General features: G+C 43.5%; 38 protein-coding genes (1 of these 38 running past the window's edge). 18 read left to right on the top strand and 20 right to left on the bottom strand.

Translation table 11 applies throughout. The annotated features are described in order from the left end of the window. The 13 genes from R7O13_RS21020 to R7O13_RS20960 all read right to left on the bottom strand — a co-directional run. Nucleotides 1-155, bottom strand: the 5' end (the start) of a protein-coding gene (locus R7O13_RS21020; protein WP_005390080.1) for a DUF3466 family protein. Its footprint begins 1,579 nt before the window's first position; 155 of the gene's 1,734 nt are visible here — the first part of the coding sequence; the start codon lies at nucleotides 153-155; the stop codon falls past the left edge of the window. A gap of 7 nt (nucleotides 156-162) precedes the next feature. Next, nucleotides 163-2,082 carry an ABC transporter ATP-binding protein gene (locus tag R7O13_RS21015; protein ID WP_005377449.1) on the bottom strand — a complete coding sequence of 640 codons (1,920 nt, stop codon included), beginning with the start codon at nucleotides 2,080-2,082 and terminating at the stop codon, nucleotides 163-165. Beyond that, nucleotides 2,060-2,302, bottom strand: a complete 243-nt coding sequence (locus tag R7O13_RS21010) for a glutaredoxin family protein (protein WP_017821808.1) — start codon at nucleotides 2,300-2,302, stop codon at nucleotides 2,060-2,062. The genes R7O13_RS21015 and R7O13_RS21010 overlap by 23 nt, the downstream gene beginning before the upstream one ends. A gap of 21 nt (nucleotides 2,303-2,323) precedes the next feature. After that, nucleotides 2,324-4,444, bottom strand: a complete 2,121-nt coding sequence (gene rlmKL, locus R7O13_RS21005; RefSeq protein ID WP_053350765.1) for a bifunctional 23S rRNA (guanine(2069)-N(7))-methyltransferase RlmK/23S rRNA (guanine(2445)-N(2))-methyltransferase RlmL — start codon at nucleotides 4,442-4,444, stop codon at nucleotides 2,324-2,326. 486 nt (nucleotides 4,445-4,930) lie between these two features. Further along, nucleotides 4,931-5,473, bottom strand: a complete 543-nt coding sequence (locus R7O13_RS21000; protein WP_005377444.1) for a cell division protein ZapC — start codon at nucleotides 5,471-5,473, stop codon at nucleotides 4,931-4,933. 168 nt (nucleotides 5,474-5,641) lie between these two features. Beyond that, nucleotides 5,642-6,652, bottom strand: coding sequence for a quinone-dependent dihydroorotate dehydrogenase (gene pyrD, locus R7O13_RS20995; RefSeq protein ID WP_005377443.1), 1,011 nt, complete (start codon nucleotides 6,650-6,652; stop codon nucleotides 5,642-5,644). A 311-nt stretch (nucleotides 6,653-6,963) separates the two neighbouring features. Then, entirely contained in the window at nucleotides 6,964-11,805 is a 4,842-nt protein-coding gene (locus R7O13_RS20990; RefSeq protein WP_005377441.1) for an NAD-glutamate dehydrogenase, read from the bottom strand. 201 nt (nucleotides 11,806-12,006) lie between these two features. After that, a complete protein-coding gene (locus R7O13_RS20985) occupies nucleotides 12,007-12,225 on the bottom strand; it encodes a DUF2835 domain-containing protein (RefSeq protein ID WP_005377440.1) in 219 nt (72 codons plus the stop codon). A 65-nt stretch (nucleotides 12,226-12,290) separates the two neighbouring features. Next, nucleotides 12,291-14,897, bottom strand: coding sequence for an aminopeptidase N (gene pepN / locus R7O13_RS20980; protein ID WP_318304642.1), 2,607 nt, complete (start codon nucleotides 14,895-14,897; stop codon nucleotides 12,291-12,293). Between the two features lie 226 nt (nucleotides 14,898-15,123). Next, nucleotides 15,124-15,789 carry a hypothetical protein gene (locus R7O13_RS20975; RefSeq protein ID WP_182016347.1) on the bottom strand — a complete coding sequence of 222 codons (666 nt, stop codon included), beginning with the start codon at nucleotides 15,787-15,789 and terminating at the stop codon, nucleotides 15,124-15,126. A 194-nt stretch (nucleotides 15,790-15,983) separates the two neighbouring features. Further along, a complete protein-coding gene (gene prc, locus R7O13_RS20970) occupies nucleotides 15,984-17,990 on the bottom strand; it encodes a carboxy terminal-processing peptidase (protein ID WP_017634279.1) in 2,007 nt (668 codons plus the stop codon). A 17-nt stretch (nucleotides 17,991-18,007) separates the two neighbouring features. After that, nucleotides 18,008-18,634, bottom strand: coding sequence for an RNA chaperone ProQ (gene proQ / locus R7O13_RS20965; protein ID WP_318304641.1), 627 nt, complete (start codon nucleotides 18,632-18,634; stop codon nucleotides 18,008-18,010). A gap of 97 nt (nucleotides 18,635-18,731) precedes the next feature. Continuing rightward, nucleotides 18,732-19,205 (bottom strand): GAF domain-containing protein, encoded by a 474-nt coding sequence (locus R7O13_RS20960; protein WP_005377433.1) that lies wholly within the window; start codon nucleotides 19,203-19,205, stop codon nucleotides 18,732-18,734. A 92-nt stretch (nucleotides 19,206-19,297) separates the two neighbouring features. Between R7O13_RS20960 and R7O13_RS20955 the strand changes: the two genes are divergently transcribed. The 4 genes from R7O13_RS20955 to rsmF all read left to right on the top strand — a co-directional run bounded on the left by R7O13_RS20955 (nucleotide 19,298) and on the right by rsmF (nucleotide 26,597). Continuing rightward, entirely contained in the window at nucleotides 19,298-21,094 is a 1,797-nt protein-coding gene (locus R7O13_RS20955; protein WP_005377431.1) for an ABC transporter ATP-binding protein, read from the top strand. Nucleotides 21,095-21,118: 24 nt separating this feature from the next. Continuing rightward, nucleotides 21,119-22,369 (top strand): paraquat-inducible protein A, encoded by a 1,251-nt coding sequence (locus tag R7O13_RS20950; protein ID WP_005377429.1) that lies wholly within the window; start codon nucleotides 21,119-21,121, stop codon nucleotides 22,367-22,369. Then, the gene (locus R7O13_RS20945; protein WP_318304639.1) at nucleotides 22,362-25,010 is read left to right on the top strand and encodes an MlaD family protein; all 2,649 of its coding nucleotides are present in this window, start codon (nucleotides 22,362-22,364) and stop codon (nucleotides 25,008-25,010) included. The genes R7O13_RS20950 and R7O13_RS20945 overlap by 8 nt, the downstream gene beginning before the upstream one ends. Nucleotides 25,011-25,160: 150 nt before the next feature. Further along, the gene (gene rsmF, locus R7O13_RS20940) at nucleotides 25,161-26,597 is read left to right on the top strand and encodes a 16S rRNA (cytosine(1407)-C(5))-methyltransferase RsmF (RefSeq protein WP_318304637.1); all 1,437 of its coding nucleotides are present in this window, start codon (nucleotides 25,161-25,163) and stop codon (nucleotides 26,595-26,597) included. Nucleotides 26,598-26,879: 282 nt separating this feature from the next. Here the strand turns inward: rsmF and R7O13_RS20935 are convergent, their stop codons facing one another. Then, nucleotides 26,880-27,713, bottom strand: a complete 834-nt coding sequence (locus R7O13_RS20935) for a S1 RNA-binding domain-containing protein (protein WP_042523003.1) — start codon at nucleotides 27,711-27,713, stop codon at nucleotides 26,880-26,882. 192 nt (nucleotides 27,714-27,905) lie between these two features. Here R7O13_RS20935 and R7O13_RS20930 point away from each other — a divergent pair, with 192 nt between their 5' ends. Beyond that, nucleotides 27,906-29,258, top strand: a complete 1,353-nt coding sequence (locus tag R7O13_RS20930; protein ID WP_053304486.1) for a hypothetical protein — start codon at nucleotides 27,906-27,908, stop codon at nucleotides 29,256-29,258. Between the two features lie 33 nt (nucleotides 29,259-29,291). Here the strand turns inward: R7O13_RS20930 and R7O13_RS20925 are convergent, their stop codons facing one another. Next, nucleotides 29,292-29,789 carry a DUF4442 domain-containing protein gene (locus R7O13_RS20925; RefSeq protein WP_005377418.1) on the bottom strand — a complete coding sequence of 166 codons (498 nt, stop codon included), beginning with the start codon at nucleotides 29,787-29,789 and terminating at the stop codon, nucleotides 29,292-29,294. 372 nt (nucleotides 29,790-30,161) lie between these two features. On the opposite strand from R7O13_RS20925, the gene R7O13_RS20920 reads away from it, so the two are divergent. Both R7O13_RS20920 and R7O13_RS20915 read left to right on the top strand, forming a co-directional pair. Beyond that, a complete protein-coding gene (locus tag R7O13_RS20920) occupies nucleotides 30,162-31,220 on the top strand; it encodes a 3-deoxy-7-phosphoheptulonate synthase (protein ID WP_005377417.1) in 1,059 nt (352 codons plus the stop codon). Between the two features lie 21 nt (nucleotides 31,221-31,241). After that, a complete protein-coding gene (locus tag R7O13_RS20915; protein ID WP_005377415.1) occupies nucleotides 31,242-31,724 on the top strand; it encodes a YajQ family cyclic di-GMP-binding protein in 483 nt (160 codons plus the stop codon). 101 nt (nucleotides 31,725-31,825) lie between these two features. Here R7O13_RS20915 and R7O13_RS20910 read toward each other — a convergent pair whose 3' ends face one another. Then, nucleotides 31,826-32,746, bottom strand: a complete 921-nt coding sequence (locus tag R7O13_RS20910) for a bifunctional precorrin-2 dehydrogenase/sirohydrochlorin ferrochelatase (RefSeq protein ID WP_005390199.1) — start codon at nucleotides 32,744-32,746, stop codon at nucleotides 31,826-31,828. A 460-nt stretch (nucleotides 32,747-33,206) separates the two neighbouring features. On the opposite strand from R7O13_RS20910, the gene R7O13_RS20905 reads away from it, so the two are divergent. The 6 genes from R7O13_RS20905 to R7O13_RS20880 all read left to right on the top strand — a co-directional run bounded on the left by R7O13_RS20905 (nucleotide 33,207) and on the right by R7O13_RS20880 (nucleotide 38,448). Beyond that, nucleotides 33,207-34,235, top strand: a complete 1,029-nt coding sequence (locus R7O13_RS20905) for an amino acid ABC transporter substrate-binding protein (RefSeq protein WP_005377403.1) — start codon at nucleotides 33,207-33,209, stop codon at nucleotides 34,233-34,235. A 73-nt stretch (nucleotides 34,236-34,308) separates the two neighbouring features. Beyond that, nucleotides 34,309-34,434 (top strand): hypothetical protein, encoded by a 126-nt coding sequence (locus R7O13_RS20900; RefSeq protein WP_256895753.1) that lies wholly within the window; start codon nucleotides 34,309-34,311, stop codon nucleotides 34,432-34,434. A gap of 19 nt (nucleotides 34,435-34,453) precedes the next feature. Continuing rightward, the gene (locus R7O13_RS20895) at nucleotides 34,454-35,659 is read left to right on the top strand and encodes an amino acid ABC transporter permease (protein ID WP_005377402.1); all 1,206 of its coding nucleotides are present in this window, start codon (nucleotides 34,454-34,456) and stop codon (nucleotides 35,657-35,659) included. 1 nt (nucleotide 35,660) lies between these two features. Then, on the top strand, nucleotides 35,661-36,758 hold the full coding sequence (locus tag R7O13_RS20890) for an amino acid ABC transporter permease (protein ID WP_005389988.1): 1,098 nt from the start codon (nucleotides 35,661-35,663) through the stop codon (nucleotides 36,756-36,758). Nucleotides 36,759-36,781: 23 nt separating this feature from the next. Next, on the top strand, nucleotides 36,782-37,531 hold the full coding sequence (locus R7O13_RS20885; RefSeq protein ID WP_005377400.1) for an amino acid ABC transporter ATP-binding protein: 750 nt from the start codon (nucleotides 36,782-36,784) through the stop codon (nucleotides 37,529-37,531). 248 nt (nucleotides 37,532-37,779) lie between these two features. Next, nucleotides 37,780-38,448, top strand: a complete 669-nt coding sequence (locus tag R7O13_RS20880; RefSeq protein WP_005494926.1) for a Bax inhibitor-1/YccA family protein — start codon at nucleotides 37,780-37,782, stop codon at nucleotides 38,446-38,448. A gap of 76 nt (nucleotides 38,449-38,524) precedes the next feature. Here the strand turns inward: R7O13_RS20880 and R7O13_RS20875 are convergent, their stop codons facing one another. Continuing rightward, the gene (locus R7O13_RS20875; RefSeq protein WP_047102337.1) at nucleotides 38,525-38,899 is read right to left on the bottom strand and encodes a chromosome partitioning protein ParB; all 375 of its coding nucleotides are present in this window, start codon (nucleotides 38,897-38,899) and stop codon (nucleotides 38,525-38,527) included. 909 nt (nucleotides 38,900-39,808) lie between these two features. On the opposite strand from R7O13_RS20875, the gene R7O13_RS20870 reads away from it, so the two are divergent. After that, nucleotides 39,809-40,138 carry a TusE/DsrC/DsvC family sulfur relay protein gene (locus tag R7O13_RS20870; RefSeq protein ID WP_005377396.1) on the top strand — a complete coding sequence of 110 codons (330 nt, stop codon included), beginning with the start codon at nucleotides 39,809-39,811 and terminating at the stop codon, nucleotides 40,136-40,138. Between the two features lie 2 nt (nucleotides 40,139-40,140). Here the strand turns inward: R7O13_RS20870 and yccX are convergent, their stop codons facing one another. Continuing rightward, entirely contained in the window at nucleotides 40,141-40,413 is a 273-nt protein-coding gene (gene yccX / locus R7O13_RS20865) for an acylphosphatase (protein WP_149192327.1), read from the bottom strand. A gap of 90 nt (nucleotides 40,414-40,503) precedes the next feature. Between yccX and R7O13_RS20860 the strand changes: the two genes are divergently transcribed. Further along, nucleotides 40,504-41,907 (top strand): methyl-accepting chemotaxis protein, encoded by a 1,404-nt coding sequence (locus tag R7O13_RS20860; protein ID WP_017821867.1) that lies wholly within the window; start codon nucleotides 40,504-40,506, stop codon nucleotides 41,905-41,907. Between the two features lie 161 nt (nucleotides 41,908-42,068). Then, nucleotides 42,069-43,262 carry a class I SAM-dependent methyltransferase gene (locus R7O13_RS20855; RefSeq protein ID WP_165439096.1) on the top strand — a complete coding sequence of 398 codons (1,194 nt, stop codon included), beginning with the start codon at nucleotides 42,069-42,071 and terminating at the stop codon, nucleotides 43,260-43,262. A gap of 70 nt (nucleotides 43,263-43,332) precedes the next feature. Here the strand turns inward: R7O13_RS20855 and R7O13_RS20850 are convergent, their stop codons facing one another. Continuing rightward, nucleotides 43,333-49,479 carry a Calx-beta domain-containing protein gene (locus R7O13_RS20850; RefSeq protein ID WP_318304632.1) on the bottom strand — a complete coding sequence of 2,049 codons (6,147 nt, stop codon included), beginning with the start codon at nucleotides 49,477-49,479 and terminating at the stop codon, nucleotides 43,333-43,335. Nucleotides 49,480-49,880: 401 nt separating this feature from the next. Here R7O13_RS20850 and R7O13_RS20845 point away from each other — a divergent pair, with 401 nt between their 5' ends. Together R7O13_RS20845 and R7O13_RS20840 are read left to right on the top strand one after the other, a co-directional pair. Further along, the gene (locus tag R7O13_RS20845) at nucleotides 49,881-51,197 is read left to right on the top strand and encodes a TolC family outer membrane protein (RefSeq protein ID WP_195723090.1); all 1,317 of its coding nucleotides are present in this window, start codon (nucleotides 49,881-49,883) and stop codon (nucleotides 51,195-51,197) included. Nucleotides 51,198-51,199: 2 nt separating this feature from the next. Next, nucleotides 51,200-51,814 (top strand): OmpA family protein, encoded by a 615-nt coding sequence (locus R7O13_RS20840; protein ID WP_031781371.1) that lies wholly within the window; start codon nucleotides 51,200-51,202, stop codon nucleotides 51,812-51,814. A gap of 88 nt (nucleotides 51,815-51,902) precedes the next feature. On the opposite strand, the gene R7O13_RS20835 is transcribed toward R7O13_RS20840, so the two are convergent. Next, nucleotides 51,903-57,671 (bottom strand): tandem-95 repeat protein (locus R7O13_RS20835; protein ID WP_318304629.1); only part of this gene is annotated, 5,769 nt, incomplete at its 5' end.

Here is a 57,671-nt window from a genome sequence, read left to right as displayed (position 1 = left end):
TGAATTGCAACCCCGTAAGCCGTTTGGTAGTCACCGTTTGAACCATGATCCTGAGGTGAAACCTCAACAACTTGATACAATGCCGCCTGTGCGTTCATTGTGGTACCAACCATCATTGCAATGGCGGTCAATTTGAATTTATTACTACAATTCATTGAATTCTTAACTATCCTGTTGCATTGCTTCGAGTTCTTCCCATCTCTCGAATGCGATTTCCAACTCCTGCTCTAGTGCAGCAAGCTGTTCCAATACCGGCTGAGTTTGCTCTACAGGTTTAGCAAAGAACTCTGGATCGTTCACTTGCTCCTGAAGGCTCTCGATATCCGACTCTAATTGTTCAAGTTTAGCTGGTAGAGCCTCTAATTCTCTTTGCAGCTTATACGATAACTTCTTCGAATTGTTCTTAGGTTGCGTAGTTTTGGGAGTTTCCTCAACCACTTTCTCTTTCTTCGTTGGTTTTTCAACCTGACTGCGCGAAGCAAGAACTTGGTCACGCTGCTGTTTAGCATCATGATAACCACCAACGAACTCTTCGATTATACCGTTACCCTCAAAAATCCAGCTGGTTGTTACTGTGTTGTCTACGAACTCACGGTCGTGACTCACTAACAATAATGTACCCTGATAATTGGCAAGCATTTCTTCTAAAAGTTCCAACGTTTCGATATCCAAATCGTTAGTTGGTTCATCAAGAATAAGTAAGTTGTTTGGTTTCAACAAGATACGGGCTAGCAATAATCGGTTTTTCTCACCACCAGAAAGTGCCTTAACCGGGGTTCTGGCGCGCTTAGGTGCAAATAAGAAGTCTTGAAGATAACTCAGCGCATGACGCTGACGTCCCCCAACCATTACTTCTTGTTTCCCATCCGCTAAGTTATCGATCACTGTCTTTTCTGGATCCAAAATCTCTCGGTACTGATCAAAGTACGCGACTTCTAATTTTGTTCCGCAGTGTAAACGACCAGACTGCGCTTCCAATTGCCCCAATAGCAATTTAAGTACCGTACTCTTACCGCAGCCATTTGGTCCGATAAGTGCAATACGGTCACCACGCATGATGTTAAAGCTAAAGTCGTCGACAATTGTCTTGCCTTCGTAAGCAAAAGATACATTTTCTGCTTCAAATACAATCTTACCTGAACGAGAAGCATCATCGATGTTTAGGTTAACTTTACCTTGAACTTCACGGCGGTCACGACGCTCTTCACGAAGTTTTTTAAGGGCTCGAACACGGCCTTCATTACGAGTACGACGTGCTTTAATGCCTTGACGAATCCACACTTCTTCCTGAGCTAGTTTCTTATCGAACTCAGCATTTTGCATTTCTTCGACGCGAAGCATTTCTTCTTTGTCATTCAAATACTGTTCGTAATTACCAGGGAAAGAAGCTAATTGACCGCGATCTAAGTCAACGATGCGTGTCGCCATCGACTTGATGAATGCACGGTCGTGAGAAATAAAGATGATCGAGCCTTTGAAGTCTTTTAAGAAGTTCTCTAACCATTCGATCGTTGTCACATCGAGATGGTTTGTTGGTTCATCAAGAAGCAATACATCAGGATCACAAACCAGCGCACGAGCTAAAGCAGCTTTACGTTGCCAGCCACCGGATAGATCGGTCAGTTTGGTTTCTGGGCTTAGTTTTAAAGCGCCAAGTACGTTCTTAACACGGTCATCAAAGCGCCAAGCATTAGAATGATCAAGTTGCTCTTGAACTTTCGCCAAACGGTTAATGTTCTTCTCACTTGGGTCTTGAGCAACAAGATCGAGAAGATCGTGATAGATCTTCAATTGTTCGCCGATTTCAGCCAAACCGCCAGATACGTATTCGTAAACCGTACCCTCTTGATTGCGCGGTGGATCTTGTTCAAGCCGAGAAACTACTACGTCTTGAGTTATTTGAATCTTGCCATCATCCAACAAAATGTCGCCGGCAAGCACTTTCATTAACGTGGACTTACCTGCTCCGTTACGACCAACTAAACAAACGCGTTCGTTTTCTTGAAGAGCGAACTCCGCTTTGTCTAGCAATGGGTGGTCACCAAATGCAAGTTGTGCGTTATGAATGGTAAGTAATGCCATTATTATCCAACCAATGTGTGAGTTGTTCTAAGTCAAACGGCCAGTTCAACTCAGAATCTTGATATTTTAATACGGGTATTGTGACGCCGTAACGAGAAAATAGTACATCATCGAACGCAATATCAATGATATCTGTTTGCTCGGCCAAACCGACTTGGTCTACTAGAGCAAATGCCATCTCACAAAGATGGCATCCCTCCGTGCTATACAATATCAGCACGTATTAATCCTTTTGTTTATACTACGCGTGCGTTACTAGCCAACAGTTATGAATCTGTTTATTACGCGCAAAATCTAATGGTAACGTTTGAGAAGAAATATTCTGAGCCTTCAAACCCAATTCAGCGAGTGATTCTTCATCCATCTTGAAGTGACGTTTGTTATTTGAAAATACGATTGTGCCTTCACTTCTCAGTAAACGTTTGAGGTTCTTCATTAGCTTAATGTGGTCACGTTGTACATCGAATGATGTTTCCATACGCTTAGAGTTAGAGAACGTAGGTGGGTCAATGAAGATCAAGTCGTACTCACCTTTTGCGTTTTCCAGCCATTGCAAACAGTCCGCTTGTTCATATTTATGTTGGCGCCCTACACAGCCATTAAGCTGCATATTGTCTTTCGCCCAGTTCAAGTAGGTGTTTGACATATCGACAGTTGTAGTGGAACGCGCCCCACCAACTGCAGCGTGCACTGTTGCACTACCAGTGTAAGCAAACAAGTTAAGGAAATCTTTACCCTGTGCCATTTCGCCAAGACGACGACGAGTGATCTTATGATCCAAGAACAGGCCTGTGTCTAGGTAGTCATGAAGGTTAACGATCAGCTTCACACCGTACTCGTTTACTTCGAGCGTCTCTGATACCTGACCTAATTTTTGGTACTGGCTTCGACCTTTCTGCTTCTCACGAACTTTCAGTACAACTTTGTTCGCTTCGACACCGGTCACCTGAATCGTCGCACGGATAATGTCCGTTAGACGACGCTTGGCTTTTTCTTCAGGGATGTTCTTAGGTGCTGCGTACTCTTGAATCACAATTTGATCGCCGTACACGTCGATCGCTACGTTGTATTCTGGAAGGTCTGCATCGTAGATACGATAGCAGTCTAGTTTCTCTTTACGCGCCCACTTGCCAATCTTGCCAATGTTTTTCTTCAAACGGTTTGAGAAGTCTGGTGCGATTTGAACGTTAGTATCTGCACCTTTCACTTCATCAGCGCTGCGCTCGGCAATGCTGTAGTTCTTTTGGTGACACGGTAACGCACCATTGTTCAATTTAAACTGTTTATCAGCGCGCATACGAAGGCAACTCAAGAGCTCGTCTGAGCTAGAGAAGATAGATGCTTTACATCCGCCAAACTCAGATTTTAGCTGTCCACCGAACGCGGTATAGAGCGCAATCAGCCCCGGCTCAGTTCCTAGACGCTCACCGTAAGGTGGGTTTGAAACGATAACACCGTGTTCAAATCCTGCGGGACGAGTAATAGTTGCAGCATCACCTTGCGCAAACTCAATCAACTCTTCAACACCTGCTCTGCGGGCGTTTTCTTGAGCGACTTTTAATACTTTGGGGTCGTTATCGAATCCAAAAAACTTAGCGTCAACTTTCTTGACACCTCGTCTAGCTTGAACATTAGCCTCTGATTTAATCTCAGCCCAGGTCTCCGGTTCAAAGTCTTCCAAAACTTCGAAGCCCCATTGTTTGCGCTTAACGCCAGGTGCCATGTTGGCTGCCATCATTGCCGCTTCAATAAGCAAAGTACCAGAACCACACATTGGATCGAGTAATGGTTGATGCCCATCCCAGCCACAACGCATGATAATCGCAGAAGCAAGCGTTTCACGTAATGGCGCACGACCCGATTCTGGTCGATAACCACGCTGATGAAGACCACTACCTACCATGTCTACCCCAAGCAACGCTTTATCTTTATGCAAACGAACGTGAATACGAATATCTGGGCGTTCTTTGCTGATATTAGGACGTGGCAAGCCTTTGTTCTCAAAGCAATCTACGATGCCATCTTTGACCTTCATAGCTCCGTATTGGCTATTTCTAATCTCACGGTTTGTGCCGTTAAAGTCCACAACAAAGCGTTTAGAGCTATGAAATTGGTTAACCCAGTTAATAGTGGAAGTGGATAGATACAAGTCCATGTCGTTGTTACACGTGAACTCAGATAAAACACGTACAAATCGAGACGCTAAACGGCTCCACAAACAACAGCGATAAACCTGTTCGTTTGTCGCTTTAAATTTTACGCCTGCCTGTACTGGTTTCGCATTTTCAATGCCTAGTTTAGTCAGTTCTTCAACAAGCAAATTTTCCATGCCATTTGAAGTTACCGCGAGATATTGATTCATAGTGTTCTTTCGCTGATAAAAAATGGCTTCAATTATACCTGACTTTACGATCAATGCCTCGTTTTTAAAGGTATTTTCCCACCCGTTAGTTCAAATCATCACCACTCAAATGATCTAAAACTTTCAACATCTTTAGTTTGAATGTTTTTCATTCATGAACGTATTTTGTTTCCTTTAGAAGAAGTGAATACTTATTTACATGCATTTTGGTATATACCAGTCTGGATTGGTTGATGTAAATTACTTACAAATACCCTTTATAGGGGAATAAATAGGGTTGTTTTAGGCGCTAGGTTGCCTAATTAAAGGAGTAATCAAATTGAAATAAGTAAAATAAAAGTGACCAGCTTCATGTTTGCATGCATAGAAAACAAACAGTTTCATGGTCTTTCGGATTGGAGTGTCTGAGGAAAGGACAAAAAAAATCGACCCAATAAGGTCGATTAAGGCAAACAAAGGAACGAAATAAAGAAAAATTAAACAGCTTTAACCCACCATTGCCATAGGGGTCATTGCAAAGAGGTGGTTTGCACAAGCCATGCGATCATGCATTACTTTAATCGGCTGCCCAAATTGAAGCGCCTTATTGCCATCAAGAACAAAGGCTTCTTGGTTAACATAAGCACATAAGCTCGATGTTTCGCCTGGTTCTAGAACGATGAACATACCATCAGAATATTGATTTGTGAGAAAGACCATGTCCCCTTCTTGAGGTTCATAATCAGAGGACTGTGCATCGAAGAACCAGCTCTTAGGCTGTACAGGTTTATGAAAACGCTTTGCAGCAACACAATACAGTGTTAATTCAGCTTGGCGATATTCACTGATATCGAGACAGCGAATGCGCTCATTAAACGTTTGAAATGCGCTGGCGTCATCAACGGTAAATTCACTGTTTGAGAAGGCACAGTTAACCAACAATTTTCGGGATAGATTGGTTTGGAAAATCATTTCCTCCCCCAGATCCAGCATTAAGCAAGCTTTTTGCTCGTCAAAATACCAATTCCATTTGTCGCTGGGTTTAAGCATTATTCCGTTCTCTCTTGACTAGTTAAATCAGTGGTAAAGAGGTAAGACGCTTAATTACCTACTCGTGATTTTTAAATTCTACAAACGAACGGATAAAAAAAAAGAGGAAACAAAGTCCTCTTTTTTATGTAACAGGTACTGATTTTTCAGTAGTTTTTGATGTATATGTTAAAGATTCTTAACAATATCACGTACGAGACCTGGGCCGTGGTAAATAAAGCCAGTGTAGACTTGAACAAGTTTAGCGCCTGCCATGATCTTTTCTTTGGCTGCAACATAGGAATCTACACCACCAACACCGATAATTGGAAGTTTGTCTCCAAGCTCTTCATGAAGCTTACGTACGACCTCCGTAGAGCGTGATTGCACAGGGCGACCACTCAAGCCACCTGCCTCATTGGCGTGTCTCATCCCTTCTACGATCGTGCGATCCAAAGTTGTGTTAGTCGCGATCACACCATCTATATTGTTTTTCAATAAAGAATCGCAGATTTGGCAGATTTCATCGTCACTTAAATCTGGCGCAATCTTTAATGCTAACGGGACATACTTGTTGTACTTCTCTGATAACTCCGCTTGTTTCGCTTTTAATTCGGAAAGCAGTTCATCAAGCGCTTCACCATATTGAAGTGAACGAAGACCTGGAGTGTTTGGCGATGAGATGTTTACTGCAATATAGCCAGCATACTCATACACTTTTTCCATACAAATCAGGTAGTCCTCTGCCCCTTTCTCAATTGGCGTATCTTTATTTTTACCGATATTAATTCCGAGAACACAATTGAATTTTGCTCGTTTAACATTCTCGATCAAATTATCAACGCCTAGGTTATTAAAGCCCATGCGGTTGATGATCCCTTCTGCTTCCACTAAACGGAATAAGCGTGGTTTATCATTACCTGGTTGTGGTCGTGGCGTTACAGTGCCGACTTCGACAAAGCCAAAGCCCATGGCATCAAATGCTTCAATACATTCGCCGTTTTTATCTAAACCAGCCGCAAGACCAACAGGGTTACGGAATGTTAGACCCATACACTCAACTGGACGAGTTGGTAACTGTTGGCGGTAAAAGAGATCAAGTGGTGTGCCGTTAAAGCGTTGGAAGTTCTTGATTGCAAGATCATGTGCCTTCTCGGCATCGAGTTGGAAAAAGCCAGTTCTGGCTAGACGGTAAAGCATTGTGCCTCCGAAAGAAAAAAGCCCCGTATAAACGGGACAATATTATTTACCGTTTTTCATCGTAATTCAATGAAAATGAACGTAATAAGTAAAAACCTATATCTTTATAAGATTTTTAAATATAAAACAAACAATTACAATCAAGTTTCTGCGATAAAAATCGTAACTAACCGCTTAAAAGCAATCGATTTCACTCTGTTTTAATTTCAATTCAATGTGACAATGTAACTATTTTCGTTCCAAATGTGAATAATAGATAATAAAAAGCCCCGTTAAATAACGAGGCTTTTACTTATGACTTGATTATTCCACTACTCTTTCGATGAGCAGTTGAGGTTTAAAAGTACTAGCTCTCGAAGTGCTACAGAGAACTTAGCAAATTCGTGTACTGAGCCAACTTTGAACTCGTTTAAGATACTCTCCCAGCGGTGCAACGATTGCTCGTTAGTTTCAATCCAATCTTCTAACGCAGCCATCACGTCAAGCTCTTCGGTTGAGCAGCCACAAGTCAGTACCTGAGCGGTAAGTTGACGTTGTTGCCAGTCCAGATCTTCACGGAATGCCGCTCTTGCAAGTGCTTGCCAGTTGTTATCAACGGCTTGGCTATTAATTTGCTTCAAGAACCAATGCAACGATAAACGGTCACCCAAGTTAAAGTAGAGTTTCGATGCTTGCTCAACCGTTTTACCTGTTTCACTTGCTACTGATGAAATATCCAGTGCAGATTGTAAGCTTGATAAGCGGGCAACTTGGTGAGCGAGTTTCTCTTCAACCCCTTTCTCTATCCAACCTTGAGCCAACTCATTGTGTTCTTCAACTTCAGACTCAACTAACATAGTGTCTAGGGTTTCAGTGATAACATTGACATCTTGCTTGTAGATAGCAATCAACTCACCGACCGTGCATTTGCCGCTACGGTTACGAAGCAACCAGCGTGCAATTCGACGCAGTGCTCGGCGCACGTAAAACATAATTTCGTATTGAGCTTGCGCTGTCGCAACGTTATCAAGTTTGCGAGTTTGCTTGAGGATTTCTTCTAAATCAAAGATTTCTCTAGCCGCACTGTAAGCGTTGGCAATATCGACAACACTTGCACCAGTTTCTTCTTGCAAACGAGTAACGAAGTTACAGCCCATTTCATTAACCATCTGGTTAGCCAATGCTGTAGCGATAATTTCAGCTCGCAGTGGGTGATTAACCATTTGATCTTTATAGTTACGTCGTAACGCACTTGGGAAATATTCAACAAGTTGTTTTGCATGGAATTCATCATTTGCGATTTCATCCGTAACAAGTTGCTGTTTAAGTACCATTTTACCGTAGGCAACTAACACTGATAGCTCAGGGCGAGTCAGACCTAGTCCCTGTTTTTCACGCTCGATTAGCGTTTCATCATCAGGAATGTATTCGAGAGCACGGTCCAAGTACCCTGCTTTCTCCATAGTGTGGATGAATCGAATTTGCTCCTTAACAATGCCAACACCTTGCTGTTCAGTAACAGAGATCGACTCCGACTGACGGTAAGCATCATCCAAGACAATTTCACCCACTTCGTCTTCCATAGACTCTAGAATTTGGTTACGTTGCTTAACCGTAAGATCGCCATTTGAAACCAGTCCATTGAGGAAGATCTTGATGTTGACTTCATTATCCGAACAGTCAACGCCACCTACGTTATCAACGAAGTCCGTGTTCACTCGACCGCCAGTTAGTGCGTATTCGATACGACCAAGCTGAGTCATACCCAAGTTACCACCTTCGCCAACCACTTTGGCTCTTAAGTCACGGCCGTCAATGCGCAGCATGTCGTTAGCACGGTCGCCAACATCTGTATGAGTTTCTGTTGATGATTTAACGTAAGTGCCGATACCACCATTCCAAAGCAGATCGACTTTCATTTTCAAGATCATCTTTATCAGATCGTTAGGCGCTAAAGATGCTTTCTTAGTACCTAACATTTTCTGAATTTCTGGCGTCAACTGGATCGATTTTGATCGACGAGAGAAGATGCCACCACCTTGAGAGATCAAGTCTTTGTTGTAATCTTCCCAGCTTGATCTTGGCAGATTAAACAAGCGGTTACGCTCTTCCCAGCTGCTGGCTGAATCTGGATTTGGATCAATAAAGATGTGCATGTGGTTAAACGCAGCTTGCAATCGAATATGCTTCGATAACAGCATACCGTTACCGAACACGTCACCTGCCATATCACCTACACCGATTGCAGTAAAATCAGTGGTCTGACAGTTGATGCCCATTTCACGGAAGTGACGTTTAACAGATTCCCAACCACCTTTTGCGGTGATACCCATTGCTTTGTGATCGTAACCGTTTGAACCACCTGAAGCGAATGCGTCACCTAGCCAGAAGTTGTATTCTGCAGAAACAGAGTTTGCCAAATCTGAGAAGGTTGCTGTGCCTTTATCGGCAGCCACTACTAGATATGGGTCATCTTCATCGTGACGAACAACGTTTTGTGGTGGTACCACCTCTCCTTCAATGATGTTATCTGACACATCTAGCAGTGCACGGATAAAGCGTTTGTAACAACGCTGACCTTCCGCAAAAATTTCATCACGAGTGGTGAGAGATGGCTGGCGTTTACAAACGAAGCCGCCTTTTGCACCAACTGGTACAATTACAGTGTTCTTAACCTGTTGCGCTTTTACTAAGCCAAGAATCTCCGTACGGAAGTCTTCTTGACGATCTGACCAACGCAAACCACCACGAGCCACTTTTCCACCACGAAGGTGAACACCTTCAATATCTGGTGCGTAAACAAAGATCTCGAATGCAGGTACAGGCTGCGGAATCTCAGGAATATCGCTTGGCTTCATTTTCAAAGATAACCAAGGCTTAGGCTGCTTATTCTCGTCTACTTGGTAGTAGTTGGTACGAAGCGTCGCCATGATCATTTCAATATAACGACGAATAATACGATCATCATCCAAGCTCTCTACACGATCCAACTGCTCTGTTAGCTTTTTAATTAGATCGTTTTGGCCTTTCTCGCTGCCTTTGTGTTTCGGATCAAATCGCTTGGTGAACAGCTTGACTAGACCTGTCGCTAAGTCTGGGTAGTGGCTTAGCGTGTCTTCGATGTACTGCTGACTGAATGGGAAGCCGACTTGGCGCATGTATCGTGCGTAAGCGCGAAGAATGGAAATCTCACGGCCAGATAAAGACGCACCTAATAACAATCGGTTGAAACCATCACTTTCAAGATTACCCGCCCAAATGGCAGCAAATGCTTGTTGGAAACGATCACGAGCTTCACGAAGGTCAACGGTTTTCTCGCTCTTATGCAGCATAGAGAAGTCAAGGATCCAGAAAGTCTGACCGTTGTTTTTCTCGATCTCATATGGCGATTCGCCAATCACACGCAAACCAAGGTTTTCCAACATCGGCATTACGTCAGAAAGGTGAATTGGTTCATCGCGATGATATAACTTTAAGCGGACAGCTTTGGAATCTGCTCCCTCTTCTTGAGGTCGGTAGAACAACATACCAAGTTTATTATCATCACTTAACGCTTCTAAGCGCTCGATATCTGCAACCGCAGAACCTGGCATCATGTCCTCTTTGTATGAGCGAGGGAACGCACTCATATATTCTTTTGAAAGAGGAAGGCCTTTACTTTCACCAAAGTTAGCAATGATGGATTCTTTTAGTCTGTCATCCCAAGAGGTAGAAACTTCCATTAGATTTTGCTCGATCTTTTTCACGTCTACGTCAATGTTGTTATTGTCTACACGAACAATGTAATGTGTTCTCGCTAGTGGGCTTTCTGAGAAGTACGTTGTAAATTCAACCTCTTGCTCGCAACCAAAGTACTGCTTAAGAATGCGTTGAGTTTGACGACGCAATTCTGTGTTGTAACGATCTTTAGTGACATAAACCATGCAACTGAAGAAACGACCAAATGGGTCTTTACGAACAAACAAACGCAGCAAGTCACGATCTTGCATTTGTACAACACCCATTCCCACCTCAAGCAGCTCTTCTTCATTAGCTTGAAGCAACTCGTCGCGTGGGTAGTTTTCTAAGATATTGTGCAATGCTTTGTATGAGTATGATCCGTGACGGTATCCACTTGCTTCAAGGATACGGTCAACTTTTTCACGGATCAAAGGAATACTTTGTACCGCTTGGTTGTAAACGGCGGAGGTATATAAACCAGTAAAGCGATGCTCACCTATTACTTTACCGTTTTCATCAAACTTCTTAATACCGATGTAATCAGTATAAGCTGGACGGTGGATACGAGATGCTTTGTTACCTTTGGTGATGATCAGAGCGTATGGTTTTTTCGCTTCTAATCGCGCTGAATCTGATAATTCAGAGAGCTTGACGCTACGCACGCGCTTGTCATCAGCAAACAGACCTAGTCCTTTTTCTTTAGCAGGAACAAGTTCGGTATCACCATTGACCTCTTTTAAGTCATAATCTTTATAACCCATAAAGGTAAAGTTATGATCTTCTAGCCAACGAAGAAATGCGATCGTTTCATCCATACGATCAGTTTGGATAGAAACACGATCTTTATTTTTCTCAAGTTCATCAGTAACAAACTTAAGCTTATCAACCATCTGCTTCCAGTCATCAACGACTAAGCGAGTATCAGATAGAATTCTTAACAGCTCTTCTTTAAGCGCTTGCATCTCGTCTTTACTAGTAAGGCGGTCTACCTCTATGTGGAAAAGTGATTGAAGAACACCACCCTCACCGTTTACGTCTGTAACTTGGCCTTTTTTATCACGCTGAATCTGTGTTGGGTTATTCAACATTAGGTGACAAACAAGATCCAAACGTGCTAAAGCCATTTTGACTGAGTCCACTAAGAATGGACTATCTGGAACAACAATTTCTACGATTGTGTGTGTGGATTGCCAGCCTTGACGACTTACGGTCGGGTTAAATACTCGAACCGAAATCTCTTCTGGTTTTTTTTCATTGATATGGTGCCAAAGGCTAACGACAGCACCATAAAGGTCGGATTCGTTTCGCTGAATTAGATCATCATCAGCAATGTTACTGAATAAGTGTTGAGCAAGTTTAGTTACAAGCGTTTGGTGAGAAAGCTCGAGTTTGTCTTGAATCAGTTGGTAAACCTTTTCAAGCAGAACCGGCACTACATTTTCACGCGCGGTCATATTCACACTCCACATTAGAATTGTTGTTTTGTAGGGGGACTTAGTAGCTAGGTTGTTACCTTAGAAACTAAGCATAGGTAATGCATGTGCCCATTGTAAAAGCATAATTACAAATGTTTAACAACTAATCGTAGTGGTAAGAGGTGAAATGTCCGATTCTGTGACTAAGATTCCTATTTAACTCTCTGCAAATACAATACATCACAGAGTTTCTAACTTAAGAAACTTATTATTTTGGTCAGTTGTTAGTCTAAACTGGCCTCTAACGCCCAATTGACTAAGAAATGGTCTAAATCTCGCGGCGGGTAACTGCAAACGCAAACCGTTGTGTGTGACAACTTGAACAACACTTGCCGCACCAGAATAATGAGATAAAAACGTTTGATATGAAATGTTGAGATTGAAGTAGTAATAGTTCATGAAGTGAAAACTAAGTGACATAAACAAATAAGGTGGCCTTAATGACCACCCTATTGTGTTGTTTACTATTCGTCTAGTGCTTTAGTCACTTTTTCGAATAGATCTTTAGCAAGATTATCCATTGCTTTGAGCTTTTCAAGTTCTGCACGAATCATTGCTTGGCGAGCTTCATCGTATTTACGGAACTTAAGCAAAGGATCAATCATTCGAGAAGCTACTTGTGGGTTCGAATCATTTAGTTGGCGAAGAATTTCACCGGCAAACTGGTAACCTACACCGGATTTATCATGGAAACGTACAGGGTTCGCACTTAAGAACGAGCCAATTAAGCTGCGCGTACGGTTCGGATTTTTCAAACTAAATGCTTCGTGGTTCATGGTTGCTTTTACTTTTTCAAGAGCATCCTCTGCAGGATTGCTACCTTGCAGTGCAAACCACTTATCCATAACCAAACCATCGTGCTTCCATTTATCGCTATAATCAGCCATAAGTGCTTCACGACACTCGAGCTGAGCGTTATTTGCAGCACTCATCGCAGCAATCGTATCTGTCATGTTATTTGCAGATGCGTATTGTGCGTTGACTAAATCATTACCTTTTGCCGTATGTGCTAGGTATTGTAGGCAACGGTTACGTAAAGCACGCTTGCCAATAGCAGCATGGTCGATCGTATACTCTGTTTGCTTAAGCGTGTGATAAGTCGCACTTAGCTCATCTTCTAATTCCTTAGAAAGTGACACTGTAATGCTGTTTAGCACTTTGTCTACGGCATCGATATCAATTTGTTGGTACCAACCAGTAATCTCATTGATTGAAGGCATAGAGAAAACTTGAGCAATGAAAGCTGGCTCAAGCGTTTCATCCAACAGCACACCGCGGAAAGCATCTATCACACCTTCAGAAAGCGATACTTCTTGTCCCGCTTGAACGTTTTTCACATTCTGACGAATGTATTTAGCCAATAGCATTTGGCTAGCGTCCCATCGAGCAAAATCGTTCGTTGCATGCTTCATCAAGAAGACTAACTCGTCATCGCTGTAATCGTATTCTAATTTGACTGGTGCCGAGAATTCACGCAACAAAGATGGCACTGGCTGTTCTTCGACATTTTCAAATACGAACGTTTGCTTATCTTGTTTAATATCCAGCACGTTATGAACAAATTCACCGTTACTCATCAGTGGGATAACTTGACCTTTCGAATCATACAACTCGATATCGAACGGGATATGCAGCGCTTGTTTTTCTGCTTGGTCTTGCGTCGGCTCCGTAAATTGCTCTACCGTTAGTGCGTAAGTTTTTGCATCAGCGTTGTATTCGCTATTTACGCGCAGCGTTGGTGTACCTGATTGGCTGTACCACAGACGGAACTGTTTTAAATCAACACCGGTGGCATCTTCCATTGCAGAAACAAAGTCTTCACACGTCGCGGCGGTACCATCGTGACGTTCAAAATAAAGTTTCATTCCTTTTTGGAAGCCCTCTTCGCCAAGGAGTGTATGGTACATACGAATAACTTCGCTGCCCTTTTCATAGACCGTTAGCGTGTAGAAGTTATTCATCTCAATGACTTTGTCAGGACGAATCGGGTGAGACATTGGGCTTGCATCTTCCGCAAATTGAGGACCACGAATAATACGTACGTTATCAATACGGTTATCAGCACGAGAACCTAAGTCAGAAGAGAATTCTTGGTCACGGAATACGGTTAAGCCTTCTTTTAGACTTAGTTGGAACCAGTCACGACAAGTGACACGGTTGCCAGTCCAGTTGTGGAAGTACTCATGACCGATCACAGCTTCGATACCTAAATAGTCACGATCTGTCGCAGTTTGATCGTTCGCCAGCACATATTTTGAGTTAAAAATGTTCAAGCCTTTGTTTTCCATTGCACCCATGTTGAAGAAATCAACAGCAACGATCATGTAAATATCCAGATCGTATTCTAGGCCAAAGCGTTCCTCATCCCACTTCATCGAGTTGATCAGCGATGTCATCGCATGGCCTGCACGATCTAAGTTACCTTTATCAACAAAGATTTCTAAATCAACACTGCGACCTGACATCGTTGTATATTTGTCACGCAATACATCAAAGTCGCCTGCAACAAGGGCGAACAAGTAAGCTGGTTTTGGATGCGGATCCTGCCATTGAACCCAGTGACGACCGTTCTCTGCATCGCCTTCTGCAATTCGGTTACCATTGCTCAGCAAATATGGATAAACCGCTTTATCTGCGATCACTTTTGTTGTGTATTTTGCTAGAACATCCGGACGGTCTAGATAGTACGTGATACGGCGGAAGCCCTCAGCCTCACACTGAGTACAAAATGCGCCGCCTGATTTGTACAAACCTTCGAGTGCTGTATTCGCTTCAGGATCAATTTTGGTGACGATTTCAAGTTCAAACTCGGATGGAAGATCGGTCAGTACCAGCGACGACTCCTTCACCTCGTGATGAGCCCAATCCTCACCATTTACTTTTACAGCGTGTAGCTCAAGTCCTTCGCCATCGAGTTCTAGCGTTGTTGTATCGCCTTTTTGAGCAACTTTCGATACCGCCGTAACGATTGTGTCATTGTTATATAGATCAAAAGTAAGATCGATATCAGTAATCGCATGAGATGGCTCTTTATAATCTTTACGATATTTGGCCTGGGGAGCTTGAGACATGAGCATAAATCCTTGTATGTCGAACAACAAAAATACCAGACTGCATGATCAAAAATGCAGTTCTGGTATCACTATATAAGCTATTTGTAGGGGTTGTGGTATCAGAATACAAGTCTTTCCATCAAAAAACGGAGCTTTTAGTGCTCTAGCTCCGTTTTTTGATTAACATTTAAACAACATTAATGACTTACCGTACGCACGCGTAATTTGGCGCATGTTAAAGGCATCATGGCGTAACTCTATTGAGTACGGCGTACATATCACCATTGGAATCTTCGATCGTTAGCTCATTCTTGTTGAGCTTATACGTGGTTCCATGCTCGCCATTTTCATACAACAGAACCAAAAACTCATCTTCTGTGTAAAACACACCTTGTTTGATGGACTCATCCCCTTCTTCGTTCGAAACCCTAAACATGAACACGAAATCAGGTTGAAGTATCAAATCCATCTGATTAATGTTGTTTGCCACAAGACCGTCGCCAGATACGTGAGAGCTAGACCAAATACCTGCAAGTGAATTGGATAATCCCTTAGTGAATGTTACACCATTAAGATCAAGCGTATTATGGTTGTTGCGATAGGCATAAATTTGAGGCTCGTCGGTGTTTAAACCAAGAACGATGGTGTCTTCATTTGCGTTATACAGCCCTTCCCAATGGTCAACGGAATAGTCTTTCTTTTGAATATCAATAGAAAAGCTGTAGTCCGAACCTAATGAGAGTTTGATCGCGCGAAAGTTTTCAGCCGACTCTTCGGGGTTTGGGTTCATTAAATACCAGTCTCCGATGAGAAACGGCGTGTCAAAGTGACTTAATTCATCTTCTCTGGTGTTTTCTCCACCAAGCACACTAAAGCAGCAAAAGCTAAGTAAAATAAAGAACCACTTCATATCGGCATCCTTATCGTTTTCTTTTAGCTTAGCCAGTAGTCCTCACTTTCGCGAAATTTTAGATGTAGATCACGTAAATTATTGGGGGAAAATAAGCGAATATCTTGCTCGATATCGAGACAGCGGAAGACAAAAAGGCATAAAAAAAGAGTGAATCTGAAAGACTCACTCTTTTTATTCTAAATTGCCAGTTATTATGACTGATTTTCCTGCTTAAGTAGATCGACCATAATCGCGACAGACTCATCTAAATAAACATCAGGAGCCTCGTAGTCTTTTGGTATGTCATCCAATGTTTTGAATGCTTTTTTACCCAAAGCAACTTGACGTTCATTTATGCGTTGTAATCGAAGGGCTTCCGCTTTATCCGATTCAGCTTTACGAACTTTTTCGTTCAAAGACAAAGTATTATCGTCTTTTTCTTTACGATATTTCTCGATGTCTTCATTGATAAAGCGGAACTCCATTTCATCAGAAATACGCTTGTTATGAAGAGCAGTAAGTTTTTCAACTAAGGCGTCGTTACTTGGAAACGTTTGATATTGTGCTTTATCAATCTGATCCCAAGGTAAAGCATTGTCTTCAACACTTTCACCTGTTTCAGAAGCCTCAATTGGCGTTGGGTACGAAATATCTGGTGCAACACCACGATTTTGCGTACTTCCACCGTCAATACGATAAAACTTCTGAATCGTGTACTGAACATAACCTAGCTCTTTATCGAAAAGATCGTAAATATGATTCAGTGAACGATGTTGCTGAACTGTACCTTTACCGAAAGAGTTTTCACCTAAGATGATTGCACGATTATAATCTTGCATTGCCGCTGCAAAAATTTCAGATGCTGAAGCACTGTAGCGGTTAATCAACACCGTCAATGGGCCATCATAACTCACTTTTCCATCGGTATCGGCATTCACCTTGATGCGGCCATAGCTGTCACGAACTTGAACTACAGGACCTTCTTTAATGAATAAACCTGTCAATGCCGTCGCTTCTGTTAGCGCACCACCGCCATTGTTGCGTAGATCAACGATTACGCCGTCAACGTTTTTGGTTTTCAACTCAGCTAGTAATTTATCGGTGTCTTTCGATAAGCCGACGTAGAAACTTGGTACTTCTAAAATACCAATCTTCTTACCGTCTTTTTCGATGATTTCTGACTTAACCGCACGATCTTCTAAGCGAACTTTGTCACGAACAATTGTGACAATGTAACTCTTCGCATCGTTACCTTCTGGCAAGATCTGTAGATTAACCTTTGTGCCTTTAGGGCCTTTGATTAACTGAACAACATCATCCAGACGCCAACCGATCACGTCGACAATTTCTTCACCGTCTTGTCCAACACCAGTGATTCGGTCCCCTTCACCAAGTTGCTTACTCTTCGACGCCGGACCGCCAACAACAAGTGAACGAATTACTGTGTAATCGTCTGTCATTTGCAAAACGGCACCGATGCCTTCTAGAGAAAGGTTCATTTCCGATTGGAATTGCTCGGCATTACGTGGAGAAAGGTAGCTTGTATGAGGGTCAACCTGTCGCGCGAAGGCATTCATATACAACTGAAATGCGTCTTCATTGTTGGTCTGTGTGATGCGCTTCATCGCGTTGTTATAACGCTTCTCTAAAACTTCTTTAATCTCTGGCCACTCTTTGCCAGTCAGTTTCAGATTTAACGCGTCATATTTCACACGCTTGCGCCACAACTCGTTAAGCTCTGCTTCGTCTTTTGGCCATGCGGCCTCAGAGCGGTCTAACTCTATCTCGTCATCGGTATCAAACTTGATCTCTTCATCGAGTAGAGTTAACGCATAAGCAAAGCGATCGAAACGCTTCTGCATTGAGAGGTTGTAAACATCAAAAGCAATTTGGTTGTTGCCCGATTTAAGCTGATCATCAAGCTCGACTGACCAATTTTTAAATGAGTCGATGTCTGCTTGAGTGAAAATATTTCTATTGTAATCAAGCAACTCTACATAGCGTTCAAAGATCGCTTTAGAGAAATCATCATTGAGGCTGAAGTGCTTATAATGAGAGCGGGTAAATCGCGAGGTGACTCGTTTGCTAGCTGTTTCATGCTGAACTTCAGGAGAAAGAACTGGCAAGTCATCTTTATGTAGTTTGGCTTCGAGAGCCTGAGCTGATGCTGCTAGCCATAAGCTAGCAGCAATCAGGGTCACTTTTGAACGGCAATTCATGCGTAGGAGTATCTCCTTTATGCGCGCAAGTGCTCCGCTTTCACAACCATTTGTAGGCCGTTAGCAAGTTGAACACGTACATCATCCTTATTGATTTCAACAATGGTCGCTGCCATGTTTCCTTTGCCCATGTTCACGTTAACTGCGTTACCTACTGTGATTTCATCAGCATCTAGAGCGCGCGTTTCTACAGGCTTAGTTGGTTTTTGTACTTTTGGTTTATTAGTACGACGAGGCTGTTGAGGCTTTTTAGCCGCAGGTTTCGCTTTCGCCTTACCCTCTTCACGAGCTTTTTGTGCTTGTTCTTTACGACGAGCCTGAACTTTCGCCTTGCTTTCTGCAAGTGTCGCTTTCGCGTGTTCAACGTGCTCTTCTTCTAGCTCACCACAAGGGTTGCCATCTAGGTCTACACGTACTGCACCTGGTTTTACACCGTGTAGGTAACGCCATGATGAAGTGTACTGTCTTAACGCTGCACGAAGCTGTGTTTTGCTTACTTTTTCGTCTTCATTTAGACGTTCCGCAAGATCTTGAAAAATACCAATTTTCAGAGGTTTTGCTTCACCTTCTAAAGTAAAGCACTTAGGGAAACATTCAGCAATATATGCAATAACTTCTTTGCTGTTTTTTAACTTTTCAGTCATGAGGGGTCCTGATTTGAGCGGATTTCCGCGAGCATTAAGAAAAAATATTCTCGTATTATAGTGACATGCCAAGGAAAAACCACACTCGAAGGCTAATTTATGCGTCGTTCGCGTGTGAATTAAGCAGCTTTTCTACTTCAACCATGAAATGAGTGAGACCTTCTTCGTCTGTTTCATTAAATCGGCCAATACTTGGACTATCTATATCAAGTACACCAACCACCTTTCCATTAATAGAAAATGGAATCACAATTTCTGAATTGCTCGCTGCATCGCACGCAATATGCCCCTCAAATTCGTGAACGTCGTATACTCTTTGTATAGTATTAGTTTGTGCAGCAGTACCGCAGACGCCTCGACCCATTGGGATACGAACACAAGCTGGTTTTCCTTGGAACGGACCAAGAACAAGCTCTTCACCTTTTGTTAGGTAAAAGCCTGCCCAGTTAAGATCGTCAAGTTCCATGAAAAGCAATGAGCTCAAGTTTGCTAGGTTCGCAATAAAGTCTGGTTCAGACTCAATTAGAGCAACAGCTTGTTTGGTTAGTCTTTGGTATTGTTCTAAGTTCATATTAACTTCCTACTTACTATAAAAGCTTCCATTCTCAATGTATGGCGCTAAAATGCAGCCCTACTTTATAATAGGACTTATTCTCAATTACAATGCTTCTGAAAAATGACACTATTAGCCGTTCTTGGTTGATAACACAAGTAAAAAAGCACAAGTCCAAGCTGATCATAGCGAACTTGATAGCGGTGCTTGCAACCTTGATTAGTGTTCCAATTCCTCTCCTCATGCCTTTGATGGTTGATGAGGTCTTATTGGACCAACCTGCAAAAGGCTTAGATGCCATGAATGCCATTCTCCCTGAAGCGTGGCACACTCCGACAGGCTATATTTTCTTCACCCTGTTCTTGGTTGTTCTTATGCGAGCTGCGAGCCAAGGATTAAATATCCTTCAAAGCCGACAATTTACGCTTGTTTCAAAAACCATCACGTTTGAGATGCGCAGTAAAATGATCGACAAACTCGGCCGTATCAGCATCCGACAATACGAAACCAAAGGTAGCGGAGGAATCAACGCACACCTTATCACTGACATTGAGACCATTGATAAATTTATTGGTTCTACGTTAGCAAAATTCGTTATCAGTTTTCTGACTGTTATTGGTACTGCTATCGTTCTACTTTGGCTCGATTGGCGACTTGGTCTGTTTATCCTGTTAGTTAACCCTATTGTCATTTACTTCTCACGTAAACTAGGCAGTATGGTTAAACATCTGAAACGGAAGGAAAATCATTCTTTTGAAATTTTCCAAAACCGTTTAGTTGAAACATTAGATGGAATCTACCAACTACGCGCGGCCAATAAAGAGCGAGAATTTCTCCAGCAACTCAAAGACAGTGCGAACCAAGTTCGCGTTGATGCAGACAAGTATGCTTGGCAATCTGAAGCGGCTGGTCGCGTTTCTTTTCTTCTCTTTTTGATCGGCTTTGAATTATTCAGAGCTGTCGCAATGTTAATGGTCATGTTCAGTGACCTTACTATTGGCCAAATATTTGCCGTTTTTGGTTACCTATGGTTCATGCTTTCTCCTGTTCAAGAGTTGCTTGGGATTCAGTTTTCTTGGTACAGCGCTAAAGCCGCATTAAAACGCATCAACGACTTATTAGAGTTAGAAGAAGAGCAGAGACCGGTTCCTAAGGTAAATCCTTTCAAAGAAGGTAGAGAAGTTGATGTTAAAGTAGAAAACATTAATTTCTCTTACAATAATGAAAACAAAGTCCTAGATAATCTTTCTTTACATATGCCGGCAGGAAAGAAAGTGGCGTTGGTTGGTGCAAGCGGCGGTGGTAAGTCAACCTTGATACAATTACTTATTGGGGTTTACCGTCAAAACTCCGGTAGCATTCGCTTTAATGATGAATTAACAGAAGATATTGGTTTTGAAGTAATTCGCGACAAAATTGCCGTGGTATTACAGCAACCTATACTATTTAACGATACCTTGAGGCATAATCTAACGCTTGGTGGGAATTTTGACGAAATGTCACTTTGGCGTGCGCTTGAAGTGGCTCAGCTGCATGATGTAATTTCTCAACTTAACCACGGCTTGGATACTCAAGTTGGTCGTAATGGCATTCGTTTGTCAGGAGGTCAACGACAACGGCTTGCCATTGCTAGAATGGTGCTGAGTAATCCTCAATTTGTTATTTTAGACGAAGCCACGTCTGCGCTAGATACCGCTACTGAAGCGGCTTTACACAAAGCACTGACCGAGTTCTTACGTGGTAGAACAACATTAATCGTTGCGCACCGACTATCCGCTGTTAAACAAGCCGATTTGATCTACGTGCTTGAAGATGGGAAAGTGACGCAAACAGGTACTCATGGTGAGTTAGTTGAGCAAGAAGGCTTATATCAAACCTTATATGGGGGCATACAGTCCCACGCTTAAATCGTTCAAGCTAGAGAGGTCGTTATGACCTCTCTGTCTAAGCACGCCATGCAACCCAATAACGTACGTCTGTGCCAAGGTTGTGAATTGCCTGTCGACATCGTCGACTTACCCCATGGCAAAAATGCACACTGCCCTCGTTGTGGTACACAATTATATCGCGGAGGTAGCCCTAGTCTCTCTGGTAATCTAGCCGTCGCGATAACCTGCATCCTACTATTTATTCCATCGCACTTTTTTAACTTTATTAGCATCCGACTCTTTGGTGTGATGATTCCGGCAACCCTGCCTTCAGGGATGATCACATTGATGGAAGAAGGATTTGTTCTTCTTTCATTGCTCATTCTATTTTGTAGCTCTCTTGCGCCACTGACGGTTTGTGTTTCAGTGGTAACGGCGCATATTTCTTTACATCAACGATGGTTCCGTGGGCTTCGTATCTCACTGTGGCTAATTCAACATTTGAAGCATTGGGTTATGTTAGATGTGTTCTTAGTTAGCATCGCTATTTCCTGTTTTAAACTCCAAGATTATTCCGACATTTTCGTCGGTCCAGGGTTAATTGGTCTGGTTCTTTTGCAGATATTTACCGTTTTGTTAGTTTCAAGAATCAGCGTGCGTCGTTATTGGGAAGCTTGGAAACCAGAAAGTTTATATGCTTTTGAGCATAAAGATGTGCATTGCCATGAATGCCACTTGTCCCAACCAGAAGGTGACCATTGCCAGCGTTGTCATCACGAGTTATATCATCGCAAGCCAAACTCCATTCAGAAAACATGGGCTTACCTCATCGCAGCAACGGTCGCCATCTTCCCTGCTAACCTGATCCCTATTTCCATCTTGCTTACCAATGGTAAGCGTTTGGAGGACACTATTTTTTCAGGCGTGGCTGGTTTGGTAAAAAGCGGCATGTATGGAATCGCTGCAATCATTTTTGTTGCCAGTATCGTTGTCCCGGTGATTAAAATACTTGGGCTCGCCTACATCATGCTTTGCATCCAATTCAAACGTTCGGTGTTTAAGAGACAACGAATGATGGTTTACTTTGTTGTTAAATGGATCGGTAAATGGTCTGTGATGGATTTGTTTGTTATTTCTATCATGATGACGTTAGTCGATCGTGGTCAGATACTGGATTTCACACCAGGATATGGCGCGGTAGCATTTGGTGTTGTCGTTGTATTGACCATGCTTGCAGCAGAAAGTATTGATCCAAGGCTAATCTGGGACCAAACAAGCCCAAAACAATCAGAAAAAGAGTCAATGAATGAGTGATCAGAACAGTTCTCAAACGTCATACGTACCAGATGTAAAGCGGAGTAAAGGCATATCTCCTCTTTGGCTGTTGCCAATTTTGACCATGGTCTTAGCTGGCTGGCTTGTGGTGAAGTCGATACACGATGCAGGACAACGAGTGCAAATCTATTTTTCTGATGCCGCTGGTCTGGTCGCCGGCCGAACCACTATCCGTTACCAAGGATTAGAAGTCGGCATGGTAAGAGACATTAACCTCACCGAAGATCTCGGCAGTATTTATGTCGATGCTGATATCTATCCTGAAGCTGCAAAGTTACTGAACGATAAAACACGCTTTTGGTTAGTAAAACCAACAGCTAGCCTAACGGGAGTTTCCGGACTGGATGCGCTCGTCTCAGGTAACTACATCTCGATTCAACCCGGAGATGGTCAAGAGTTTGAGACAACATTCCATGCGTTAGACTCTGCCCCAACAGATTTACGCGTTTCTCAAGGTTTGAATATTAAGCTCAAAAGCCGTGATTTAGGTGGTGTATCGGTTGGCTCTCAAATTGTTTATAGGAAAATCCCAATCGGTGAAGTGTACAGTTACCAGCTAGATGAAGATGCAAAATCTATCACTATTCAAGCCAACATTCAGGATCAATACCGACATATCATTAACAACCGCAGTCGATTCTGGAACGTCAGTGGAATTGGTGCCAGCATCGGTTTTGAAGGTGTCGATGTAAGACTAGAAAGCATGAGTGCCTTACTAGGTGGCGCCATCGCCGTCGACTCTCCGGATGATGGTGAGCCTGTAGAAGAGAACACCGAGTTCCGTTTGTATAAAGATTTGAAAACTGCTGGTCGAGGCATCGCGGTTAAAATCGTCCTACCTGATGACAGCAAGATAAGCGGAGAAGGCGCTCCAATTATGTATCGCGGAATCGAAATTGGCCAAGTTACGGACTTGAGCCTTTCCGAAGGTCGAGAAGTGATATTGGCGTCAGCGGCAATTCAACCCGCTTTTAGTGACATGCTGACGACAGGCACTCGATTTGTTTTAGAAGAAGCAAAAGTGTCCCTTTCTGGTGTTGAAAACATTGCTAATTTAGTGCGAGGAAACTTCTTAACGATCGTGCCGGGCGCGGGTGAACGCTCTCGCCGCTTTACTGCCATTCGTAAAAACGTGTTTAACCAACAGCAAGAAAAGTCCATCGCGATTCGGTTGGTGTCCGACAATTCGTTTGGCCTAGATAGCGGTGCCAATGTACTTTATAAAGGCATCGTTGTTGGTTCAATCATCAAAGTGGGCCTAGTTAAGGAAGATAAAAAATCACAACACGAAGTATTTATGGATGTATTGATTGACCATGAATACAAACATCTGATCAAATCAAACAATCGTTTTTATGTAACCGGCAGTGCATCAGCAGAGTTAACTGAATCCGGACTCAGCGTTACCGTTCCTCCAGCAAAGCAGTTGTTAACCGGGTCAATTAGTTTTGTGAGCGAAGGCAAGCAGGATATTCAAAAAGAGTATCAACTGTTCCAAAATGAATCATTGGCTGAATTGGCGCAGTACAATCAAAGTGGCTCTAGGCCGCTAACACTATTTGCTTCTGAATTGCCGCCGATTTCCAAAGGCAGTCCTCTACTCTATCGTAATCTTCCAGTTGGTAACGTCTCCGATTTCCAACTAGTTGATGGCGGAGTACTAATTAAGGCTACTATCGAAAACCGCTTCGCTTATCTTGTAACGCCACAAACCGTTTTTTGGAATCGTTCAGGGATTGAGATAGATGCATCATTAGCTGGCGTCAGTGTGAAAGCACACCCTTTGAAGTCGTTAATCGAAGGTGGCATCGCTTTTGACTCCGTGCCAGGCGTTGAAAACAAAATCGGAGAAAACTGGAAGCTGTATTCTGATCAAAAAACCGCTCGCAAGTTTGGGCGCGTCATTGCTTTAGAAACCGACGGTTCGCAAGAGATTGCTAAAGGAATGCCGATTGAATTTCAAGGTGTTAAAGTTGGTGAAATCACTCTGGTTGTACCGAATTTTCGTCGTAACATGGTTGAAGTCACTGCAAGAATCCTACCTGAATACGTAGAAAACATTGCGGTTGAAGGCTCACATTTTTGGCTAACTGAACCAGAAATTGGTTTAGGTGGCGTTAAAAACCTCGGGGCGTTGGTTTCGAAATCCATCAGTGTTGAACCAGGTAAAGGTAAAGCTAAATTTGATTTTCAATTAGAAAATAGTTCAGAACGCGTGCATGGAATCATGTTTACGTTACAAAGTGAACAAAGAGGCTCAGTACAAGTCGGTACCCCTATCCTTTACCGCCAGATGGAAGTTGGCCAAGTGACCGACGTAAGCCTAGGAGAATTTGCTGATCGCATCGTCACGACTATCAAAATACAGCCTGAATATGCTTACCTCGTTCGTCAAAACAGTGTGTTCTGGAATGTTTCAGGAGTAGATGTTTCCATCGGGCTTACCGGCGCTAACATCAAAGCGGGAACCTTTGATAGTTTAGTTCGCGGAGGAATTGCGTTTTCAACGCCAGAGCAATCGACTATTCCACCAGCGGCAAAGAATGGGCAATCTTTCTTTTTGTATCCACAAGCTGAAGAAGGTTGGACTCAATGGCGTACAGCGATTCCTAAGCCGTAGAATAAAGCTCAATTCACGTACAATTGAAGTTTGATCACTTTAAAAGAGCAGCAATCGCTGCTCTTTTTTATTGCTCGGCCCTTGTCACTATTCGTTTCTGCTTCGCTTTCGTATATTATTTGCCACAAATTCTGCAAACGAGATCCCACATTGCATCCTAATGTTTACATCCCAGACGCGTTTCTGGAAAAAATCCAAACCATCCTTCCTGCTCACCTCAACATGGAAGACTTTATCGCTTCGTGCCAAAAGCCACTGCGCAAAAGTATTCGAGTTAATACGTTGAAGATCAGTGTTGAAGCGTTTCTAGAACGAGCAGAAACAAAAGGCTGGAAGCTTTCTCCTGTGCCTTGGTGTGACACAGGTTTTTGGATTGAAGCGGATGAGTCAGTTGTACCATTAGGCAACACAGCAGAACACATGTCTGGCTTATTCTACATTCAAGAAGCCAGTTCGATGATGCCGGTATCTGCTCTGTTTATGAATGATGAATCTTACGATGCCGTGTTAGATACCGCAGCCGCTCCAGGCTCAAAAACCACTCAAATTGCAGCTTTAATGAACAACGAAGGTGTACTTGTGGCCAATGAATACGCCGCAAGTCGTGTAAAAGTACTGCACGCTAATGTGGAACGTTGTGGGGTACGTAACGCCGCACTAAGTAACTTCGATGGACGCGTTTTTGGCGGTTGGCTACCAGAACAATTTGATGCGGTTTTGCTCGACGCGCCTTGCTCTGGAGAAGGCACCGTTCGCAAAGACGAAGATGCGATGAAAAACTGGACGCAAGCTTCCGTACTCGACATCGCTGACACACAGAAAGATCTTATTGAAAGCGCCTTCCATGCATTAAAGCCCGGTGGTGTGATGGTTTACTCAACATGTACGCTCAGTACAGAAGAAAACCAACAAGTTTGTCAACACTTGAAAGAAACCTTTGGGGATGCTGTAGAGTTTGAAAGCCTTGAGAACTTGTTTGAAAACACAGAGGCAGCTCTAACTGAAGAAGGCTTTTTGCATATTTTCCCGCAGGTCTACGACTGTGAAGGGTTCTTTGTTGCAAGAATTCGCAAACAGGCTGCTGTTGAGGCGCCAAAAGTCAAAAAGCGCATGGGGAAATTCCCCTTTGCTAAAACTTCAAAAAAAGAATCGACAGAAATTGCTCAACAACTCCAAAGCGCGTTAGGTATTAAACTTCCAAATGACAGTTCTGTATGGCTTCGCGATAAAGATGTCTGGTTATTCCCTAATGCTTTAGAAGCGATGATCGGCGAATTACGCTTCTCCCGTATGGGTATAAAGATCGCGGAAGCCCATAAAAATGGCTACCGTTGGCAACACCAAGTCGCGACTGCCCTGGCGACAGGTTCTGAAAGCAACGCCATTGAACTCAGTATTGAAGAAGCGCGCGAATGGTACATGGGGCGTGATGTTCGCCCACAAACCATTCCTGAGGGAATGAAAACAGGTAAAGGCGAAGTGCTTGTCACCTATCAAGGCGCAGTTATTGGCCTTGGCAAGTGGGTAAGCAACCGAATAAAGAATGGTCTCCCTCGCGAATTAGTACGAGATAAGAACTTATTTTAAAAGACGTAACGAACCATAAATAAATGAAAAGCCATCGTATTTGCGATGGCTTTTTAATTCGTAAGTATGAAAGCAGTGGGCTCGCTAGCGATCCGGACACGCTGTACTAAACTAGTTGTATCAAAGTAATGCTTTGATGTGGCATTTCTCTCTATGTTCACCAACAAAATTATTGTTGGACAAGTTTAGCGCAGGCTCTGCGGAGCCGTTTCCCCTAGGCCCAAAAAAAGGAAAAGTTTGGGCCGTTTTTTTGGCTGTAGTTCCACTATACGTGAGTTTGGACTACGCTATACGAATACCGTCTTTCTCAATGACAATTTTACCCTGCTTGTATAAGCCACCGATGGTCTTTTTATAAGTCCCTTTACTTGTGCGGAAAGCATCAAAAATCGCTTCAGGAGAAGACTTGTCATTCAAAGGCAAAAATCCGCCTTTCTTCTCTAGCAAGTCAAGGATCTTACTAGAAAGATCGTCCATTTTCGCCACACCGACTTTTTGTAGAGCAAGGTCGATTTTGCCATCTTCACGAATGTGCTTAATAAAGCCTTTCAGCTTTTTACCGATGTAAAGCTTACCAAAAACATCCGATGGGAAAATCATGCCCCAATGCTTACCGTTAACGATAGCTTTATAACCAAGTTGACTACGCTCTGCGATGATCAAATCAACTTGTTCGTTAACTTCATAATTCGCTGGAGTTTTATCTAACCATTTATTGAACTTAGTCGTACCAACAATGCGACCTGACGCTTTGTCGGTATAAACATACACTAAAATGGTTTGTCCGGCAGAGAAGCGAGTGCGTTGCTCACTAAAAGGAATCAGTAAGTCCTTCTCTTTGATGCCCCAATTTACAAAAGCACCTGTCGCATTCACACCCTCAATCTTCATTAAACCCCATTCACCCACTTGGGCAATTGGTCTTTCAATGGTCGCAGCAAGTTGGCTTTCTGAATCGAAGTACAGAAATACGTCTACATGCTCACCAATTTCAGTACCCTCTGGTACATACTTACTAGGTAGTAGAACAGAACCGTAATCATCGCCATCCAGAAATACGCCAAAATCAGCCTTTTTAATGACTTCTAAGCTGTTAATTTGACCAATTTTAATCATTGATTTTGTCTCTTTTTAAATTTACGTGGAATTATACCTAAACTAACAAGAAAATCAGAGAGAAAAGCATAGTGCTCTGTTATGCTGTTGTCGTTCAGCTATATGCCCCAGTCACTCTTTTAGTACTCTTATACTTACCTGCTCAACGGAACGCATAAGTTAAGAATGCTTTAGCAAAGTCAGGAGCTTTCTTTGGTCACCGTCGATAAACAAGACTCAATAACATTAAAAATCAGTCATGCACTCGCAAAGAGCAAAAGTGTCGACCTAGATATTTACTTTTTTATACCTGGTGAGCTTGGTTTAAACGCCGATATCATCAGTGAATCCGAATTTTATTACACCTCAATCACACAGCAACGATCTTATTACAGTACTGAAATCCTTCTTCCGCTAGTACACAGTCGACTTGCCAAACGTGGACGCCTGTCGAATCAGCAATACCGAGTAAGTTTGAGTTTGTTCGCTTACCAATACGTTATCGCGCTAGACAAAGCGGTAGCAAGTTTAAACAAGCATGAGAACAACTCCGTAACGGAAGAGGAAGTGGACGAAGTTATCGAGCTCACGCTTGAGATCTTAAAGCGCTTGCGGCGTTCTATTCCTTATGAAGAGAACTTAAAACGCTACTACGTTAACATCGATAACTATCTGTCTTGGTATACCGAGCAAAAGTTCCTGTCACTGGTGGCCCATCTACCACGTGAAGGCGACTATGGCACGATCAAAAAGCGTCTGATCACGCTATGTGAGAAAGAGCAAGCCCATCGTAAACTCAACAAATACAACTCATCAAGAGTCGTTGAAGACGTTACTCGCCTATCTAACAAAATGCGCTTGCTAAGGCGATTGATTGAACACCCTATCGTGCTTCGTGAAGAAACCATATCGATGGGTAACAACATTAAGCGCGCTATCAAAGGTATTGCAACCGGTTTAGTGATGGTTGTCGTGACCTCAACCGTGATTCTCGCTCGCGATTATCTGGGGGAAATTTCTGCCTCATTCATTATCGCGATGTCTTTTATTTACGCTTTACGAGAAATCTTTAAAGATGATTTACGCGATGCCATGTGGCGATGGATCCGTAAAGGCAAGCCAAAATGGCGTAAGAAGTATGTTGATCCAACGACGAAAAAAGTGGTTGGCAAAAAATTGGAGTGGCTCGATTATCGTACCTTAAGTAGCTTGCCGGATAAGATTCAAAGAATACGTAAAAAGCGCGTCGTGCAACGTGAAGAGCAGATTCTTCATTATCACGAGAAAACCGAAATGGCGACCTCTCTTTTCTTGAGTGGTTACGAACAAACGAGAGAAACGTTGAACATCAGTTTGCGCCCTATCATCCGCTTGATGGATAAAAGCTCAAACCGAGTTTACCGTTTAAATGAAGGTCAAGTAACCAAAGAGTCAGTAGAGAAACGTCATTTGCTCAATGTGATTGTCAAAGAGGACAACCACACCGATGAGCCTGTTTATTACCGCTGGAAAGTGGTCTTAAATCGCTCCAAAATCGTCTCTATCGAGAAGATTGAACTCAATTAAGCCAACGCCTTTAAACAAACGAGCCACAAACCACTAAGCAGCCTCTTTTCTTTGTTGGGCTGCTTTTTTTATCGAAAGAGTAAGCGAGAATTCAGCCATTGGCTCGTCACCATGTAAGTTAGGACACAGCGCGACAATTTTTACGTCACGATTTACTCGTTCACCCGTTGCCAAGGTGTGCTCGAGCATCTCATCAATGACATGACCATCGTTACAAACAAAGTGCACATCGGCTTCCGGGCGCTTTAAAAACTCGGCTTTCACACCTTTAAATGCTAGCGAGATCGCTTCTCCCTTTTCTTGCGCTTTACTCATAGCAAGAAAACCACCAGCAACATCAGCGCCAACGGCTAAAGCGCCGAAATACATGCTATTCAGGTGGTTCTTCGTTCTTCTGCGCAATGGGATACGAACCTCAACATGCTTGCTATCTATCGCAATGATTTTAGGGTGGCAAAGCCAAATCAGCGGCACTTTCGAAAAGCCAAACAGATTTAGATACAAATTCGCACGACGTAGAGCTGATAACATTTTGGTCTCCTTACCAATCTAGTCAGACCAGTTAATCAACGAAAGAAATAGATGTCAAAGAAATGTTAACAAAGGCTCGATCTCACGAGTTATTTAACCCTCATAAAGTGACGGCGTCACCCGTAAGGTATGAAGTTTATCGCAGTTACTTAGATTACCTTACAGCGAGATAGATAAAATGGTTATAAATTCAAATGTATATATATTGATTTAATGATCAAGTTTTGTCATTTATACATAAGTCATTTAAATGAATACCTACACCTTTGTATACAATTCGGTATTTCCTGGCGAAGATTCCCGTGAAACGGTTTATTCCTGCCTGTAATTCCGTTATCTTTACCCCTTCGCAATAGAGAATAAAGCTATAACATGCCTATAAAAACAGATGAATTGAGAACCCAGCCTTTGGGTCCAATGCCTACCCCAGCAGAGCTAGGTAGTGTACATCCTATTACGGATGACGTTGCAGACCGTATCGCTCAATCTCGTCGTCAGATTGAAAACATTTTATCGGGTGAAGACAATCGCCTTCTTGCGATTGTAGGTCCGTGTTCTGTTCACGACACTGAAGCTGCCATTGATTACGCCACTCGCCTGAGTGAAATCCAAGACAAGTACAAAGACGAACTGTTTATCGTGATGCGTACTTACTTTGAAAAGCCTCGTACAGTAGTTGGTTGGAAAGGTTTGATTACGGACCCTAACCTAGATGGTTCTTACGCACTTGAAGCTGGTCTTCATAAAGCTCGTAAACTACTACTGGATATCAACAAGCTTGGTCTTGCGACTGCTACTGAGTTTCTTGATATGATCACTGGCCAATACATCGCGGATTTGATCACTTGGGGCGCGATTGGTGCTCGCACAACGGAATCACAAATTCACCGTGAAATGGCGTCGGCACTATCTTGCCCAGTTGGTTTCAAAAATGGCACAAATGGCAACGTAAAAATTGCAATTGATGCAATTCGCGCATCGAAAGCATCGCATTACTTCTACTCGCCAGATAAGAACGGTCGAATGACGGTTTACCGCACAAGTGGTAACCCTTACGGTCATATTATTCTGCGCGGTGGAGAAAAAGGCCCTAACTTTGATGAAGCATCAGTCAAACAAGCATGTGATGCTTTAGCTGAGTTTGGATTGCCACAACGTTTGGTTGTGGATTTCAGCCATGCAAACTGTCAGAAGCAACACAGAAAACAAATCGACGTAGCTCAGGACATTTGTAACCAAATTAAGTCAGGCAGCACTCGTATTGCGGGTATCATGGCTGAAAGCTTTATTCTTGAAGGCAATCAGCCAATGACTGACATCAATAACCTAACGTATGGTCAGTCTATTACAGATCCATGCCTAGGTTGGGAAGACACTGCTACAATGCTAGATATGCTGGCAAGCGCTGTTAAGTCCCGAAAGTCCCTATAACAAAATAATCAAGGAATCTTCATGCCATCGTTTGATATTGTTTCTGAAATCGATACGGTTGAACTACGTAACGCCGTTGATAACGCTAACCGTGAATTGTCTACTCGTTTCGATTTCCGCAACGTAAATGCGAGCTTTGAGCTAGTAGAAGAAAACGTAAAAATGTCTGCGGAAGGTGACTTCCAACTTAAGCAAATGCGCGACATTTTACGCGGCCACTTAGCGAAGCGTAACATTGACGCGAACGCAATGGATGCACAAGACCCAGACGTTACTGGTAAAAACTGGCACCAAACTCTGCTTTTCCGCCAAGGTATTGATACTCCAACGGCGAAAAAAGTAGTGAAACTTATCAAAGACGCAAAGTTAAAAGTACAAGCCTCTATTCAAGGCGACAAAGTACGTGTTACTGGTAAGAAACGCGACGACCTGCAAGCGACAATGGCAGCGATTCGTGAAGCAGAGATGGGTATCCCATTCCAGTTTAACAACTTCCGTGATTAATCAATCTGAGAAGTAAATAAAAACGCCAGCGCATAATCCGCTGGCGTTTTTTATTGGCTTTAGTGTAACGAACTACGTATCCACTTTAGCATTTGGCATTGCTAGATAACTAAGTCCTGCCCTTGCAGCAATACGAATTCGCTCGTTCCTTGTGGTATGAACACGCAAATTCGAAGCTTTTCAGCTTTAGCCTTAGCCAGCATATCCGAAAGCTCAGCAGCGCTCGAGAAAGCTTCTCTTTCTGCATCTCTTCGTATTAGTTCTAACACATTCGCTTCACATCGAGTTGAGTACAGAGCCAGCTCCGCTTGTTGCATATAGCGTACGGCTTTTATTGGCAACATCTCAACATCTTTCCCAACATGAACCCAAGTACAACTTCCCTTTTCATCTAAAGGTGTTGCCATGGTCGCTTGGTAAATTGCTTCTAACTCTCGATTATCTCGTGCGTTTTCAACCTCGGGATTCGAGAAGAATTGCTCCCAAAACTTACGGCGTAAATCGACGCTAGGCAATGCCTCTTTAATTGAGTTTCGCTTTGAGTTAGCAAAATCCGCCATCAACCCCATGTTTTGTGGCAGTATCGATTCAAGCTTTTCACGGATGTTTCGAATTAAAACTGGCGAAGCTCCACCACTAGAGATAGCGATTTGGATGCGGCCACGATTAATCATTGACGGCGTGATGAAATCACAGTAAGGCTTATCATCCACAACGTTAACCAAGATGCCTAGCTCTTTAGCATCTTTGTACACTTGGTGATTTAGCTCAGGATTGTCTGTCGTCGCCCACACTTGAACAAAGCTTTTAGTGACAATGTCACTCGAATAGAAACGTTGTACCCAGCGCAGTTGATGCTCAGAAGCAAGCTTAGACAGAAAATCAACCAACGTCGGAGAAACGATAGTCACATCCGCCCCAGCCTTTAGCAACGCTTCCACCTTTCGGCTTGCCACCTCACCGCCACCCACGACGAGAACGGGTTTATTAATTAAATCTAAGAACAGAGGAAAATATCGCATTTCAATCCATGATTACTCTAATTAGCTGTTGTAGACCATGCTACCAAAAATGGGGCAAGCTCATCACCCTGTTTCGGTATCACAAATAATTTTTGTTTGAATTTTTACTGAACTTCACCTTGCTCAGCTAATGACAGTTTTAATAACAACTTTTTATTCTTTTGTATTGTTCACTCTTCTATTGATTGTTCTGATGCACCAAATTGTCCATGAATTGCACTATTTACAAACAATTAACATTTCGTCATTCTAAATCTCAAGGCACTTTGTAAGTTCTCTCAAAACTTCATTTAAATTATATATTTGAGAATTAACAGATCCTTTCCTACGCTTATAACTGGTTGATCTATCGAATGCCGTTTCTTCGAAAATCAATCACGTAGGACGATAACTCTAACGAATTGGACACGTTATTTCAGGTCACTCCTGATTAAACATGGATCATACAGGAAGGATACAAATGGCAAATAAACTCACAGTTCTTGCTTCCGTCGTAGCGGCTTCTACTGCGATGATGGCAACATCAGCTCAAGCAGCAGACACTACTCTGGACAAAGTCACAAAACAAGGCTTTCTTACTTGTGGCGTAAGTACCGGTCTACCTGGTTTCTCTAACCCTAACTCAAAAGGCGAATGGGAAGGTATCGACGTAGAATATTGCCAAGCACTGGCTGCAGCCGTTCTTGGGGATAAAACTAAAGTTAAATATGTACCCCTAACCGCAAAAGAACGTTTCACTGCGCTTCAATCTGGTGAGATTGATGTGCTTTCCCGTAACACGACCTGGACTCTCCACCGTGACACTGCACTGGGCCTAAACTTTGTAGGTGTGAACTACTACGACGGTCAAGGCTTTATGGTGAAGAAGGAACTTGGTATATCAAGTGCTAAAGAGCTTGATGGTGCGTCGGTATGTGTTCAATCAGGTACAACAACTGAGCTAAACCTTGCAGATTATTTCCGCAACCAAGGCATGGCGTACAAACCAGTGGTATTCGACACAGCTGCGCAAACTTCGAAAGGTTTTGATGCGGGACGCTGTGACGTATTAACAACTGACCAATCTGGCCTTTATGCACTGCGTTTGAATTTGAAAGATCCGTCCTCTGCGGCCGTTCTTCCAGAAATCATCTCTAAAGAGCCACTAGGTCCAGTCGTTCGTCAAGGCGATGATCAATGGTTTAACATCGCTAAGTGGACATTGTCTGCGATGATTAACGCTGAAGAATACGGTATTAGTTCGAAGAATGCGGATGAAATGCTGAAGTCAACAGATCCAAACATCAAACGTATCCTCGGTGTTGATGGCCCTAAAGGCAAAGGTTTGGGTATTCGTGACGATTGGGGCTACCAAGTTATCAAACAAGTTGGTAATTATGGTGAAAGCTTCGAACGTACAGTCGGTACTGGTTCGCCGTTAGAAATCTCTCGTGGCGTTAATGCGCTATGGAATGCAGGCGGCTTTATGTACGCGCCACCAATCCGATAGAAAGAGTTAATCAGGGCGGTTCATGCCGCCCTTTTTCTTGATTATATCTCACTGTATGAGTAAGGATCGCTCATTGGATGGCGAAAAGCGCTCGCTTGGTGGAACGGCTTTAAAGGTTCGTAAGCCACTAGACATGAGAGAGTTATTCTTTAGCCAGCAAGGACGAAACTTCGTTATACAGGCCGATATCTATAACTAAGGTTTGAGGTTATCGCTGTATGAAACCGACACAAGATGCATCGCCAAGTACGATGTCCAAACCAAGCGGAAGCAAGAGCCTGATTTATAATCCTGCCTTTCGTTCTGCTATTTTCCAGATCATTGCCATTGCTGCACTGGTATTTTTCTTTTACACGATTGTAAACAACGCTCTCAATAACTTAGATGCTCGTGGTATTGCAACGGGCTTCGGTTTTCTGAATCAAGAAGCCGGGTTTGGTATTGGGTTAACATTAATTGAATACGATGAAACGTACTCTTACGGCAGAACATTTATCATCGGCCTTCTTAATACGGCGTTAGTCTCCGTATTAGGTATTATTCTGGCTACTGTGATTGGCTTTACCATGGGGGTTGCCCGCCTTTCTTCTAACTGGTTAGTTAGTCGTTTAGCGGCAGTTTATATCGAAACTTTCCGAAATATCCCCCTTCTTCTGCAAATATTCTTCTGGTATTTCGCTGTTCTTCAAGCATTACCCTCACCACGCCAAAGCTTAAGTCTTGGTGAAGCTATTTTCCTGAACGTTCGTGGCTTATATTTCCCTGCACCGACTATGGAACCTGGCAGTAGCTACGTTATTGCCGCGTTAATCTTCGGGGTAATCGCAAGCTTATTAATTAATGTATGGGCGAATAATAAGCAACGTCTCACTGGGCAACAAACCCCAATGGGAAGAATAGTTTTGGGTTTAGTTGTTGGCCTTCCATTGGTTGTGTACTTCCTTGCTGGTATGCCAATTTCACTGAATTATCCTGAACTAAAAGGGTTTAACTTCCGAGGTGGTATTAGCATTATTCCTGAATTGGCTGCGCTACTTTTGGCATTGAGTGTTTATACAGCTTCTTTCATTGCTGAGATTGTGCGCTCTGGTATTAATGCGGTTAGCCATGGTCAAACCGAAGCAGCGATGTCGCTAGGCTTACCACGCTCGAAAACTTTAAAGCTTGTTGTCATTCCTCAAGCGTTACGAATTATTATTCCACCTTTAACCAGTCAATATCTCAACCTCACCAAAAACTCATCGTTAGCGATGGCGATTGGTTACCCAGATCTTGTCTCTGTGTTTGCTGGTACTACCCTGAACCAAACGGGACAAGCGATTGAGATCATTGCGATGACGATGGGCGTGTACTTGACATTAAGTCTGATTACGTCTGCATTAATGAACTTGTATAACCGTAAAGTCGCGCTGGTGGAGAGATAATATGAGTACTCATCAATTTCAACCGGATCTCCCACCACCCGCCAATACTGTAGGCTTCGTTGGTTGGATGCGGAAAAATCTATTTAATGGCCCTATCAATTCCATTGTTACTGTCATTCTTGCGTATATTGTCGTAACTGCAATATGGTATATCGTGGATTGGGCGTTTATTAACGCAGACTGGATTGGCTCAACGCGTGACGACTGTAGCCGAGATGGTGCTTGCTGGGTATTTATCAGCGTGCGCTGGGAGCAGTTCATGTATGGTTTTTATCCAGAGTCCGAACTATGGCGCCCTCGCCTTTTCTATATCACATTGGCCATATTTACTGTTTTACTCGCGTATGAGAAGACACCGAAACGGATGTGGATTTGGCTTTTCTTCGTAAACATCTACCCATTCATCATCGCTGGGCTGTTATACGGTGGTGTCTTTGGACTAGAAGTGGTCGATACACACAAATGGGGTGGACTACTCGTTACGCTCATTATTGCGTTAGTTGGTATCGTAGTTTCACTGCCAATTGGTGTGGTGCTTGCGCTTGGTAGACGTTCAGAGATGCCGATCATTCGCAGCATTTGTACCGTCTACATTGAAGTTTGGCGTGGCGTTCCGCTGATTACGGTTTTGTTCATGGCTTCGGTTATGCTTCCATTATTTATGTCTGAAGGTTCAGAGACAGATAAACTGATTCGCGCCCTTATCGGTGTGGTTATGTTTGCCTCCGCTTACATGGCAGAAGTGGTACGCGGTGGTCTACAAGCCATTCCGAAAGGTCAATATGAAGCCGCTGATGCGCTTGGGTTAAGTTACTGGAAAAAGACTGGGCTGATTATCTTGCCACAGGCGCTAAAGATTACTATTCCTTCTATCGTGAACACCTTCATCGGTTTGTTTAAAGACACCAGTTTGGTACTCATCATTGGTATGTTTGACGTACTCGGTATAGGGCAAGCAGCAAACACCGACCCTGAATGGTTAGGCTTTGCTACAGAAAGTTATGTATTTGTCGCGTTAGTGTTTTGGGTGTTTTGTTTTGGCATGTCACGCTATTCGATATGGCTTGAAAACAAACTTCATACCGGTCACAAACGATAACTCATCAAGATCAAGGACGTATTATGACGCAACAACAAGACTACATGATCCAATTGAAGGACATGAATAAATGGTATGGTGAGTTTCACGTACTAAAAAATATTAACCTCGACGTTAAGCGCGGCGAGAAAATCGTTATCTGTGGTCCATCAGGGTCGGGAAAATCAACGATGATTCGCTGTATTAACCGTCTTGAAGAGCACCAAGCAGGCAGCATTTACGTCTCTGGTACGGAATTAACTGAAGACTTAAAGAACATTGAAGCAGTGCGCCGAGAAGTGGGCATGTGCTTTCAACACTTTAATCTCTTCCCTCATTTAACCGTACTGGAAAACTGTACGCTCGCGCCTATCTGGGTGAAGAAGATGCCAAAAGATGAGGCAGAAGCAGTTGCGATGAAATATCTGGAACGTGTAAAAATTCCAGACCAAGCGGAGAAGTATCCCGGTCAGTTGTCTGGTGGTCAGCAACAACGTGTGGCGATTGCTCGCTCTTTGTGTATGAACCCTAAAGTCATGCTTTTTGATGAGCCAACATCTGCACTCGACCCGGAAATGGTTCGCGAAGTACTGGATGTAATGGTCGAACTCGCCGAGGAAGGCATGACTATGCTTTGTGTGACACATGAAATGGGCTTTGCTAAAGAGGTTGCCGATCGCGTGATATTCATGGACGCAGGAGAGATCATCGAAGAAAACAACCCGGTCGACTTCTTTGAGAATCCTCAATCGGATAGGACCCAAAACTTCCTAGCGCAAATCTTACACCACTAAGATTTAGCCGAATCGACATAAAAAAGCACTGGTTTCTATGAAGCCAGTGCTTTTGTTACTAAATTCAAAAATCTGTGTGAGAATCAACATAGCTATGCTAGGCAGTAATATTGTGTTACAAGTTGCCAAATACATAACATCTTATTTCCATTATCATTTTATCTAGGATATGCATGAAAAGGGCTTGATTTTTTGAACTTTCAGCCCCATAAATGTACCAATAGTAAACTCCCTTATTGAGGATAATTATGAACAGTCCAATGTTTACTCGTTCAACAAGTGTTCCTAATACACTAGAAACTAACAAAGTACTGAAAAACACTTACTTCCTACTGTCGATGACACTGATGACCAGTGCTATCGCAGCAGTCGCGACTATGGCAATGCAAATTTCACCAATCATGGCAATTGTGATGCAGCTTGCAGCGATTGGTATTTTGTTCTTTGTTATGCCAAAGGCAATCAACTCATCATCTGGTATCGTTTGGACATTCGTTTTCACGACTCTAATGGGTGGTGCTTTAGGTCCAATGCTTAACTACTACGCATCAATTCCAAACGGTCCTACTATCATTGCTCAAGCTCTAGGTTTGACTGGTATGGTGTTCCTTGGCCTATCGGCTTACACCATTTCAAGCAAGAAAGATTTCTCTTTCATGCGCAACTTCCTGATGGCAGGTTTGATCATTGTGATCGTTGCAGCGCTGATTAACATCTTCGTTGGTTCAACAATGGCTCACCTAGTAATCAGCAGTGTTTCTGCACTCGTGTTCTCTGGTTTCATCCTATTCGATACAAGTCGTATCGTTCGTGGCGAAGAGACAAACTACATCAGTGCAACAATTTCGATGTACCTAAACATCCTTAACTTGTTCACTAGTCTACTAAGCATTCTAGGTATTATGAACGACGATTAATCGTTTCTCGTTAAGTAGAATAAAAAAGCCCGAAGGTAATTCCTTCGGGCTTTTTCTTTGTGTGCAATTCAGTGTATTACGCCTGCTCTACAGACAACTCGATAACTTCGTCAGCTTCTGGATTTTCTCTAAAACGTCTCACTTTGATCGTTTCCTCTCCTAACATGATTTGCTTGGCGATTCGGTGCATACCGTCAAAAACACGATAGTCACTGGTTAAGATTACCGGATACGACAAATCAGCATTGTTGATTCGTTGGCAATGTTTTGCAATTTCACGGCAGGTTGGCCGTGGCCCTTCATGACTAAACCAAGTCACTTCATTTGGGCCTTTTATATCATCAATCGCAATTTCTTCTACAGGTAAGGATTCTGCAAGTTGCCAAATACGCTCGATGGACCAAGTGGATTTTACATTGTCATTAATCTCAATGTAACGTTGTTTCGACATGACTAACTCCTTGTCATCATTGTTGTTTCTAACCTGAATACAGGCTTTTCATTAATCCAATGAGAATATCGGTCTATGAAAACAAACACAACGTTTAAGCTATTAATTCTCAAACAATCGCTATATCGCCTGTATGAGCGCTTTAAAATCACCTCTCTCAGTTTGTAAACTGATTTCAGGGTATAACTTGTCTTAATTCAAACCGCGACTTCGCAATCGCTCATCGACTGATGACAAGAAGCAAAATACTCCAAACGCAACCCACCAATAACCGAACATCTTGAGCGCGGGCAACCAGACTACTGATTTACCAGCTACGCTAAAAAATATGTAGGCCGACATCATCGGTGTCACTAACATGACTCCCCAAGTCAAAAAAAGTAACGGCCCATAGATGTACTGCAACCAAGCATACTTCGGTTTTATAGGATTATGTTTTACAAATCCCGTCAGACATAGAAAAGAGAAAATGCTAAAACATGCTTGCAGTACCGCCCATCCAATGGAAACGAAAAGATTCGACCACTCCATACACTCCTGAATTGCTCCGTGTTGTTGTTAAGCATGGGTGAACATAACGATTTTTTTCAATTTATTCTTTTGATTTAAAACTAGTTTATATTCGTTGTGATCGACTTATCTAAAACAATAAATATAACTGACAAATCAATCACACCAAGCGAATTGCATAACAATGCAAAACCACCGATATCAACCCCGAAAATTTTCTAACAACACGAATAAAAAAACAAATTTATGCTTAAAATATAATTTAAGAGTATTCAGTTATAGGCCACTACTTTGTACGCTTTTGCTTCGCTCGGCACTACTTCGAGATTCTTTTGTTGAGAACATTCTCGGCTGTCGCTAATCTATAAACATCCATGTTTACTTAACGGATAAAACGTTATGTTCGTTTACAACGGCAAAGAAATTGAAACGGATGCTCAAGGCTACTTATTGGATCATACTCAATGGGAAGAAGGTATGATTGAGCTTTTAGCAAAAGAAGAAGACATCGAGCTTACGGATGCTCATTTGGAAGTTGTGCATTTTGTGCGAGACTTTTATGAAGAGTTTAATACCTCCCCTGCAGTGCGTATGCTTGTGAAAGCGATGGAAAAAGCGCACGGCCCGGAAAAAGGTAACAGTAAGTATCTATTCAAGCTGTTTAAAAAGGGACCAGCCAAACAAGCAACCAAATTAGCCGGCCTACCAAAGCCAGCTAAATGCTTGTAGATTCATAAAATTTTAAAACCGCGTAACGGCTTATACGACGCAGGTTCCTGCATCACATGCTCTACTGTTGCCGTTCGCGGTCCTTTTTGTAACCATTCCGAAAACGCAACTATTTGCGCGTCTGTTCCACACGCCATCACTTCAACATCACCATTGTTTAGGTTCTTCGCATAACCTGTTAACCCTAGCTTCAATCCTTGATGGGAAGTATGGTAACGAAAGCCCACGCCTTGAACATGACCTTTTACTATAAATCTCTCACACTTTACGTTCATCTTTGTACCGCTTCTTTTTACTGAGTGATATATTCTTTTCGTCTATTCACCCCACTAAGGATAGTGGGTTTTTGCACGGTTATTATAATTATGAAAGAAATTCCATTCCGCTGGATTGATAAGTATCTCATTCACTTAAAGATTCAAGAAAAGTTCTATTTGCTCTTCGTTCTCCCTCTTCTTGCTTTAGTCATTCTCACTCTCGTCCTTAATAGCGCGGCTAATACACTGATCTCAAGTATGTACCAAGAAGAGCTCATGCTTATGAAAGGTCTGATAGAGGCAGGCAACCTTTCTCAATCTCAAGTAGCAAGCCTCATAGCGGGTTCAGAAACCGTTTCTATTGGCTCTGGTTCGCAATCCGTGTCTGTTTTAAATGGTGCGTACAGTTTGGTTGCGAACCATGAACTTTCTTTATGGACTGCCCTATCAACGACTCAAGTGAGCATCATCTGTGTGAGCTTGTTTATTCTCGCTCTTGGCGTTTACTACATCATGACGTTTATTGGCGGCGCGATGTTCACGATGAACAAAGCATTAAACACCCTTGCGGGTGGCGACTTAACCGCGAGAATGAACTTCTTCCCTGTTCGCGACGAGTTTAGTGAAATTGCTATTACGATAGACAAAGTTGCAGAACGAGAGCAACAAATGGTGCTGTCGATTCAAGAGTCTGTGGCTTTAATGCAACAAATTAGCTCAGATCTGAATCAATCGATTCATCACAGTTCAGATATTTCAGCGACTCAGCAAGAACACCTCAACTCTCTTGCGAGTGCAACTGAACAGATGGCATCAACGATTCGAGAAGTCGCGACACTAGCTCACGATTCAAGCACGCAAACCGATGATGCACGTAACGTGGCTCAGTCTGGACAAGTGAAAGTTGAGAATACGCTTCACTCGATTTCGAACCTTTCTAATGAGATTCAATCTGCGTCTCAAGCCGTTGCCGAGTTAGATGCCAATGCAGCACAAATTGATGAAGTCGTGACAACCATCAATGGGATCTCCGAGCAAACCAACCTACTTGCTCTGAACGCGGCTATTGAAGCTGCACGTGCTGGAGAACAAGGTCGTGGATTTGCGGTCGTTGCGGATGAGGTTCGCGCTCTTGCGGGACGCACTCAGCAAGCGACAGTTGAAATCCAAACGATGATTGAATCATTACAGCGTAACAGCCAGTCGCTTACTAAGCTGATGGAAGTGACAGTTAATAATGCAAATGAGGGACAAAACCTCATGACGGAAGTGAATCACGAAATCGGCTCTTTGGCAGATAAAAATCAAACTATCTCCGACAGTAGCATTCAAATTGCAACAGCAGCTGAAGAGCAAGGTGTAGTCGCGGACAATATCGCCTCAAGCGTTGAAGAAATTCGAGTTCAAGCAGATAACGTGTGCAATATGATAAGCACGACTTCACAAAACGTTGATCAACTGCGTAAGCAAAGCGACACAATGGAAGCACTACTTACTGGACTTAAAGCATAGCAACGGAATCTGTTACAGCAAATTCAAATAAAAGGGTCACTTTAGTGACCTTTTTTGTATTTAAAAGTCACTACAATGTACTGGATTGCCGAGGGATATTGCTTTTACCATTCACATCCCGGACAATACGCCCCTTTCAAAATTCAACAAGAGCTAATGAAATGACAGCTGCTATCTATTTGGTTAAAGGTCGCGAGAAATCGGTCAAGCGCAAGCACCCTTGGATCTTCTCTCGAGGCATCAACAAAGTTGAGGGCGAACCTGCTCTTGGCGAAACGGTTGATGTATTCACTCACGACGGTAAATGGCTAGCTAAGGCGGCATATTCGCCAGCTTCACAAATTCGTGCTCGTATTTGGAGTTTTGAGAAAGAAGAAATCGACACCGCGTTTTTCGTTAAACGACTTAAAGACGCACAACTTCTTCGTGAAGACATTATCGAACGTGATGGCCTTACGGGTTATCGCCTTATCGCAGCAGAGTCTGACGGCTTACCAGGCGTTACGATCGACCGTTACCAAAATTTCTTTGTGTGCCAACTTCTCAGTGCTGGCGCAGAACACAATAAGCAGGCTATTGTTGACGCTCTGGTTGAGTGCTTCCCTGATTGTAATGTGTACGAGCGCTCTGACGTGGCCGTTCGTAAAAAAGAAGGTTTAAAAGAGATCACAGGCGTCTTGCACGGCGAAGAGCCACCTAAATCAGTCGTCATCGAAGAAAATGGCGTAAAGATTAGTGTAGATATCGTTGGCGGACACAAAACAGGTTTCTACCTAGATCAACGTGATAGTCGCCAGCAAGCGATGAAATATATGAAAGGCAAAGAAGTTCTTAACTGCTTCTCTTACACAGGTGGCTTCGGACTTTACGCTCTAAAAGGTGATGCAAAGCGTGTGATTAACGCTGACGTGTCGCAACCTGCTTTAGATACCGCAAAATTCAACGCAGAGCTAAACGATTTTGATATTTCGAAGAAGCGTGCCGTGTTCCTAAATGCAGACGTGTTTAAGCTGCTTCGTGAGTATCGTGATCAAGGAACTCAGTTCGATGTTGTGATCATGGACCCACCGAAGTTCGCAGAGAGCAAAGCACAACTAAACGGCGCATGTCGTGGTTACAAAGACATCAACATGCTAGCAATGCAAATTCTAAAACCGGGCGGCACGCTACTGACCTACTCTTGCTCTGGCTTGATGGATCAAGTTCTGTTCCAGAAAATCATCGCTGATGCAGCCGTAGACGCTAACCGCCAAGTAAAGTTTGTGGAGCGTTTTGAACAAGCCGCTGACCACCCAACCGATACCGCATATCCAGAAGGTTTCTACTTAAAAGGTTTTGCATGTAAAGTGCTTTAATTATTGCCTGAACTTACTGCATTACTAAATGAAAAACGGAGCTTTCGCTCCGTTTTTCATTTTGAATCATTTACTCTCGTAATTGTTCAAGATTAGAAATCAAACTATTGGCAATATCAGAAGCAGAAGCTCCGTCAAAATTAACCTCCAACTGTTGTCCATCTTTATTTATGGTCAGAGTTGAGTTACCTCCACTTTCAGTCACCGCCACCGTGATATCATCCACGCTTCCGTGATAATCGCCAGAGCCGAGATCATCAAGTAATGTGGAAATATCAGTACCACTCATATCATCAAATACATCGGTAAAATCGAGCTGATCCCCGTCACTGAAATCCGTCACGGTGTCAGTTGCGGATTGCATCTCTGTCCACTTGAAGATGTCATCACCTCCGCCACCAGTCAAAATATCATTACCTAGACCACCAATTAGAATATCATTACCATCGGTGCCTACAAGAACATCATCTTGGTCTGTTCCCATGATGATATTAGGCTCTTGCTGTAACGAAGCAGTCTGTGTACCGAAAGCGGTCACTGTTTCAAAAGAGACATTGTTAAAATCAATATCAACGGTTGCAGTGGTATCGCTTTCTAAACCATCTGAGTCAATCGCTTTGTAATCAAACGAGTCGTTTACATTATTAAAACTTGTAATCTGAGTACCAACTAGAGTAAAGCTGGCTTTATCACTTGAACTGTCTGTTTCAGGGAACAAGCGAATCTCATCAAAACTGCCATTACTTAGCGATACGTCAGCGTAACCTTCTTGATTACCAGTAAATACGATGTCACTGGTGTGTATGGTTTGTATATCAACAAGAGTATCGCCCATATAAAAGTATGCTTGAATCCAAGCGCCGCCACTGTTAAACCTATCATTCAAGCTTGCTAGGTTTAACCTTGCTTCTTTAGCTTCAAGCCCTTCATCTAATTCAATGGCAATGAACTCACTCGTACTAATTTCATCCCCTTGGCCAGTTTCGCCCGGTGACACTACAACTAAACCTACCTGCTGAGCGGCAAAGTCAACCTTGATTTGAGCATTATTGACAAAGTCACCATTACCATCAATGGTTCCTCCAAAGAAACTTAAACCGTTAACATCGACTGAATCGGCAATGAAGTCTTTAGAAAATTCATCGAGTAAATCTTGGGAATCAAAGCTTTGCTCATCAAAGAAATCTTCCGTTAGTGCATATCTGACTTCCGTAGTTTCTGGAATCACATCACCAATGTCCAATATGACTTCATTGTTCTGATCATCCAAGTAATAGAGATAGCCATAGTCTGGAAGCGTCGTGACACAGATACTCGTTTCTTTATCATCTTGAAGATCAAAGTCATCTTCAAAGTCTTGCGCATGTGGTGCAAAGTCAATTAAAGCGTCTCCTCCCACACTAAGGTCAACCGAAATGCCAAAGTCTTCTACTGTCGGAGGTGTATTGTCATCATCAATAATCGTACCAAGGCCTGACGCTGCAGGTGATTGCCCTTGAATCGAACCAGTTAAAACAAAGTTTTCTGAAGATTCATAAATCTGGTCTTCAACAGTGTTTACCGTAACACTAAAGTTAGTATCACTCGCAGGTACGGAGACATCAAACGTTCCATCAGGGTTTACCGCAATAACTTCCGTCGTGTTATCAGCATAAGTAATGGTCACACTCGTAGCGTTAAAATCATCTCCAGCGACAGCGGTTCCGTCTAAGAGAGACATACTAACCATAATCGCAACCGCACTTGCATTACTCAGTGTAACGTTAAATTTCGCATCGTTACCTTCCACCACTTGAATATCCGTAATTTCAGTGACAGTTGGTATGTCTGCATTATCGTTAATCGTTACGGTACCGACAGCAGCAGTTGTTTGCACAGTAGTGGCACCGGATAATGTAAAGTTCTCATCACCCTCATAAATATCATCGTTTAACGTCACCATAGTAACGCTAAATGTTGTGTCTAACGCTGGTACAATGACATCAAACGTACCATCTGGGTTCACAGAAATAACGTCGGTACTACTATCAGCGTAGGTAACGGTTACTGTCGTATTTGTATAATCCGAACCTCCTTCAGCTGTCCCATTTGCTAATGTCATATTAACAACGGTGTTTGTGGTACTTGCATTGCTTAAAGTGACTTCAAGCGTTGCCAGCTCACCTTCACTAACTATGGCATCCGTAATCGCTGCTACAGTCGGGCGGTCATCATCAGGATCTGGTCCTGGGCCACTACCATCATCAACAATAGTACCGGTACCAATCACAGAACCAACTTGGTTATCAGTGTTACCTGATAACGTAAAGGTTTCAGGTCCTTCGAATAAGTCATCATCTCTTGTACTTACAGAAACACTATAAGTCGTATCATTTGCGGGCACATCGACAATAAAGCTGCCATCTGGATTCACCGTAACGACTTCTATGCCGCCACTCTCATAAGTAATTGTTACTGAAGTATCGGTGTAATCCACACCGCCTTCTGCTGATCCGTCAGTCAGCATCATATTGACAGTGGTGTTGGTGGTGCTTTCATTACTCAACGTTACATCTAGTGTTGCAATATCACCTTCGTTTACCGTTGTAGAGGTAATCGCTGCAACTGTTGGGCGATCGTCATCTGGATCAGGTCCTGGCCCCGAACCATCATCAAGAAGAGTCCCTATACCCATTGCAGATGTAATTTGAGTGGCAGTTTTACCCGAGAGTGTTAAAGTCTCTGCGCCTTCGAATAGGTCATCATCAATAGTATTGACTGTGACGCTGAATGAGACGTCGTTCGCGGGAACTGAAACATCAAATGTTCCGTTTGCGTTGACAGTAATGACATCTGTTGAGTTATCCGCATAGGTAACTGTAACCGATGCATTGATGTAGTCTATGCCCCCCTCTGCGCTACCATCAGCGAGCACCATATTGACCAAACTTTCACTATCACTAGGGTTACTTAAAGTAACATCAAAAATGATAGGTTCACCTTCATTAACCACTTCACTAGAAATAGAGGCAACGCTGACTGTATCGTTATCAAGAATCGTTACCGTGCCTGTAACCGGAGTTGTTTGTATCTCGGTCTGTCCAATTAATGTGAAATTTTCATCGCTTTCGAACAGCTCATCGTCGGTGGTACTTATCACAACGTCAAAGGTCATATCACCAGCTGGTACAGACACATTAAATGTACCATCAGGGTTCACAGGGATAACGTCTGATGAACTATCTGCATAGGTAACTGTAATAGACGATTTGGTGTAATCTACTCCTCCCTCAGCTGTGCCATCATTAAGTGTCAGATTAACGAGAGTATCCGTAGCGCTTAGGTTACTCAAAGTGACAACCAACGTAGCAGACTCACCTTCGTTTACGGTTGTATCACTAATTGCCGCAACAACCGGACGGTCATCATCCGGATCGGGACCTGGACCACTACCGTCATCCACTATCGTCGCCGTCCCCGTATCACTGCCTTGTACTGCGCCAATGCCAGTCACGGTCACACTGAAGTCTTCAGGGCCTTCATAAACGGTGTCATCAATGGAAGCGATACGCACATCAAATTCGGTTTGCTCGGCTGGCACGGTCACCACGCCATCATTTGGTACTGCAACCCAACCGCTTCCGGTGTTGTATTCTAAGGTACCTAAGTCACCGGCTTCGGTATCGCCGAGATTAAGACCCAACTCCACTTGCGTTTCCGCTTCAGACGCGTTCGATAAGGTGACTGTGAAGTTCGCCGTATCACCTTCATTAATAATGCCAGCATCGGTAATAGTCACGCTCGGACGGTCATCATCCGGATCGGGTCCAGGGCCGCTGCCATCATCCACTATCGTCGCCGTACCCGTATCGCTGCCTTGCACCGCGCCAATGCCAGTTACTGTCACACTGAAATCTTCAGGACCTTCATAAACGGCATCATCAATAGAAGCAATGCGTACATCAAACTCGGTTTGCCCTGCTGGCACGGTCACCACGCCATCGTTTGGCACTGCAACCCAACCACTTCCCGTGCTGTATTCTAAGGTGCCCAAATCTCCAACTTCGGTATCGCCAAGATTAAGACCCAGTTCCACCTGCGTTTCCGCTTCAGACGCGTTCGATAAAGTGACTTTGAAGTTCGCAGTCTCACCCTCATTAATGGTGCCAGCATCGGTAATAGTCACACTTGGGCGGTCATCATCGGGATCAGGTCCTGGACCACTGCCGTCATCCACTATCGTTGCCGTACCTGTATCGCTGCCTTGCACCGCGCCAATGCCAGTTACTGTCACACTGAAATCTTCAGGGCCTTCATAAACGGTGTCATCAATGGAAGCGATACGCACATCAAATTCGGTTTGCCCGGCAGGCACCGTCACCACACCATCATTTGGCACTGCAACCCAGCCACTTCCCGTGCTGTATTCTAAGGTGCCCAAATCTCCAACTTCGGTATCGCCAAGATTAAGACCCAGTTCCACCTGCGTTTCCGCTTCAGACGCGTTCGATAAAGTGACTTTGAAGTTCGCAGTCTCACCCTCATTAATGGTGCCAGCATCGGTAATAGTCACACTTGGGCGGTCATCATCGGGATCAGGTCCTGGACCACTGCCGTCATCCACTATCGTTGCCGTACCTGTATCGCTGCCTTGCACCGCGCCAATGCCAGTTACTGTAACACTGAAATCTTCAGGGCCTTCATAAACGGCATCATCAATAGAAGCAATGCGCACATCAAACTCGGTTTGCCCGGCTGGCACGGTCACCACGCCATCATTTGGCACTGCAACCCAGCCACTTCCCGCGTTGTATTCTAAGGTACCTAAGTCACCGGCTTCAGTGTCACCCAAGTTGAGGCCTAGCTCGACTTGAACAGTGGACTCGGAGGCATTCGATAGCGTCACTTTGAAGTTCGCCGTATCACCTTCATTAATAATGCCAGCATCGGTAATAGTCACACTTGGGCGGTCATCATCGGGATCAGGTCCTGGACCACTACCGTCATCCACTATCGTTGCCGTACCCGTATCACTGCCTTGTACTGCGCCAATGCCAGTCACGGTCACACTGAAGTCTTCAGGGCCTTCATAAACGGTGTCATCAATGGAAGCGATACGCACATCAAATTCGGTTTGCCCGGCTGGCACCGTCACCACACCATCATTTGGCACTGCAACCCAGCCACTTCCCGTGTTGTATTCTAAGAGACCTAAGTCACCGGCTTCGGTGTCACCTAAGTTGAGAGTCAGTTCAACCTCAACATCTATAGCTGATGGATTAGATAACGACACTTTAAAGCTAGCCGTTTCACCCTCATTAACTATCCCTGCATCGCTCATCGTTACCGTTGGGCGATCATCATCAGGACTTAAACCTGGCCCACTACCATCATCAACAATGGTTGCCACCCCGGTTGCAGGTGTATTTTGTTCTTCTGTTGTGCCAGAAAGCGTAAACGTTTCTGGGCCTTCGAATATAGAGTCATCTATAGAGTCGAGAGAAACCGTAAACCCGCTTTCACCTAATGGGACCGAGACTGTAAAAGTACCGTTATCATCAACCAAGATTTCTTCCGTTGTACCATCAGAAAATGTTATGAGAACACGCTCATTAACGTAGTCACTTCCGCTCTCGTCAGTTGAACCGCCAGTTGCGGTGCCATCAAGTAGCGACAAAGTGACATCAGTATTGTCCTCTGTTGCTTGGTTTAAAGTAATATCGAATACAACCTGATCACCTTCGTTGATAGTCGGACTGGATATTTCCTGAACAATTATCGTTGCAGGAATGGGGGTTGCTGTTGGTTCTGGTGGTTGTATTTGGAGAATATCGAGTAGCGTCTCTACCTGAGTACTTGAAAATCCTGTTCCGTCAGTTCCCACTGTCTCAAAATTGGTACTAGCGAGTAATTCAGCACCTGTGCGATCTATAGCTCCCGTATTCTGTGGGCTAGACCCGTTTCCTTCACCTGCAGCAGGTTCAAACTCTTCACCCAGCTCAGTCGGGTCTTCCCCACTCGCAATTGCTTCAATTAACGCAGTGATATCATCAGTTACATTTATTGAACTTCCTTGTGGTGTCACCTGCTCGATAACAAGTTCAGAAGTATCTGATACTTCATCGATTATTAACTCTCCTGGTTGAGGTAGTTGACCCTGACCTAAAGTCCTAATCTCACCGTCCAACCCGATAACGACAATGTTGCCCGCCAATGAGCTAAAAGTTACACGTTCCATATCTACCTCGCCCCACTTCAAACCAAGTCAAAAGTTTGTCACCCCTACATTTACGTCTATAGTTTAGTCAAAATCATCATATTTTCGTTGTATGTGTAGCTTGTAGGACGTTTGATAACTCTAGGGGCAGAGTTACAAAAAAGCGCAGAGTGACACAGGCCGTGAAACGCTATGATATTAAGAATTCAAGCTTTTCTCCGAGCTAAACTTGCTATGTTGCTAAGCAACATTCGACATATGTGCTAAGGTTTTAAAAGGCGAAATCTTGGATTTTTGAAACAAAAGCTTTGTTTTAACAGTAGGTTGATAAATCCCTTACTCAAGCACTGTTATTTATGATGTTTCGTCTCAGTTATGAGATGAAATAGCAAAAAGCAACACGAATTTTTAGGAGAAATACCGTGAAATGGAACCGACTAAATATTGCTTGCTGCTGTAGTTTAATGGTGTCTATACCCGTTTTCGGTCAAACTTTAGAGCAAGCCGTAGCATTGACGTTAAAAAACAACCCTGACATTAAGAGTGCATTTAATGAATTTACGAGCCGAAAATACGTAAATGAAGCATCTTCGGGTGCTTACTTACCCTCTATTGATCTAGATGCGGGTATTGGGTATGAAGGATTAGACCCTTCTGACGAGGTGGGACGTGGAGATACAGATTACACTCGAAAAGAAGCATCGGTGACACTAACCCAACTTATCTGGGACGGCAGTGCGACTCTTAATGATATAGACCGAACCGCAGCGGATGCTGAATCAGTAAGATTTCAACTTTTGGCCGACGCATCGGATAAAGCACTTGAAGTCACCAAAGTGTATCTAGATGCTGTAAAAGCTTACGAAATACTCAAGCTGTCTGAAAACAACCTGGCTGTTCACAAAGATATCTACGATGACATTAAAAAACGAGTCAACTCGGGTATCGGCTCTACCGCTGACTTAACGCAAGTAGAAGCACGTTTGGCAAAAGCACACGGCAACTTAGCCGCTGCTCAAAATAACCTGTATGACTCTCACACGATGTTCACTCGTTTAGTCGGTCAAACACCGCAAGGGCTAATCTTTCCGAGAGCGGACCAAAACTTTATTCCGTACACAATTGATGAAGCGGTAGGCTTGGCATTTGAACTGCACCCCGTTATTCAAGTCGCACTCGCAGACGTAGACTCGGCTAAGTTTCAATACAAACAGTCTAAAGGTGTTAACTACCCAACCATTTCCATTGAAGCTTCGCAAACATGGCGTGACGACGCTGATGGTTTAAAAGGTCGCAGTGATGAGACACTTGCCATGCTGCGCCTACGCTACAACCTATTCAATGGCGGCAGTGATGCAGCGAACTCAGAAAACTTCGCCTACCAGCTAAATAAAGCAAAAGACTTGCGTGAAGGTGCCTATCGCAATGTTGAAGAAGGGTTAAGACTTTCTTGGAGTGCGCTTGATTTAACATTACAACAAAAAGAGTTTCTATCAGATCATGTAGACTCTGCGTCTGAGACCGTAATTGCTTACGAGAAGCAATATCGCATCGGTAAACGGACACTGCTTGATCTATTGAACACTGAAAACGAGCTCTTTGAGGCGCGTAAAGACTACTTAGATTCTAAATACGCAGAGCAGTACGCCAAATATCGAGTGATGAACGCAACAGGTCAACTGTTGAGTGCATTAAGGGTCGAAATGCCTAAAGAATGGCTAGAAGAAGTGGAGTATTAATTATGAAACACATAACTCTTATTGCACTCTCATTGATGATTTCGGCATGCAGTTCATCCGATAAAGGCGATGAGTATGATTACATCGATACGCCAATTGCCGATCAGTGGGCTGATCATATAGATGATGACTCAGACGGTGTTATTAACGAGCGCGATTTGTGTCCGGGAACTCCTTTAGGAGCCGAGATAGATAACGATGGCTGCGGTTCGTATGTCGACTCCTCACAAGAAATGCAAATTCGAGTCCTATTTGCGAACGATTCCGATGTTATAAACCCTATCTTTACGCAACAAATTCGTGAGTTGTCCGATTTCTTGAAAGAGTACCCAAATACGTCTATCGAGATTCAGGGCTATGCTAGTCGCACTGGTACTGCAGAACACAATCTCGACTTATCCAAGCGCCGGGCTGAGAACGTTAGAAAAGAACTCATGACGAATGGTATTAGTGGGGATAGAGTTACCATTGTGGGCTATGGAGACACAGTGCTTGCAACACAAGGCACTGACCAAGTGAGTCACGCGCTAAACCGTCGAGTAACCGCAACAGTGATTGGTCACAAGGGCGAAGTTAAGAAAGAGTGGACCGTTTTCACTACACTTCCAAAAAGCTAACACAACCATAAACAGAACGTAAAAATAAAAGGTCTAGCAAATTGCTAGACCTTTTTTGATTTTCAATTTTACCTAAATGGTAACGCCACTACATATCTTTGTATTGCGCCTCTAAACTTGCAATCAAGCTTTGAGTCACATCATCAACGCTTGCACCGTCAAAATGGATGTCTAATGTCGAGCTACCTTTTGTAATACTCAGGTTTGCCTCAGAGCTGCCATCTGGTGCCACTTCTACGTGATACTCTCCGACATCACCGGTATGATCACCTGATTGAAGATCATTAAGAAGCTCTCCAATTTCATCTTTAGATAAGTCATCAAAGAGATCAGAGAAGTCTAGAGTGTCTTCATCTTTATTGAAGTCAGTGACAGTGTCGCGTTCATTGGACACATCAATCCATTTAAAGATGTCTTCACCGTCCCCCCCTGTCAAAATATCATTGCCGAAACCACCAATTAAAATATCATTATCTGCACCACCGAACAGCTTGTCGTCACCGCCTTGTCCAAACAAAATATCATCTCCTGAACCACCAGAGATGGTATCTGCCTGGTCGTAATAACGAGACTGTTCAAATTCTGCTTGGTTTTCAGTAATGTAGTGATGAACTTCTTCTTTGGTAACCAACGAAACATCCTTACCTAGTTGAGAAGCTACGTAGTTTTGCAGCGCGGAAACTCCTTGCTCACCATCGACGTCGAAACGCATGGCATCACCAAAAATAATGTCATTTCCATCAAGGCTGTTAATCTCATCTTTGCCTTGCATCAAAGAAACTTCCTTACCAAGGATCACTTCTGCTAGTTGGTTTACATCTATGTTAGCTCTTACTACACCATCAGAGTCGAAGTTTTCTAACGAATCTTCATCTAAGTAGCGACCAAGACCTATCGAACGAACCTCACTAAATTCAGCCAATGCTTGATATGCGTTATTCGCTTGAGATAGAACATTATTTCCATAATCATCATAGACATATGAGTTAAGCATTCTCCCCACCTGTTCACCAGTAGAGAGCGAATACACCGCCCCGCGAAAATCTATGATTGTTTTATTGTTGTATGTGACTGTATCACCAAACCTGTAATCACTTGGCAAGACATCCGCTAGCGTCACTAACTTTTGTTCTGACACGCCAAGTACGACACCCTCCCAACCACTAAACCAACTCGTATTGTTATCCGTAGCTTGGTTTGGTTGACCATCAGATATGAAATAACTTAGGTTTGTTGCGCCACTATCGGCATTAGCAAACCAGTCTAGTGCAGATTGGAACCCGGCTTCATAATTTGTATTACCATCACCGATTTGTAAAATTGCATCCAATGTAGACTCTATTTGCGATGTTGCGTTGTCTGCACTCAAATCTAATTCAAGTACCTGAGAGCTCCCAGTAGCAAATGTGGTCAATAAAACGTTCACTTTGCCCGAATGAGGGCCACTAGCACTTTCGGTAAGAGTATTCAGCACTGTTTTTAGCTCACCTAGCGCTAGACCAACGTCGTAACCCATGCTGCCTGATGTATCGAGCATAAAAGCAAGGTTGTAGTCCTGCCCCTCGACAATCTGTAATCCTTGAACATCGCCAACAATCACATCATTGCTATCAGATCCAGCTATCTTGTTATCACCATGCGTACCGGAAACAAAATCATAATCTCGAACTGAAACAGAAGCCGTGTCCGTTCCCATTTGAGTATTGTTATTAACTTCAACACTTCCTGCCGTCGCTGTTACATCAAAATCTAACGAACCATTGTAATCGGCTGGTACAGTAATCGTACCGCTTAGTTGATGACTGGTTTGATTTGGTTCACTTGAAAGGTCAACCGTGTAAGAACCATCGCTGTTTTCAGTAACCGTTTTGCCATTCACCTCTAATGTTAGCCCTGAAGGAATTCCCGTTAATGTGACGCTATCGTTAATGAATGACTCACTGCCATCCACATCGATAAGATCAAGGTTCAGCTCAAAAGAGACTTGCTGCTCTGTAAGTACAACATACTCTCCTGTGTTGTTATTTAGCTTGATAATGGCATCTTGGAAGATAAGTTGTTCAATTTCATAAAGGTGGTCACCCGACTCTTTATGAGTGCTCGAAACAACATCTTTTGTATCAATAAATCGGCTATCTTCGACAATCCAATACGGGACCTCTGAGTGGTCAGACGCAGGGTAATAGTTGAGGTTGTAATCAGACAACTTGCCAGAGTAAACAACTGTGTCCGTCTCCGCTTGATCATCTAATGAACCAATACCGCCATAGATAGAATCATTACCTCCTCCAGTCACAAAGATATCACTGCCTTGAGCATCAACGTTCGCACCTGCTTGTTGATCTCCGACAAAGCTCAGTGGCGATTCAGTGTCACCGCTTAGCATTAAGTCATTACCAACATGTCCGTTATTAAACGTTTGTGTCACCACATGTTCAAAGTCAAGCCCTGGTAAATTACTTGCCTCAAGCAGATCTTTAAGTTCTTCGTCTGTAGACCAGCTTCCGCCTAGTGTCACAGGTACAGACGTTACTGGACCGAAAGTAAGGTCAATCTTAATTGGGTCCGCGACAGGCTCTATGTCGATACTCAACGTACCTGAAGCAGAAGAATTGCCATCACTAACAGTGAAATGAATCTGCTCGTAAGTATCCAAACCGTTCCCAACACCGTCTTTATCGAAAACATTTGCACCAGATTCATGTTCAGCAGGAACATAACGAACAAGACCATTTTCGATATCAGAAGCGAGCACACTTCCAGAAACCGCTTCCCAACCATCAGAACCTTTCACTTGTAGTGAGCCATTTAGAGCAGAAGTGTCAAACTCAACACTTATACTACTATCAACGATGCCTAAATGTTCTAGTGTTATAACAATAGCTTCGTCTTCTAATCCGGAAATTTCGTTGCTTTGAACTGCTGGCGGAACATCATTATCATCAATATAGCCAACGCCAGATACATCTCCGACTTTAATCACAAGACTCTCTGTTGATTCAACCAACTGATCATCAATACTTGGAATGGTAATCTCAAAGCCATTCACTCCGGCTGGAACAATAAGGTATCCACCCAAATACTTCACGCCATTAGTAAAAGTTGCGTTCGACAAATCAATGTCTTGAGAGCTCACACTAGAACCCTCTGCAGAGAAATCCACTTGATACTTAACGGTCTGATCTGTCGCGTTATTTAGAGAAACAGAAAACGTGACATCGTCACCCTCAACAACAGTAACACCTGCAATGCTCTCCACCACAGGTCCATTTTCCGCAACATTACCATCTAGTATTTCGTTAACGATATTGACCGTAGACGGATCACTAACGCCACTTTCAGAGTCGACTGCCACATATCCAAAGCTGTCTTCGGCAGGAACACCTTCTACATAACGTAACTCCCAGTTACCTTCATTTTTCGTAGAAAAATCTAACTGAGTAATGACCGAACCTTTAGGAAGGGCTAGATCTTTCCCATAACCAACGCTTGTTTCTTGGAATAGCATGAAGTTGCCCTCAGGCTTCAAAAACTCGAACGTTTGAGTCTGTTGGACATTATTTGAATCTAAGTATGTAACCGTAATAAGCGCTGCGTTGTCATCACCGTAATCAAACAATCCACCTAATCCATCTAAGCCAAGGTTTACGCTGCCCACAGGGTTATTAGACAAATCGATCGTAATTGTCTCGCCTTTCTCAATACCCTGCCCATCATTGTCAGCAATACCATTTCCGATATGTGACACTTGGCGGTTGTATTGAGCAAGTTCACCACTATCAGAAGATATAGTGAAGGAGGAACCATTAACTAAATGCTCAGTACGGGAGTGTGATGGACCTCCGTCCTCACTTAGCCCCCAATTATTGAAATCTGTTGTAGACTCGGAACTATTTGGTGTATCTGGGCGATCCTTGATACCTAATAAGAAACCCACATTATCAGCTTCATAGTAAAGGCTATCTTTTTCATAAAGAGTGTCACTGACTTCTTTTATTTCATGCAGTTCACCGTTGTTATCTCTGAAGAACAATGTTCCTGAGGTCGGTAGTTCAATAATCCGCACATGCAAATCGTTGCCATTTAAGTCATCTTCAATATCCGCTATATGATCCTGAGAGTCGCCATCACCTAAAGGTTTCGTATCAGTATCAAATACAACTTGCGTCAAAGGCTTGTCAGTAACATGCGTAAAGTCCTCACTGTCAGGCCTGTCATTGACTGGTGTGACATCGACGTTCACCGTGGTGGACTCCGATACCCCACCCGAGGTAACGATGTAGGTGAAGCTGTCTGTACCGTGGTAGTTGTCGTTTGGCGTGTAAGTGACGCTGCCGTCCGGGTTGACCGAGACCGTGCCGTTGGCTGGACCGTTATTGGTATCCAGCGACACCACTTTATCGTCGCCTTCGAACGTGTCGTTATCTAAGACCTTGATGATGGTCGGCGTGTCTTCCACAACCGTCGCTTTGTCTGCCACGATGTCCGCCACAGGCGCTACTGTGAAGTTCACCGTTTGGCTGACGCTTTCGCCGCTTGGATCGGTAGCCGTAAACGTTAGGATTTCAGAGCCGTTCCAGTCCGCGGTTGGAGTGAACGTAGCAATGCCATTGACGATCGCCACTTGAATGTTGCTGTTGCCAGAGACGCTGAAGGTCAGATCGCCATCCACGTTATCCACATCGCTGAAGGCGGTATTCAGATCGATGCTGTATGGCGTAAAGTCTTCTGCCAAGGCTTGGTCGGCGATGCTACTTTCAACCACAGGCGCGTCGTTTACGGCATTTACGGTGACGTTGACCGTCGCTTGGTCGGTCAGTGCACCATCGGTGATGATGTAAGTAATTTCAGCGTCACCATGGAAGTTCTCAGCTGGTGTGAACACCAGTTTGCCGTCAACAATCTCGACTGTGCCTTGTGCTTCAGGCACAGACACCGATTGGATAGACAGCGTATCGCCATCAATATCGGTGTCGTTTGGCAGGACATCAATCGCCACTGGCGTGTCTTCGTCAGTGACAGCGGTATCATCTTTTGCCACTGGCGCGTCATTGACTGGTGTGACATCGACGTTCACCGTGGTGGACTCCGATACCCCACCGGAGGTGACGATGTAGGTGAAGCTGTCTGCCCCGTGGAAGTTGTCGTTTGGCGTGTAAGTGACGCTGCCATCCGGGTTGACCGAGACCGTGCCGTTAGCTGGACCGTTGTTGGTATCCAGCGACACCACTTTGTCGTCGCCTTCGAACGTGTCGTTATCTAAGACCTTGATGATGGTTGGCGTATCTTCCACAACCGTCGCTTTATCTGCCACGATGTCCGCCACAGGCGCAACTGTGAAGTTCACCGTTTGGCTGACGCTTTCACCGCTTGGATCGGTGGCGGTAAACGTTAGGGTTTCTGAGCCATTCCAGTCTGCGGTTGGAGTGAACGTAGCAATCCCATTGACGATCGCCACTTGAATGTTGCTGTTGCCAGAGACACTGAAGCTCAGCTCGCCATCTACGTTATCTACATCGCTGAACGCGGTATTTAGATCGATGCTGTATGGCGTAAAGTCTTCCGCCAAGGTTTGGTCTGCGAGGTTGCTTTCAACCACAGGCGCGTCGTTCACCGCATTCACGGTGACGTTGACCGTCGCTTGGTCAGTCAGCGCACCATCGGTGACGGTGTAAGTGATTTCAGCATCGCCATGGAAGTTCTCAGCCGGTGTGAACACCAACTTGCCGTCAACAATCTCGACTGTGCCTTGCGCTTCAGGTACGGACGCTGATTGGATAGACAGCGTATCGCCATCAATGTCAGTATCGTTTGGCAGGACATCAATTGTCACTGGCGTGTCTTCGTCAGTAACAGC

The organism is Vibrio sp. Y176 (assembly GCF_033438945.1).
This window is presented reverse-complemented; position numbering and strand designations above follow the sequence as displayed.

Bases quoted from the DNA above. Each gene is read 5' to 3' on its own strand.
- R7O13_RS21015 (WP_005377449.1), bottom strand. From the start codon at position 2,082: ATGGCATTACTTACCATTCATAACGCACAACTTGCATTTGGTGACCAC.
- rlmKL (WP_053350765.1), bottom strand. From the start codon at position 4,444: ATGAATCAATATCTCGCGGTAACTTCAAATGGCATGGAAAATTTGCTT.
- R7O13_RS21000 (WP_005377444.1), bottom strand. From the start codon at position 5,473: ATGCTTAAACCCAGCGACAAATGGAATTGGTATTTTGACGAGCAAAAA.
- pyrD (WP_005377443.1), bottom strand. From the start codon at position 6,652: ATGCTTTACCGTCTAGCCAGAACTGGCTTTTTCCAACTCGATGCCGAG.
- R7O13_RS20990 (WP_005377441.1), bottom strand. From the start codon at position 11,805: ATGACCGCGCGTGAAAATGTAGTGCCGGTTCTGCTTGAAAAGGTTTAC.
- R7O13_RS20985 (WP_005377440.1), bottom strand. From the start codon at position 12,225: ATGAACTATTACTACTTCAATCTCAACATTTCATATCAAACGTTTTTA.
- pepN (WP_318304642.1), bottom strand. From the start codon at position 14,897: ATGTCTCAAGCTCCCCAGGCCAAATATCGTAAAGATTATAAAGAGCCA.
- R7O13_RS20975 (WP_182016347.1), bottom strand. From the start codon at position 15,789: ATGAAGTGGTTCTTTATTTTACTTAGCTTTTGCTGCTTTAGTGTGCTT.
- prc (WP_017634279.1), bottom strand. From the start codon at position 17,990: ATGAATTGCCGTTCAAAAGTGACCCTGATTGCTGCTAGCTTATGGCTA.
- proQ (WP_318304641.1), bottom strand. From the start codon at position 18,634: ATGACTGAAAAGTTAAAAAACAGCAAAGAAGTTATTGCATATATTGCT.
- R7O13_RS20960 (WP_005377433.1), bottom strand. From the start codon at position 19,205: ATGAACTTAGAACAATACCAAAGACTAACCAAACAAGCTGTTGCTCTA.
- R7O13_RS20955 (WP_005377431.1), top strand. From the start codon at position 19,298: ATGCTTCTGAAAAATGACACTATTAGCCGTTCTTGGTTGATAACACAA.
- R7O13_RS20950 (WP_005377429.1), top strand. From the start codon at position 21,119: ATGACCTCTCTGTCTAAGCACGCCATGCAACCCAATAACGTACGTCTG.
- R7O13_RS20945 (WP_318304639.1), top strand. From the start codon at position 22,362: ATGAGTGATCAGAACAGTTCTCAAACGTCATACGTACCAGATGTAAAG.
- R7O13_RS20935 (WP_042523003.1), bottom strand. From the start codon at position 27,713: ATGATTAAAATTGGTCAAATTAACAGCTTAGAAGTCATTAAAAAGGCT.
- R7O13_RS20925 (WP_005377418.1), bottom strand. From the start codon at position 29,789: ATGTTATCAGCTCTACGTCGTGCGAATTTGTATCTAAATCTGTTTGGC.
- R7O13_RS20920 (WP_005377417.1), top strand. From the start codon at position 30,162: ATGCCTATAAAAACAGATGAATTGAGAACCCAGCCTTTGGGTCCAATG.
- R7O13_RS20915 (WP_005377415.1), top strand. From the start codon at position 31,242: ATGCCATCGTTTGATATTGTTTCTGAAATCGATACGGTTGAACTACGT.
- R7O13_RS20910 (WP_005390199.1), bottom strand. From the start codon at position 32,746: ATGCGATATTTTCCTCTGTTCTTAGATTTAATTAATAAACCCGTTCTC.
- R7O13_RS20905 (WP_005377403.1), top strand. From the start codon at position 33,207: ATGGCAAATAAACTCACAGTTCTTGCTTCCGTCGTAGCGGCTTCTACT.
- R7O13_RS20895 (WP_005377402.1), top strand. From the start codon at position 34,454: ATGAAACCGACACAAGATGCATCGCCAAGTACGATGTCCAAACCAAGC.
- R7O13_RS20890 (WP_005389988.1), top strand. From the start codon at position 35,661: ATGAGTACTCATCAATTTCAACCGGATCTCCCACCACCCGCCAATACT.
- R7O13_RS20885 (WP_005377400.1), top strand. From the start codon at position 36,782: ATGACGCAACAACAAGACTACATGATCCAATTGAAGGACATGAATAAA.
- R7O13_RS20880 (WP_005494926.1), top strand. From the start codon at position 37,780: ATGAACAGTCCAATGTTTACTCGTTCAACAAGTGTTCCTAATACACTA.
- R7O13_RS20875 (WP_047102337.1), bottom strand. From the start codon at position 38,899: ATGTCGAAACAACGTTACATTGAGATTAATGACAATGTAAAATCCACT.
- R7O13_RS20870 (WP_005377396.1), top strand. From the start codon at position 39,809: ATGTTCGTTTACAACGGCAAAGAAATTGAAACGGATGCTCAAGGCTAC.
- yccX (WP_149192327.1), bottom strand. From the start codon at position 40,413: ATGAACGTAAAGTGTGAGAGATTTATAGTAAAAGGTCATGTTCAAGGC.
- R7O13_RS20860 (WP_017821867.1), top strand. From the start codon at position 40,504: ATGAAAGAAATTCCATTCCGCTGGATTGATAAGTATCTCATTCACTTA.
- R7O13_RS20855 (WP_165439096.1), top strand. From the start codon at position 42,069: ATGACAGCTGCTATCTATTTGGTTAAAGGTCGCGAGAAATCGGTCAAG.
- R7O13_RS20850 (WP_318304632.1), bottom strand. From the start codon at position 49,479: ATGGAACGTGTAACTTTTAGCTCATTGGCGGGCAACATTGTCGTTATC.
- R7O13_RS20840 (WP_031781371.1), top strand. From the start codon at position 51,200: ATGAAACACATAACTCTTATTGCACTCTCATTGATGATTTCGGCATGC.